General features: G+C 42.1%; 44 protein-coding genes and 1 tRNA gene (1 of these 45 only partly in view). 20 read left to right on the forward strand and 25 right to left on the reverse strand.

Going from position 1 to position 50,497, the window contains the following annotated elements; translation table 11 throughout:
* Window positions 1-162: the 3' end of a flotillin family protein gene (locus FTV18_RS03110; protein WP_180016790.1), read on the forward strand. The gene continues 1,557 nt to the left of window position 1, outside the view; 162 of the gene's 1,719 nt are visible here — the last part of the coding sequence; its start codon lies off the left edge, out of view; it ends in the stop codon at window positions 160-162.
* A gap of 101 nt (window positions 163-263) precedes the next feature.
* On the opposite strand, the gene sucD is transcribed toward FTV18_RS03110, so the two are convergent.
* The 9 genes from sucD to sdhC form a co-directional block, all read right to left on the reverse strand.
* A complete protein-coding gene (gene sucD, locus FTV18_RS03115) occupies window positions 264-1,154 on the reverse strand; it encodes a succinate--CoA ligase subunit alpha (RefSeq protein WP_004782969.1) in 891 nt (296 codons plus the stop codon).
* 11 nt (window positions 1,155-1,165) lie between these two features.
* Entirely contained in the window at window positions 1,166-2,332 is a 1,167-nt protein-coding gene (sucC, locus tag FTV18_RS03120) for an ADP-forming succinate--CoA ligase subunit beta (RefSeq protein WP_004782971.1), read from the reverse strand.
* 184 nt (window positions 2,333-2,516) lie between these two features.
* Complete coding sequence (lpdA, locus tag FTV18_RS03125; protein WP_004782973.1) at window positions 2,517-3,950, reverse strand: dihydrolipoyl dehydrogenase; 1,434 nt, start codon at window positions 3,948-3,950, stop codon at window positions 2,517-2,519.
* Window positions 3,951-4,010: 60 nt separating this feature from the next.
* Window positions 4,011-5,231 (reverse strand): 2-oxoglutarate dehydrogenase complex dihydrolipoyllysine-residue succinyltransferase, encoded by a 1,221-nt coding sequence (gene odhB / locus FTV18_RS03130; RefSeq protein WP_005234619.1) that lies wholly within the window; start codon window positions 5,229-5,231, stop codon window positions 4,011-4,013.
* 18 nt (window positions 5,232-5,249) lie between these two features.
* Window positions 5,250-8,072, reverse strand: a complete 2,823-nt coding sequence (locus FTV18_RS03135; protein ID WP_005234618.1) for a 2-oxoglutarate dehydrogenase E1 component — start codon at window positions 8,070-8,072, stop codon at window positions 5,250-5,252.
* 822 nt (window positions 8,073-8,894) lie between these two features.
* Complete coding sequence (locus FTV18_RS03140; RefSeq protein WP_004782977.1) at window positions 8,895-9,605, reverse strand: succinate dehydrogenase iron-sulfur subunit; 711 nt, start codon at window positions 9,603-9,605, stop codon at window positions 8,895-8,897.
* A gap of 14 nt (window positions 9,606-9,619) precedes the next feature.
* On the reverse strand, window positions 9,620-11,518 hold the full coding sequence (locus FTV18_RS03145; protein WP_004782979.1) for an FAD-binding protein: 1,899 nt from the start codon (window positions 11,516-11,518) through the stop codon (window positions 9,620-9,622).
* 12 nt (window positions 11,519-11,530) lie between these two features.
* Window positions 11,531-11,896, reverse strand: coding sequence for a succinate dehydrogenase, hydrophobic membrane anchor protein (gene sdhD / locus FTV18_RS03150; RefSeq protein WP_004782980.1), 366 nt, complete (start codon window positions 11,894-11,896; stop codon window positions 11,531-11,533).
* Window positions 11,896-12,294 carry a succinate dehydrogenase, cytochrome b556 subunit gene (gene sdhC, locus FTV18_RS03155; protein ID WP_034705238.1) on the reverse strand — a complete coding sequence of 133 codons (399 nt, stop codon included), beginning with the start codon at window positions 12,292-12,294 and terminating at the stop codon, window positions 11,896-11,898. Before sdhC ends, sdhD begins: the two co-directional genes overlap by 1 nt.
* Before the next feature lie 1,004 nt (window positions 12,295-13,298).
* On the opposite strand from sdhC, the gene gltA reads away from it, so the two are divergent.
* The 3 genes from gltA (at window position 13,299) to FTV18_RS03170 (ending at window position 17,245) form a co-directional block, all read left to right on the forward strand.
* Complete coding sequence (gltA, locus tag FTV18_RS03160; protein WP_004782984.1) at window positions 13,299-14,573, forward strand: citrate synthase; 1,275 nt, start codon at window positions 13,299-13,301, stop codon at window positions 14,571-14,573.
* Between the two features lie 169 nt (window positions 14,574-14,742).
* Window positions 14,743-15,246 (forward strand): hypothetical protein, encoded by a 504-nt coding sequence (locus FTV18_RS03165; protein WP_179992114.1) that lies wholly within the window; start codon window positions 14,743-14,745, stop codon window positions 15,244-15,246.
* Window positions 15,247-15,619: 373 nt separating this feature from the next.
* Entirely contained in the window at window positions 15,620-17,245 is a 1,626-nt protein-coding gene (locus FTV18_RS03170; RefSeq protein ID WP_159122816.1) for an NAD+ synthase, read from the forward strand.
* 204 nt (window positions 17,246-17,449) lie between these two features.
* Here FTV18_RS03170 and FTV18_RS03175 read toward each other — a convergent pair.
* A tRNA-Met gene (locus FTV18_RS03175) sits at window positions 17,450-17,526 on the reverse strand.
* A 325-nt stretch (window positions 17,527-17,851) separates the two neighbouring features.
* Here FTV18_RS03175 and FTV18_RS03180 point away from each other — a divergent pair.
* Both FTV18_RS03180 and FTV18_RS03185 read left to right on the forward strand, forming a co-directional pair.
* On the forward strand, window positions 17,852-18,265 hold the full coding sequence (locus tag FTV18_RS03180; RefSeq protein WP_218945519.1) for a hypothetical protein: 414 nt from the start codon (window positions 17,852-17,854) through the stop codon (window positions 18,263-18,265).
* A gap of 417 nt (window positions 18,266-18,682) precedes the next feature.
* The gene (locus tag FTV18_RS03185; RefSeq protein WP_004782991.1) at window positions 18,683-19,123 is read left to right on the forward strand and encodes a universal stress protein; all 441 of its coding nucleotides are present in this window, start codon (window positions 18,683-18,685) and stop codon (window positions 19,121-19,123) included.
* A gap of 39 nt (window positions 19,124-19,162) precedes the next feature.
* On the opposite strand, the gene FTV18_RS03190 is transcribed toward FTV18_RS03185, so the two are convergent.
* Window positions 19,163-19,459: an MGMT family protein gene (locus FTV18_RS03190; RefSeq protein WP_180016887.1), complete on the reverse strand. Its 297-nt coding sequence runs from the start codon at window positions 19,457-19,459 to the stop codon at window positions 19,163-19,165.
* 65 nt (window positions 19,460-19,524) lie between these two features.
* The gene (locus tag FTV18_RS03195; RefSeq protein WP_004782994.1) at window positions 19,525-21,024 is read right to left on the reverse strand and encodes a sodium:proton antiporter; all 1,500 of its coding nucleotides are present in this window, start codon (window positions 21,022-21,024) and stop codon (window positions 19,525-19,527) included.
* A 218-nt stretch (window positions 21,025-21,242) separates the two neighbouring features.
* Between FTV18_RS03195 and FTV18_RS03200 the strand changes: the two genes are divergently transcribed.
* Entirely contained in the window at window positions 21,243-21,797 is a 555-nt protein-coding gene (locus FTV18_RS03200; protein ID WP_180016788.1) for a hypothetical protein, read from the forward strand.
* Between the two features lie 49 nt (window positions 21,798-21,846).
* Here FTV18_RS03200 and FTV18_RS03205 read toward each other — a convergent pair whose 3' ends face one another.
* Entirely contained in the window at window positions 21,847-22,749 is a 903-nt protein-coding gene (locus FTV18_RS03205; RefSeq protein ID WP_179992117.1) for a neutral zinc metallopeptidase, read from the reverse strand.
* A 48-nt stretch (window positions 22,750-22,797) separates the two neighbouring features.
* The gene (locus FTV18_RS03210) at window positions 22,798-23,724 is read right to left on the reverse strand and encodes a DUF808 domain-containing protein (protein WP_166137010.1); all 927 of its coding nucleotides are present in this window, start codon (window positions 23,722-23,724) and stop codon (window positions 22,798-22,800) included.
* Between the two features lie 190 nt (window positions 23,725-23,914).
* Between FTV18_RS03210 and trpS the strand changes: the two genes are divergently transcribed.
* The gene (gene trpS / locus FTV18_RS03215) at window positions 23,915-24,928 is read left to right on the forward strand and encodes a tryptophan--tRNA ligase (RefSeq protein ID WP_005234596.1); all 1,014 of its coding nucleotides are present in this window, start codon (window positions 23,915-23,917) and stop codon (window positions 24,926-24,928) included.
* 344 nt (window positions 24,929-25,272) lie between these two features.
* Here the strand turns inward: trpS and FTV18_RS03220 are convergent, their stop codons facing one another.
* Together FTV18_RS03220 and lysS are read right to left on the reverse strand one after the other, a co-directional pair.
* Window positions 25,273-26,724 carry a capsule assembly Wzi family protein gene (locus tag FTV18_RS03220; protein ID WP_179992118.1) on the reverse strand — a complete coding sequence of 484 codons (1,452 nt, stop codon included), beginning with the start codon at window positions 26,722-26,724 and terminating at the stop codon, window positions 25,273-25,275.
* A gap of 271 nt (window positions 26,725-26,995) precedes the next feature.
* Window positions 26,996-28,522, reverse strand: a complete 1,527-nt coding sequence (lysS, locus tag FTV18_RS03225) for a lysine--tRNA ligase (protein ID WP_034704199.1) — start codon at window positions 28,520-28,522, stop codon at window positions 26,996-26,998.
* Window positions 28,523-28,900: 378 nt separating this feature from the next.
* Here lysS and FTV18_RS03230 point away from each other — a divergent pair, with 378 nt between their 5' ends.
* Entirely contained in the window at window positions 28,901-29,395 is a 495-nt protein-coding gene (locus FTV18_RS03230; protein ID WP_034704192.1) for a YqiA/YcfP family alpha/beta fold hydrolase, read from the forward strand.
* A gap of 39 nt (window positions 29,396-29,434) precedes the next feature.
* Here the strand turns inward: FTV18_RS03230 and FTV18_RS03235 are convergent, their stop codons facing one another.
* A complete protein-coding gene (locus tag FTV18_RS03235) occupies window positions 29,435-29,977 on the reverse strand; it encodes an adenine phosphoribosyltransferase (RefSeq protein ID WP_004783009.1) in 543 nt (180 codons plus the stop codon).
* A gap of 478 nt (window positions 29,978-30,455) precedes the next feature.
* Between FTV18_RS03235 and rubA the strand changes: the two genes are divergently transcribed.
* From rubA to FTV18_RS03260, 5 genes are all read left to right on the forward strand, one after another.
* The gene (rubA, locus tag FTV18_RS03240; RefSeq protein ID WP_004783011.1) at window positions 30,456-30,620 is read left to right on the forward strand and encodes a rubredoxin RubA; all 165 of its coding nucleotides are present in this window, start codon (window positions 30,456-30,458) and stop codon (window positions 30,618-30,620) included.
* 88 nt (window positions 30,621-30,708) lie between these two features.
* Entirely contained in the window at window positions 30,709-31,887 is a 1,179-nt protein-coding gene (gene rubB / locus FTV18_RS03245) for a rubredoxin reductase RubB (protein WP_180016786.1), read from the forward strand.
* A 57-nt stretch (window positions 31,888-31,944) separates the two neighbouring features.
* Window positions 31,945-32,883, forward strand: coding sequence for an esterase EstB (estB, locus tag FTV18_RS03250; RefSeq protein ID WP_218945518.1), 939 nt, complete (start codon window positions 31,945-31,947; stop codon window positions 32,881-32,883).
* Between the two features lie 13 nt (window positions 32,884-32,896).
* On the forward strand, window positions 32,897-33,805 hold the full coding sequence (gene oxyR, locus FTV18_RS03255; protein WP_005234587.1) for a LysR family transcriptional regulator OxyR: 909 nt from the start codon (window positions 32,897-32,899) through the stop codon (window positions 33,803-33,805).
* Between the two features lie 230 nt (window positions 33,806-34,035).
* The gene (locus FTV18_RS03260; RefSeq protein WP_159122824.1) at window positions 34,036-34,632 is read left to right on the forward strand and encodes a DNA-binding response regulator; all 597 of its coding nucleotides are present in this window, start codon (window positions 34,036-34,038) and stop codon (window positions 34,630-34,632) included.
* Between the two features lie 48 nt (window positions 34,633-34,680).
* Here FTV18_RS03260 and ppk1 read toward each other — a convergent pair whose 3' ends face one another.
* On the reverse strand, window positions 34,681-36,762 hold the full coding sequence (gene ppk1, locus FTV18_RS03265) for a polyphosphate kinase 1 (RefSeq protein ID WP_034704182.1): 2,082 nt from the start codon (window positions 36,760-36,762) through the stop codon (window positions 34,681-34,683).
* Window positions 36,763-36,873: 111 nt separating this feature from the next.
* Complete coding sequence (gene mtgA / locus FTV18_RS03270; RefSeq protein ID WP_180016784.1) at window positions 36,874-37,548, reverse strand: monofunctional biosynthetic peptidoglycan transglycosylase; 675 nt, start codon at window positions 37,546-37,548, stop codon at window positions 36,874-36,876.
* 77 nt (window positions 37,549-37,625) lie between these two features.
* On the opposite strand from mtgA, the gene FTV18_RS03275 reads away from it, so the two are divergent.
* Window positions 37,626-38,456, forward strand: coding sequence for a rhomboid family intramembrane serine protease (locus FTV18_RS03275; protein ID WP_180016782.1), 831 nt, complete (start codon window positions 37,626-37,628; stop codon window positions 38,454-38,456).
* 3 nt (window positions 38,457-38,459) lie between these two features.
* On the opposite strand, the gene FTV18_RS03280 is transcribed toward FTV18_RS03275, so the two are convergent.
* Both FTV18_RS03280 and FTV18_RS03285 read right to left on the reverse strand, forming a co-directional pair.
* Complete coding sequence (locus tag FTV18_RS03280; RefSeq protein ID WP_180016780.1) at window positions 38,460-40,955, reverse strand: ABC transporter permease; 2,496 nt, start codon at window positions 40,953-40,955, stop codon at window positions 38,460-38,462.
* 1 nt (window position 40,956) lies between these two features.
* Window positions 40,957-41,682 (reverse strand): ABC transporter ATP-binding protein, encoded by a 726-nt coding sequence (locus FTV18_RS03285; protein WP_034170433.1) that lies wholly within the window; start codon window positions 41,680-41,682, stop codon window positions 40,957-40,959.
* An 11-nt stretch (window positions 41,683-41,693) separates the two neighbouring features.
* Between FTV18_RS03285 and FTV18_RS03290 the strand changes: the two genes are divergently transcribed.
* Window positions 41,694-42,323, forward strand: coding sequence for an arylesterase (locus tag FTV18_RS03290; RefSeq protein WP_179992124.1), 630 nt, complete (start codon window positions 41,694-41,696; stop codon window positions 42,321-42,323).
* 34 nt (window positions 42,324-42,357) lie between these two features.
* On the opposite strand, the gene FTV18_RS03295 is transcribed toward FTV18_RS03290, so the two are convergent.
* The gene (locus FTV18_RS03295; protein WP_004783034.1) at window positions 42,358-42,972 is read right to left on the reverse strand and encodes a carbonic anhydrase; all 615 of its coding nucleotides are present in this window, start codon (window positions 42,970-42,972) and stop codon (window positions 42,358-42,360) included.
* A 308-nt stretch (window positions 42,973-43,280) separates the two neighbouring features.
* Here FTV18_RS03295 and FTV18_RS03300 point away from each other — a divergent pair, with 308 nt between their 5' ends.
* Window positions 43,281-44,318, forward strand: coding sequence for an alpha/beta fold hydrolase (locus FTV18_RS03300; protein ID WP_180016778.1), 1,038 nt, complete (start codon window positions 43,281-43,283; stop codon window positions 44,316-44,318).
* Between the two features lie 14 nt (window positions 44,319-44,332).
* On the forward strand, window positions 44,333-45,340 hold the full coding sequence (locus FTV18_RS03305) for a hypothetical protein (RefSeq protein ID WP_180016776.1): 1,008 nt from the start codon (window positions 44,333-44,335) through the stop codon (window positions 45,338-45,340).
* 39 nt (window positions 45,341-45,379) lie between these two features.
* Here the strand turns inward: FTV18_RS03305 and FTV18_RS03310 are convergent, their stop codons facing one another.
* Together FTV18_RS03310 and nfuA are read right to left on the reverse strand one after the other, a co-directional pair.
* Complete coding sequence (locus tag FTV18_RS03310) at window positions 45,380-47,446, reverse strand: TonB-dependent receptor domain-containing protein (RefSeq protein WP_180016774.1); 2,067 nt, start codon at window positions 47,444-47,446, stop codon at window positions 45,380-45,382.
* A 177-nt stretch (window positions 47,447-47,623) separates the two neighbouring features.
* Window positions 47,624-48,262, reverse strand: coding sequence for a Fe-S biogenesis protein NfuA (nfuA, locus tag FTV18_RS03315; RefSeq protein ID WP_004783039.1), 639 nt, complete (start codon window positions 48,260-48,262; stop codon window positions 47,624-47,626).
* Window positions 48,263-48,420: 158 nt separating this feature from the next.
* Here nfuA and FTV18_RS03320 point away from each other — a divergent pair, with 158 nt between their 5' ends.
* Together FTV18_RS03320 and FTV18_RS03325 are read left to right on the forward strand one after the other, a co-directional pair.
* Window positions 48,421-49,038 carry a rhomboid family intramembrane serine protease gene (locus FTV18_RS03320; RefSeq protein WP_004783040.1) on the forward strand — a complete coding sequence of 206 codons (618 nt, stop codon included), beginning with the start codon at window positions 48,421-48,423 and terminating at the stop codon, window positions 49,036-49,038.
* A 113-nt stretch (window positions 49,039-49,151) separates the two neighbouring features.
* A complete protein-coding gene (locus FTV18_RS03325) occupies window positions 49,152-50,024 on the forward strand; it encodes an ABC transporter substrate-binding protein (RefSeq protein ID WP_257218568.1) in 873 nt (290 codons plus the stop codon).
* Between the two features lie 126 nt (window positions 50,025-50,150).
* Here FTV18_RS03325 and FTV18_RS03330 read toward each other — a convergent pair.
* On the reverse strand, window positions 50,151-50,497 hold a 347-nt coding region (locus tag FTV18_RS03330), incomplete at its 5' end, for an IS4 family transposase (protein WP_016807026.1).

Consider the following 50,497-nt stretch of genomic DNA (forward strand, 5'->3'; position numbering starts at 1 on the left):
GGCGGCAATGTTGCCCTCTCCGATCAGGTGGTGAATAGTGCTTTGCGTTATCGTAGCCAGGCACCTTTGATTGATAGCCTGATGAATGAATTAGGCATTCAGGGTGGTGACATCAATGGGATGACTCAAAGCCTGAAAGCTAAAGCTGGTATAGATAACTAAATACTCAATTTTCGAATTATCATTTAGTTAGACTTTAATCTCCTTTTGCAGCAATTATAAAAAAGCCCTCAATATTGAGGGCTTTTTATCAGCTTAATAAATTAAGCCAAACCTTTTTCTTTCAAAACCTCAAGCATGGTTGAACCCAACTCTGCAGGACTACGTGTATACGCCATTCCCGCGCGTTCAAAAGCTGCAAACTTCTCTTCAGCAGTTCCTTTACCGCCAGAAATGATGGCACCTGCGTGACCCATACGCTTACCTTTCGGCGCTGTTACACCAGCGATATAACCTACCACCGGCTTGGTCACATGCGACTGGATATACTCAGCTGCTTCTTCTTCCGCAGTACCGCCAATTTCACCAATCATGATAATGGCTTCAGTTTGCGGGTCTTCCTGGAATAGTTTCAAGCAATCAATCTGGTTCATGCCTGGAATCGGATCACCACCGATTCCGATACAGGTTGACTGTCCAAGACCTAATTTAGTGGTTTGTGCAACCGCTTCATAAGTCAAAGTACCTGAACGTGAGATAATGCCGATCTTACCTGGCTGGTGGATATGACCTGGCATAATCCCGATCTTACACTCGCCTGGCGTAATGATACCCGGACAGTTTGGACCGATCAGACGCGTACCATTACCATTGGTTTCCAGATAACGTTTAGCTTTTAGCATATCCAGTGTTGGTACACCTTCAGTAATCACAACAATCAGCTCAATACCTGAGTCAACAGCTTCTACAATAGAATCGAGGACAAAAGGTGCAGGCACATAAATCACAGAAGCATCAGCTTGAGTTTCTTGCACCGCTTCACGCATAGTATTAAATACTGGCAGATCCAGATGTGATTGACCACCTTTGCCTGGTGTTACCCCACCAACGACTTTAGTGCCATAGGCAATAGCCTGTTCAGAGTGAAATGTACCGTTCTTGCCTGTAAAGCCTTGGACTAAAACTTTGGTGTCTTTATTAATTAATACGCTCATTGTGATACTCCTTAAGCTTTTACTGCAGCAACAATTTTTTCTGCAGCATCGGCCAAGCCATTTGCAGAAATCAATTTCAAACCAGATTCATCCAGTAACTTGGCACCAAGCTCTGCATTGTTCCCTTCAAGGCGAACAACTACAGGCACAGTGACATTTACTTCCTGAACCGCTGCAATAATTGCCTCAGCAATCATGTCACAACGTACAATTCCACCAAAAATATTAATCAAGACACCTTGTACAGAAGAATCTGCCAAGATAATTTTAAACGCTTCAATGACACGCTCTTTGGTCGCACCACCGCCCACATCCAGGAAGTTGGCTGGTTGACCACCATAAAGCTTGATAATGTCCATGGTTGCCATCGCAAGACCAGCACCATTGACCATACAACCAATATTACCCTCTAAAGCAACATAGTTCAGGTCAAATTCAGATGCTTTTAGCTCACGCTCATTTTCTTGTGATTTGTCACGCAAAGCAGCGACTTCAGGCAGACGGTAAAGTGCATTCGAATCAATACCGACTTTGGCATCGACACAGAGAATGTCACCATTTTCACGAACAGAGAGCGGGTTAATTTCAAATAAAGCAAAATCATTTTCGACAAAGGCTTGGTAAGCAGCTGTCATGACTTTAACAAATTGATTGATCTGGCTATCTTTTAACTTAAGTGCAAACGCCACTTCACGCGCCTGAAATGGCAATAATCCTACTAAAGGATCAACTTCGACTTTAATGATTTTTTCAGGATTTTCTTCTGCAACTTTTTCAATTTCGACACCACCTTCAGTGGATGCCATGAAAGTAATACGACGGCTAGAACGGTCTACCACTGCACCTAAATAGAGTTCACGCTCGACCGGATAAACATCTTCAGACACCAAAATACTATTGACTGGTTGACCATTTGCATCGGTTTGATAGGTCACTAAACGTGAACCAATAATCTGATTGGCATATTCAGCTGCTTCTTCAGCCGACTTTACCACTTTTACCCCACCCGCTTTGCCACGACCACCTGCGTGAACCTGCGCTTTTAATACCGCAAACTTCCCACCAAGCTGCTCAAAAGCATGTACTGTTTCCTCAGCATTGGTAGCAAGAATACCTTCTTGTACAGGCATCCCATATTTTTTTAATAACGCTTTTGCTTGATACTCATGTAAATTCATTGATTAACCTTTTACTACTTATTTGACTTTGTTATTACACGTTTTCCCAATATTTCTTGGTTCACATCAATCAATATTGGTATTTTTGGATCTTAGATTTTACTTATCTTTATTTTTAGATGATTATTCATTCAAAAACAACCACCAAATGTAAAAAGAGCGGCCTGAGCCGCTCTTCGAAGAATTACTTACGCTTACGTTGGATCGCGTGGATCGCACGACCATCGACTGCAAGAGCAGCTTCATGTACCACTTCAGAGAATGTTGGGTGACCGAAAGTCATCAACTGTAGATCTTCAACTGAAGAGACAAACTCAAGTGCGATCATACCTTGGTGAACGATATCAGACGCAGCAGGTCCAATCACGTGCATACCAAGTAGACGGTCAGTTTTTGCATCAGCAACAAACTTCACGAAACCGGCACCTTCACCAGCAGCCAAAGCACGACCATTTACAGCAAAACCGAATTGACCAGTTTTCACTTCATGACCTTTTTCTTTGGCTTGCTCTTCTGTTAAACCTACCCAAGCCGCTTCCGGGTGAGTGTAGATGACAGAAATGATAGTATCGTAGTTCACTTGAGCAGCATGACCGTGGATACGTTCAACAGCCATTACGCCTTCTTCCATTGCTTTATGTGCAAGCATTGGACCACGTACCAAGTCACCGATTGCGTATACGCCTTCAACAGAAGTTGCACACCAGTCGTTTACCTCAACCAGACCGCGCTCAGTCAGTTTGATACCTGAGTCTTCAGCCAATAAACCTTCAGCATAAGCACGACGGCCTACACAAACGATCAGCTTATCGAAAGTCTGTTCTTTGTCTTCGCCGCCCTGGCTGTATTTAACAGTCACTTCACGACCGTTAACTTCAGTACCAGAAACTTTTGCACCAATGCGGATATCAAGACCTTGCTTGGTCAGCAGTTTTTGGTAGTCTTTTGCCAATGCTTTGTCAGCCATTGGCAAGAATGCGTCCATTGCTTCAAATACAACAACTTCCGCACCCAGACGACGCCATACTGAACCAAGTTCAAGACCGATTACACCAGCACCGATCACACCAAGACGTTTAGGCACTTCTGGGAATTCAAGCGCACCAGTTGAGTCTACGATCAGGTCTTGATCTACAGGAGCAACTGGAATATTGACTGGTACAGAACCAGATGCAAGGATGACATATTTAGGCTCTAAAACCTGAGTTTCGCCTTCATGCGGTACGAACTCAACTTTTTTACCAGCAAGTAATTTACCAGTACCTTGTAACCATTCAATGCCATTACCTTTAAGTAACTGCGCAACACCACCAGTCAATTGCTCAACGACTTTGTCTTTACGCGCCAGCATTTTAGACAAATCGAAAGCAACTTCACCCGTTGTAATACCGTGGTCATCTAAATGCTTAACAGTATCTTCATAACGGTGAGAAGAATCTAAAAGTGCTTTAGAAGGAATACAACCTACGTTTAAGCAAGTACCGCCTAAAGAAGGTTTACCTTTATGAATACGTTTTTCGATACACGCAACTTTAAAACCAAGCTGTGCAGCACGAATTGCAGCTTCGTAGCCACCTGGGCCACCACCGATTACAACTAAATCGAATTGTTGAGACATTATTCTCTCCAAAAATGGGCCTAGAGGATCACCCTAAGCCCATGGATTTATTCTTTAGAATTAAAGATCAAGGATCAGACGAGCTGGTTCTTCTAACAATTCTTTGATTGTTACAAGGAAACCTACAGCTTCTTTACCATCGATTAGACGGTGGTCATAAGAAAGCGCTAGGTACATCATTGGCAAGATTTCAACCTGACCATTCACTGCCATAGGACGTTCCTGGATTTTATGCATACCCAGAATCGCAGTTTGTGGAGTGTTCAAGATTGGAGTTGAAAGCAATGAACCGAAAGTACCACCGTTGGTAATTGTGAAAGTACCACCAGTCATGTCTTCAATCGCAAGTTTACCTTCACGCGCTTTACCAGCGTATGCACGGATACCATTTTCAACTTCAGCATAGTTCATACGGTCTGTATCACGAAGTACAGGAACCACTAGACCACGGTCAGAAGAAACTGCTACACCGATGTCATAGTAACCATGGTAAACGATATCATCGCCATCGATAGACGCATTCACTGCTGGATAGCGTTTCAGTGCTTCAGTCGCAGCTTTAACGAAGAATGACATGAAGCCTAGACGCGCACCATGACGTTTTTCAAACGCTTCTTTGTACTGGTTACGCATTTCCATGATTGGTTTCATGTTAACTTCGTTGAACGTAGTCAACATTGCTGTTTCTTGAGTTGCAGCAAGCAGACGTTCAGCAACACGTTTACGCAGACGAGTCATTGGAACGCGTTTTTCAATACGTTCGCCAACCGCAACGCTTAACGGTGCAGCAGCAGGCGCTGCAGGTTTAGACTGATGGTTCGCAACATCTTCTTTAGTAATGCGACCGCCACGACCTGTACCAGATACGTCAGCAGCATTGATACCAGATTCAGTCAATGCTTTACGTACTGCTGGAGCTTGGTCTTGAACCTGTTGACGCTCAACGATCGGTGCATTACCCGCTTCAGTTTTTGCAGCAGCTTGCTCTACTGATGCTTCAGTTTCAGATTGAACTGCTTGAGTTTGAGTTGCGCCAGATACGGCACCCTCTTCAAACTGTGCAATCACTTCAGCAGAAAGCACTGTATCGCCTTCATTTTTAACGATTGATGCAATTGTACCGTCTGCAGGAGCAACAACTTCTAAAACAACTTTATCAGTTTCAATATCACAGATCACTTCATCACGTGATACTGCTTCACCTGGTTGTTTGTGCCAAGTTGCGATCGTACCGTCCGCAACTGACTCTGGAAATACCGGTGCTTTAATTTCGGTTGCCATTATTTAGAATCTCCTGGATTATTCAGCATCGATCGCTAGAGCGTCGTTAACGAGCTGAGCTTGTTGTTTTGCATGCAAGTATGGTGAACCACACGCCGGTGCAGCTGAAGCTTCACGGCCTGCGTAACTAATACGGATTTGTTTGCCCGCTTTCATCACATCGTCATATAAACGAGGCGCGATGAACAACCAAGCACCTTGGTTTTTCGGTTCTTCTTGTGCCCAAACCAGTTCTTTCACGTTTGGATACTGAGCAAGAACTTCTGCAAGACGTGCTTCTGGGTACGGATACAATTGTTCAATACGTACAATTGCAGTGTTGTTCAATTCTTTTTCACGACGTTTTTCAACCAGATCGTAGTAAACCTTACCACCACACAGTACTAGACGAGTTACGTCTGCTTTGTTGATGTTATCTACTTCGTCGATCACAGTCTGGAATGTACCGTTAGCCAGTTCTTCCAGGTTAGACACAGCCAACTTGTGACGAAGCAATGATTTAGGTGACATGATGATCATTGGTTTACGGATCGGGCGGATTGCCTGACGACGTAACGCGTGGAAGATCTGTGCAGGTGTAGTTGGAGTCATCACTTGCATATTGTCTTCAGCACATAGCTGCAAGAAACGTTCCAGACGTGCAGATGAATGCTCAGGACCTTGACCTTCGAAGCCGTGTGGCAGAAGCATAGTCAGACCACATACACGTTCCCATTTGGTTTCACCAGATGAGATGAACTGGTCGATCACCACCTGTGCACAGTTTGCAAAGTCACCGAACTGAGCTTCCCAGATGATCAGGCTCTTAGGAAGAGTAGTCGCGTAACCGTATTCAAATGCCAGTACTGCCATTTCAGACAATAAAGAGTCATAGATCGCAACACGCGGTTGGTTCTCTTTGATATGGCAAAGTGGAATATAAGTTGAGCCATCTACCTGGTTATGCAGTTTTGCATGACGGTGTGAGAATGTACCACGACCCACGTCTTCACCAGTTAAACGAACCAGATAACCATCATCTAGCAGTGATGCATAGGCTAGAGTTTCAGCAGCACCCCAGTTCAGCGGCATTTCACCAGTTTGCATTTTCAGACGGTCGTCAATTACTTTAGATACCTGACGCTGCATCACGAAGCCTTCTGGAAGCTCACGCATTTTGCGGCCAAGCTCTTTAAGACGTTCTAGATCGCAAGTAGTATCCCACTCGTCTGTGTATTCATGACCCAAGTACGGTGTCCAGTCTACAAACATTTTTTTGTTCGGTTCTAGAACCAGTGCATTGGCAACATGTTTACCTGCTTCAAGATCAGAACGGTATTGTTCAACCATTTGATCTGCAGTAGCACGATCAAGTACACCTTCTTGAACCAGTTTGTCAGCATAAAGCGTACGAGTGGTCGCTTTTTTGTTGATCACTTGGTACATCATTGGCTGAGTTGCAGCTGGTTCGTCCGCTTCGTTATGACCACGACGACGGTAACAGAACATGTCGATCACAACGTCTTTACGGAAAGTATGACGGAAATCGTGGGCAAGCTGAGCAACAAACAACACAGCTTCAGGATCATCACCATTTACATGGAAGATCGGCGCCTGAATCATTTTCGCGATATCAGTACAGTATTCTGTAGAACGCGCATCACGTGGATCAGATGTGGTGAAACCAACCTGGTTGTTCACTACGATATGAACTGTACCACCTACTGTGTAACCACGAGTCTGTGACATCTGGAAGGTTTCTTGGTTTACGCCCTGACCTGCAAATGCAGCATCACCGTGAACAATGACTGGCAATACGTCATCACCGCCAATGTCTTTACGACGGACTTGACGTGCACGTACAGAACCTTCAACTACAGGTCCAACGATTTCAAGGTGAGATGGGTTAAACGCCAATGCCAAGTGAACTTCACCACCTGGAGTCATTACGTTAGAAGAGAAACCTTGGTGATACTTAACGTCACCAGAACCTTTTTTATGTAGTGATTTACCTTCGAACTCACCAAACAGGTCAGCCGGGTTTTTACCCATGATGTTAACCAGAAGGTTCAGACGACCACGGTGTGGCATACCGATCACGACTTCTTTACAGCCTACAGAACCGGCACGCTGGATCAATTCATTCACCATAGGAATGAAAGATTCACCGCCTTCAACACCAAAACGTTTTGCACCCACGAATTTATTACCGAGGTATTTTTCTAGACCTTCAGCCGCAGTTAAACGTTCAAGAACATGTTTTTTCTGATCAGCACTTAGTCCATATTGACCACGTGCGCTTTCAAGACGTTGCTGGATCCAGCGTTTTTCTTTGGTATCCACGATGTGCATGTATTCAGCACCGATAGAGCTACAGTAAGTCGCTTCCATCGCTTGGACCATTTCGCCCAAAGTCGCTGCTTCCTTACCAATCGCAAGGTTACCGGTATTGAATATAGTGTCCAGATCAGACTGAGTTAAACCGTGCGCAGAAAGATCAAGATCTGGCACAACTTCGCGTTTAGCCAGACCTAATGGATCCAATTTTGCTTTTTGGTGGCCACGGTTACGGTACGCAGCAATCAGCTGTAAAACGCCAATTTGACGACGTTCATGCTCTGAACTAACTGTCGATTGGATAACAGGCTGAATACGGCTTGAATTGCGACCTAAAAGTAGGAATTGCTCACGTACATTGCTGTGTGGTTGATCACCTTTTGGGAATTTATCGAAGTACGCTCTCCAGTCAGCACCCACTGAGTCTGGAGCAGTGAGGTACTGCTCATAAAGTTCTTCAATATACGCTGCACTATCAGCGGAAAGTTCAGTGTCAAGACGCAGAGCGTCAGCAACTTCTTGCATTTGTGGACCCATTTCCTATTGCAAAAACATTTTCAGGATGCTTTTTAAGCAAAACCCAGGATTAGTAATGTCAAATTGATAATTCAACATTAGTCCCCCATAAGGCATAAGCCATGAGGCGTTATCACCACACCAAGAAAATTCTTGATATGTTTAATGAACAATAACGCCCCTCAGCGGCATCATCACTCATTGAATACCCGATCGTGACCGAGCAATTTTTTGCAAATCGACTTAGAAAAAACAAAGATTTAAACTATATTTTTTCTAAAGCGACTTTGACTTACATTTATATACTATTCTCAACCTCTTCCGTGTTTAAAAAATGTACATCGGCCCACACATTTTTTAAATATAGTCTTGTGCTAAATGCTATCACGATCTCGACTAATCAATTGATTTTTTTGACGAGGAACGCATGTTTTTTAGTCAAATACTTCTATCAGAAATTACTCTAACATAGGGAGCTTTAAATGAAAAACACATTCAGCGTAGACCAAAGTCCTACATCTTTTTGATAAACAAAAAGAGAGTAAATCTTCCAATCCACTCCCTTTGCAACTTTGCGTTATATAATAACATTATTGAAAACCTTTTTCAGTCCAGAATTACATCTAAAAATCATAAATACCTCAAACAACATCATAATAGTGCATAAATCCGACCAAAATGTTCTGCAATGATTCATTACCCGATTTGATCATATGAGATACAGCACCAATAACAGCAGTTTTCACGACCACTGTTCGTTTATGGAGCCCTATAAAGCAAAAAGCACACCAAGTGGTGTGCTTTTTGAAAAACTGTTTATTGCAGTCTAAATTAGCCAGCCATATCTAGAAGCATGTTACGGATGTGACCGATTGCTTTAGTAGGGTTCAAGCCTTTAGGACATACAGATACACAGTTCATGATACCTTTACAACGGAACAGAGAGAACGGATCGTCAAGACGAGCCAGACGCTCTTGAGTACCTGTATCACGCGAATCGATGATGAAACGGTATGCATTCAATAATGCTGAAGGACCCAAGAACTTGTCTGGGTTCCACCAGAATGATGGGCATGAAGTTGAACAACATGCACAAAGAATACATTCATACAGACCATTCAAGTGTTCACGTTCTTCAGGAGACTGCAGACGCTCTTTAGGAGGTGCAGGCTGGTTGTTGATCAAGAACGGATGAATCTTGTTGTACTGGTCGTAGAACTGGTTCATGTCAACTACAAGGTCTTTGATTACTGGAAGACCAGGTAGTGGACGAATCGTGATTTCATTTGGTAAATCGTTCAGGTTCCAAAGACACGCCAAACCGTTTTTACCGTTGATGTTCACACCATCAGAACCACAGATCCCTTCACGGCATGAACGACGGAATGTCAAAGATTCGTCCTGTACTTTTAATGCAAGAAGCGCATCAAGCAACATACGGTGCTTATCAGTCAGTTCAAGCTTAAAAGTTTGCATATACGGTGCTTTATCCTTATCAGGATCGTAGCGGTAGATATGAAATGTACGAGTACCTCTACTCATCTTTAATCTCCTGATTAGAATGTACGTGGTTTCGGTGGAATTGCATCAACCGAAAGTGGTTTGTAACGCACTGGCTTGTACTCAAGACGGTTATCAGCAGAGAACCACAAGGTGTGTTTCATCCACTCGTCGTCACGACGGCCATATGGATACTCTGGGTGATCTGGTGGTAATTCGAAATCTACCACAGTGTGAGCACCACGACATTCTTTACGTGCAGCAGCTGAAATCAAGGTCGCTTTAGCAACTTCATACAGGTTTTCAACTTCTAGAGCTTCAATACGTGCAGTATTGAATACTTTAGATTTGTCTTTCAAGTGAATGTTGCGAACACGCGGCTCAATTGCAAGAATTTGTTTTACACCTTCTTCAAGCAGCGCAGTTGTACGGAATACACCCGCGTGGTCTTGAACGATGTCACGGATTGCATCAGCAACTTCTTGAGCATTCTCACCAGTTGTTGATTCATCCAGCTTACGAACACGCTTAATTGTGTTTTCAAGCACAGTTGTAGGAAGCGGTTCATACTCATCACCGTGGTGTTTAGTCACGTAGTCGATGATGTGCTGGCCAGCAGCCTTACCAAATACAACCAAATCAAGCAGTGAGTTTGTACCTAAACGGTTTGCACCGTGTACAGATACACATGAACATTCACCGATCGCATAGAAGCCTTTCACTGGTTTCGTGAAGTTGCGACCTTCTTGGTTAGTAGAATAGGTATCAGTATTCTTGTCGTAGTTGGTTACTAGAGCTTCAGATTCTGGAGACTCAGGAACAACTACCTGACCATGAATATTTGTAGGAATACCACCCATTTGGTAATGGATTGTAGGTACTACAGGAATTGGCTCTTTAGTAATGTCAACGTTCGCGAATTTCTTACCAATCTCGAATACAGATGGCAGACGTTTCATGATGGTGTCAGCACCCAAGTGAGTCATATCAAGAAGGATATAATCACCTTTAGGACCACAACCACGACCTTCTTTGATTTCCTGGTCCATAGAACGTGATACGAAGTCACGAGGAGCCAAGTCTTTCAGAGTCGGTGCATAACGTTCCATGAACGGTTCGCCGTCTTTGTTACGAAGGATTGCACCTTCACCACGACAACCTTCAGTTAACAGTACGCCTGCGCCCGCAACACCTGTAGGGTGGAATTGCCAGAATTCCATATCTTGTAATGGAATGCCTGCACGAGCTGCCATACCAAGACCGTCACCGGTGTTGATATAAGCATTAGTAGATGCACGGTAAACACGACCAGCACCACCTGTAGCGAATAATGTAGCTTTCGCCTGGAATACAGCAATTTTACCAGTTTCCTGATCGATTGCTGTCACACCCAGTACATCACCAGCTTCGTTACGGATCAGGTCAAGCGCGATCCATTCAACGAAGAACTGAGTACCCATTTTCACGTTGCTTTGATAAAGCGTATGAAGAAGAGCGTGACCTGTACGGTCGGCTGCAGCACATGCACGTGGAACTGCTTTTTCACCGTAGTTTGCAGAGTGACCACCAAATGGACGTTGGTAAATCGTACCGTCTGCGTTACGGTCAAATGGCATACCTAAATGTTCTAATTCGTATACCACTTGCGGTGCTTCGCGAGTCATGAACTCGATCGCGTCTTGGTCACCTAACCAGTCAGAACCTTTAACTGTGTCGTAGAAGTGGTAATGCCAGTTATCTTCTTGCATGTTACCAAGAGATGCACCGATACCACCCTGCGCTGCTACAGTGTGAGAACGTGTTGGGAATACTTTAGTCAGTACCGCAACTTTCAAACCTGCTTGAGCAAGTTGGTAAGAAGCGCGCATACCAGAACCACCACCACCAACGATAACTGCATCGAAAGTTTCGTGTGGAATATTTGTGTAATCTTCTTTAGGGGTTATAGCGCCCATGATTGTTTCCTATCAATTCGCCCAAAAAATCTGGATTGCCCAGATCGCATATGCAAATACAGCAATAATCACTGCTGAAGTCAGTACAAGGCGTAAACCTGATGCTGATGGACCCATTTGACGAGTAGTCACATAGTCAGTGAATACCTGCCACATACCGATCCATGCATGCGCAACAAGAGATAAGACTGCCAACAAAGACATGATCTTCATTGGAACTGTCATCATAAAGCCGTACCATTGCTCGTAGTTGAAGCCACCATTCAGTAGGATCCAACCAAACACCACAACGGTATAAACAGCTAGAACTACAGCACTGATGCGTTGGACAAACCAATCACGAGAACCTGAACCTGTTAAACCAGTAGCACTTTTCATTAGAGTACGATCCATACAAATGCTGCAACAATACCGATTGCAGACAAGATTAATGAAATAGTAGCTGCAGTACGACCGCTTTGCAGTTCTTCTGCAACGCCGATATCTGCAAGTAAGTGCTTAATACCAGTGAACAAATGATAAATTAAGCCGGCTACAAATACCCATACGATAAAGCGGACAAAGAAACCGTTAAAGATTTCCTGCACTTCAGCAAAACCTTCTGCTGAAGACAATGATTTATCCAACAGCCACAAAAGGACCGGTACGAGTAAAAATACGATGACACCTGAAAGACGGTGTAGAATTGATGCAATAGCCACGGGTGATTTTAAGTTTACTTCTAAAACTTGACCCATGGACAAATTGACAGGTCTGTTGCTTTTCACAGCGGGCATCCTGTAGTTAAAAACTCCATCCGGAGTTTGTTGGAATTAATTCGAAGGAAAGCTGGCATTATCAGGCAAATACATGCCTAAACATAAAACGACACTGAATTATAAAACGTGAACTATTAAAATACAAACAACTGTATTTGGCTTTTTGAACAAAAAACCTTTAAATAAGAATCATTAACAACAACTTTGAGTTCTCCCCTACTTGCTTTATCTTCATATTCTCATTCTAGATATTTGTTTTTTAATAATTAACTTGATTAATTTAGTCTGTTATCTAGCCAAGCTTCGACTAAGTAGATTTAGACTAAAGATGAACAGCAAAAATATAATTTCGATCCTAAGTCCTTATTAATCCCAAGTAAAATCATAAGGATACATTTCACAAATAAATAATGACTATTTATATAAAGGCATCTCAATTTAGAATTTTTATACTAAAACCTACTTATCTCTTTGTAGATCATAGTTTTTTTGATGTTTTTAGACATTTTATATTCAAAAAAACACTTATTTATTTTTGTTTAAGTTGTATTAAACAAAGTGAAGCAAATTTACGAGCTATTTTTTAGCCGATTAAACAGAGCCAAAAAGAAAATTTATTGCTTTTATTTATAATTCAAGTTTGAAGTAAAAACTTAAGGAAATCGATGTAAGTTACGAGATTTATATAATTTTAAGTTGCAGTCTTAGAATATTTTCTCAATTTCTCCTTTATTTTTTGCTAGGAAAAAACGCTTACAAATACGGCAAAGACTATATTTTTTTCTGCACCTTCTGTTCAATTTGACTTATTATAGAGGTTTGGTACTGTGATTTTATTAAACTTTTTATACCAAGATAAATGACTAAACCACTGTGAGAATGTCATTTTTCATCCATAAGTATAATTGACAAAATTTCAGTAGCCACTAATCTTATAGCAAATTTTTGATCCGTCCGTTTTGTGCATTAAAAGATTGATAGGCAACTCGGATATACATTCACCAGGACAGGAGATCTATTGAATGTCTGAAGCAACTGGCAAGAAAGCCGTTTTACAGCTTGATGGCAAAGAAATTGAATTACCAATTTACAGCGGCACATTGGGCCCAGATGTAATCGACGTTAAAGATGTGTTGGCTGCAGGTCACTTTACTTTTGATCCTGGTTTTATGGCAACAGCTGCATGCGAGTCTAAAATCACTTTCATCGATGGTAATAAAGGTGTTCTTTTACACCGTGGCTACCCAATTGACCAGTTAGCAACTAAAGCTGATTACCTAGAAACTTGCTACTTACTTCTTAATGGCGAGCTTCCAACAGCTGAGCAAAAAGAAGAATTCGACGCTAAAGTTCGTAACCACACTATGGTTCACGATCAAGTAAGCCGCTTCTATAACGGTTTCCGTCGTGATGCTCACCCTATGGCAATCATGGTTGGTGTTGTTGGTGCGTTGTCTGCGTTCTATCACAACAATCTGGACATCGAAGATGTTAACCATCGTGAAATCACTGCGATTCGTTTAATCGCTAAGATTCCTACTTTGGCAGCTTGGAGCTACAAATACACTGTTGGTCAACCATTCGTTTACCCACGTAACGATTTGACTTACGCTGAAAACTTCCTGTACATGATGTTTGCAACTCCTGCAGACCGTGACTACAAAGTAGATCCAATCCTTGCGAAAGCAATGGACCGTATCTTCACGCTTCACGCTGACCACGAACAAAATGCTTCTACGTCTACAGTACGTTTAGCTGGTTCTACTGGCGCTAACCCATATGCATGTATCGCTGCTGGTATCTCTGCACTTTGGGGTCCTGCTCACGGTGGTGCGAACGAAGCTGTTCTTAAGATGCTTGATGAAATCGGCACTGTAGAAAACGTTGCTGGCTTCATGGAAAAAGTGAAAACTAAAGAAGTTAAACTCATGGGCTTCGGTCACCGTGTGTACAAAAACTTCGATCCACGTGCGAAAGTAATGAAAGAAACTTGTGACGAAGTTCTTGGTGCTCTTGGCATCAACGATCCACAGCTTGCTCTTGCTATGGAACTTGAACGTATCGCGCTTTCTGACGAATACTTCATCAAACGTAACCTTTACCCTAACGTAGACTTCTACTCAGGTATCATCCTTAAAGCGATTGGTATCCCAACAGAAATGTTTACTGTGATCTTCGCGCTTGCACGTACAGTTGGTTGGATCAGCCACTGGTTAGAAATGCACAGCGGTCCTTACAAGATCGGTCGTCCTCGTCAGCTTTACACTGGTGAAGTTCAACGCGACATCAACCGTTAATTCGGTTAGCGTTGAAAGACGTAAAAACCACCCTTCTGGGTGGTTTTTTTATGACTGACAAAAACCAACACAACCAAGATGTGAAAAACTTAAAATAGTAAACCTGAAGAATTTTCAATTTCTACAAATTTCTAGAAATTACTCTTATATCGTTAAGGATTGAGTTTTAATGCTGTTTTACCTGCTTCCCTTCATCCTGAGAATGATTCGTTTTGATCAGTTTAAAAGCCGGAACTTAACTTCAGGGGAAATCAAGCTTTGCCAGCAAGTCTTTGCTGACCTGATTGACTATTCAGCAGTCCGTGTCATGAATCACCCTTTCCTGCCTTGGCAATCCAAGCATGTGATTATGGCACCAAGTGGTTATATTCACGTCCGCAACTTGAATTATCGGGACGATTATTCTAAAGAAAGCCGTTCTTATCAGGCGCTTTTCATTCATGAAATGGCGCATATTTATCAATATCAGCAGAATATTAATGTGTTGTTTAAGGGCGCTTTTTTACAAGCCGCTTATTTTTTAAGTATGGGAAAATATAATCCTTACAAATATCAATTTAATCCCAACAAATCCTTTTTAGACTATAACATTGAACAACAGGGAGATATTGCACGCGATATTTTTCTAAAAAAAATTCCCAATATTATTTTAAAAAATCAGATAAGCAGATGATATTGAATACTTTTCACTCAAGTATTCTGTTGATTTCTATTTATGAAAAATAAACTTATTTAAATCCAATTGAGTATTTTTGTGCATTTACCAGAATAAAAAAGCACCATAATAAGTCATTTTTGACCATAACTTTGTGCATCTGTTTCAATTCTCCTGAAACAGCTCTAGCATCTGCCTCAAATTTCGATAAAATAAGCCAAGTATGATATTTTTAGCTCGCAAATCAAGATTTAATGATCATGCGGTCATGACTTTTTTAATTTTGGCCATTTGGCATTTTGTTCGTATCAAACTGCACTCAGCTGGATAATTAGAATTTTAAAAATCAGTGATTTAGTGTATTCACCTATAGGAATAGGACTTAATTGGAATGAAAAGTTTTAAAATTGCGATTGCTCAATTCTCTCCACATGTGGGCAATTTAGATGCAAACACGCAGACAATGATAGATTTGGCAAATCAGGCCAAAAAAGATAATGCTGATCTTATTATTTTCCCTGAACTTTCAACTTTAGGTTATCCGGCTGAAGATTTATTAATTCGTCCAAGTCTGGCTAAACGCACAAAGCTGGCGTTTGAAAAACTGACTGAAGTAAAAGATATCGTCATGGTCTTTGGTTTTGTCAATCAAACCGAAGATGGTGAACGCTATAACTCAGCCGCCGTTATGAAAGATGGCGAAGTTCTAGGGGTTTATAATAAACAGACATTGCCAAACTATGGTGTATTTGATGAGAAACGCTATTTTGGTGAAGGACATCAGCATCTGGTCTTCGAATATCTGGGACACAAGTTTGGTGTCCTGATCTGTGAAGATGTCTGGTCATTATCTACGGTTCAACAGCTGGCTCAATTGAATATTGATACTGCACTGGTTCTGAATGCTTCTCCATATGAAGTTGGCAAACCGCAACACCGTATCGATACCATGGCTGCGCTGGTCAAACAGTTGAATATCAATCTGGTGTACTGTAACCAGGTAGGTGGCCAAGATGATCTGATCTTTGACGGCACCAGCTTTGTACTCAATAAATCAGGCGAAGTGGCTCTGCAAGCACCTAGCTTTGAAAAAGGCCTGTATATCGCTGAATATGATGCAGAAAAATTAGAATTCAGCAAAGGCACGATTACTCCAGCCCTAGAAACTATGGCCGAGATTTATCAAAGTCTGGTGATGGCAACCCGTGATTATGTACAGCGTTCAGGTTTTCCAGGTGTAATTCTGGGTCTGTCTGGTGGTATTGACTCTGCCTTGACTCTTGCCATCGCAGCAGATGCGATTGGCCCTGACAAAGTCCAAGCAGTGATGATGCCTTATACCTATACTGCTCAGATCAGTGTAGAAGATGCCACTGAACAGGCAAAAACGATGGGTGTAACTTTCGGTATTGCCGAGATTAACCCGATTGTAAGTGGCTTCTTGCAAACCCTGTATCCATTCTTTGGCAATGCCCCTGTAGATGCCACTGAAGAAAACCTGCAAGCACGTGCACGCGGTACACTATTAATGGCGCTTTCTAACAAGTTCGGCAATCTGGTTCTAGCAACCGGTAATAAATCCGAACTTGCTGTTGGTTACTGCACACTATATGGCGATATGGTCGGCGGCTTCGCGGTATTAAAAGATGTGTATAAAACCATTGTGTTTGAACTGGCGAAATACCGTAACAGCATCGCAGAAACTCCTGTGATTCCTGAGCGTGTGATTACCCGTCCACCTTCAGCAGAACTTCGTCCAGATCAGGTCGATCAGGATTCATTACCGGCTTATGAAGTGCTTGATGCGATTCTTTATGCTTATATTGAAGAAGACCTGAGCCAGGATGACATCATTGCCAAAGGCTTTGAAGCTGAAGTTGTGAAAAAAGTGATTCGTCTGGTGGATATTAACGAATACAAACGTCGTCAGGGTGCGATTGGTCCACGTATTAGCTCGCGTTCTTATGGTCGTGAACGTCGCTATCCGATCGTTAATGGTTGGAAAGCAGGTATCTAAGTTTTAACTAAACCAGATCAGCCATAATGCCCAAGTAAATGCTTGGGCATTTTTTTATCTTTAAGCAATAAATAGGGTTAAGAAATTAAAAGAAGATTCAAAAATTTAAACAGACAGATATTTAGAAGAACTTTCTCTTAATTTTTTATTGATATTTTTATGGCACAAAAAAAGAGACCAAGCTGAGAGCTTGGTCTTTAAAAATGGTGGCTATGACGGGACTTGAACCTGTGACCCCCGCATTATGAGTGCGGTGCTCTAACCAACTGAGCTACATAGCCGTAAACTGTGTGCGCATTATCGTAATTTCAGGTTGTATCGTCAAGCATTTTAAACCACAAATGTTCAGTCTTTATGCAAATGAAGAATAAACTCTTAAACTTTGTACAAATCATGATTTAATTCGAAATCCCATAACAGAATCTACAAAAATTGGTACCAACTTTTAAAGCCAAATCTAAATCGAAGTCGTATCATATAATATTTAATTTTAAGAATAACTTGCTGAAGAAACAAAATAAAAAGTGAATCTAGGACCTTTTCCTATCGCTATAATACTTTTCCAAATATGGCCAATAGTATCTCTGGATTAAAGCAAAACTGAAGATGACGAAATTCAAAATATACCTAAGCCTGCTCCTATTGAGTTTTATAAGTTTAGCCAATGCAACTGTTATTCATCCAAGCAGCAGATTTTCAGGATGTGATGATGTGAAAAGTTTGGCTCAAGAAGTCATGCTCTTTAGACTGAAAGGTGCACCACAGAAATGGATGATTCAGCAAATAAAACAGCACTACGGTACAGCGAATGATCTCCATGCTCTGATTGGTATAAAACTTACTGAAAAAGCGTTTAAATATGAAATACCCCAAGATCAGTCTGGACGTTCCGCCTTAATTAAAAACTTTGCAATTGATCACTATAATGAATGTGAGAAATCCATTACAGATCGTGCTCAATTTAAAAAAGAAAATAACGGTATTAACCCACCCTTGGAAAGGGAAGTTTTAGAACACTAAAATTATGCTGATAGAAGGTTACTATTAGAAATAGCAGTCTATCTTTATGCAGTTTGATAGATTTTTCATTATTAAAATCTCAATTTTAAACCTGTTCCTATAGTTTTATATAACAGGGATTTTTTGAATCTAAAATTACAGGTAATAACGCAGTATTAAAATCAGATGGCTTTTTTAAGTTAGTTCATTAATATTCTAAAATCATATTATTTTAATCTCAAAATATAAATATAAATCAAAAACTTAGAAAATATACCAACCATTAAAAATTATTGCTTTGTTAAACATAATACTGAGGTATTTACTTGGTTTTATTTTTATAAAATACGCGTTATGATCAAAGTATAAACAACAATTCGTATACGATTTTAACGCGTCATATTTTTATAAAACTTATTTCCTATAAGGAGAATTCTAATGTCATTTGAACATATTTTAGTACCCGTTGACGGTTCAGAAACTTCCTACGCTGCAGTCGATAAAGCTGTCGAAATTGCCAAAGCATTTAACAGTAAAGTGACAGTGGTTCAGGTGCTGGCACTTGATCCCTATATCGCTGCTGAATACATTACAGCAGCTCAAACCAATGACCTGGTTGAACGTGCCCGTACTGCAATTCTGAAGACACTTGATGAAGCAAAAGCGAAATTTGCTGCGGCAGGTATTGATGCAGAGACCCAGCTACTCGAAGGTCAGGTGATTTATAGTGAAATTGTCAAAGCAGCAGAATCCTTGAATACTGATCTGATTGTGATTGGCTCACATGGCCGTACTGGCTTCAAGAAACTGTTCCTGGGTAGTGTTGCGCAAAGCATCTTGGGACAGGCCAATGTTCCTGTAATGGTTATCCGTAAATAATAAAAAAATCCCCACTTCAATCAAGTGGGGATTTCTCTTTCAAACAAATCCATCCCATTGATACTGCTTTAAGCTGACCCGATTTCCAACACATAGAATTCCTTCTGCGCCTAATTTTTGCTGTTGAATATTATGTCCATATTCATCCAGTTTATTGAGACTGATCTTACCTTGAGCGTTCAGGACACGATGCCAGGGCAAATCGGTTTCTGTATCAAGCTGACTTAAAACCTTACCTACCAGACGTGCATGTTTAGGCAAGCCAGCCAGCTTAGCGATCTGTCCATAGGTCGCTACCTTCGCATAAGGAATCTGGCTGACTACACTCAGAATCATTTGTGCCATTTCCTGGCTTGCACTTGATGTCATAGGCTTTCAATCTTGATAGAAAATTCTAATGCTTAGAAATTCTCCGGATTCTCTAAGCGTTTCACTTCTTGTACTTTGTCAGGATGATGCACGGTTGCTACACCATCGGCATCTTTCTTATCAATCAGCATCTCAGGCTGGAAGATGGTGATGGTTTCATTTCCATTTGCATCCTCCCCCACAATATACTGAAAACCGCGCCGGTTCATCTTGTGGCACATCCGCTGATACCAGCCCTTAAAACCTTGAGTTTCTTCATTCGGGTTGTAATAGAAAGCATTCATTACGGCTGGCAAACCTAGACCACAAACTACTCCGGAAAGAAGCACCACAATAAAAGTATATCCAATCAGAATACTGCTATACGCTTCCAGTTGCGGAATATTGGCCACTGCCAGAATCAGGGCTAAGGAAATCCCGCCACGTACACCGCCCCAAGACAGAATGGTTAAACTGCCGTTATAACTTTTTTTACGCATTCTAGGGAATAATGCAAAAGACAGATGGTTGGCCAGGAATCGTGCCAAATGCAGAATTATGAAAGCGACAATCCCGCCTAGAACCAGACTGGTGCTTAGATCAATAATGAACAGTTCCAGACCGATCAAGGTGAACAGGAAGGAATTGATAATTCCCTCTACCGTATGCCAGAAATGGTTTACATCACCGATATCTGCATCAGCCAGAATTTCTTTCCATTTATTCCCGACAATCAAACCTCCAATTACACAGGCAATTGGTGCAGAAGCATGCGCCAGTAAAGCAACCAGATATGAACCACAAGCCAACAGTGCAGTAGTTAATATCAGTGATTCCATTTCATGCTTACCGCGCAGAATACGTAAAATCGCCAGACCAAAACCGATTCCGATCAAAACTGCCACGACAATTTCATAAAGCAATGTTTGCAGGACGGCGAGTACGGTAAAGTTTTCACCTTGCAGTACATTCAGTAAAGTCATAAATAATGCAATACACATCGCATCATTAAACAGCGACTCACCTTCCAGTTTCACGATCAAATGATGGGGTGCGCGTACCGAACTGAGGACACCTTTAATCCCAATGGGATCCGTTGCTCCGAGCGCAGCACCGAGTAATAGCAGGACTAATATATCGACATGGTTGCCAATCAGAAACTGATAACCGTACAGCGCAATACCAAAGAAAACTGCACAGAAAACCAATGCCAGACTGGCCAGAATACCAATCGGCCGCCAGTGATTGCGTAAATCTGAAACCTTAAACTTCAATGCGGATGAAGTCAGAATGAAACAGATCACCCCATTAATCAGGAAGTCATAAAAGTCGACATGGCGAACTGCTTTCTCAATATTATCAATATTGATGCTAAAAAATGGATTACCCTGTAACAGGCTGGCGCACCATTGCAAGATAAAGACAAAAATAGCGGAAACAATCGGCACACCAATGGCTTGAGGAAAACTTAGAACACGTTTGTTGAACATGGTAGTGGCAATTGACAGAGCAAAGACCACCGTCAACAGTTGTAAAAAAAAGAAACTTCCCATTAGGTTTCCTAAGATTTGGCAATTTGCAGCCGTGAGCTGAAAGATTTACTTGAAATATAAATTTAAAAAAACAGTATATTTTAGCGGATCAAGTTTAGTCCCATTTTTTTTCGAATTAAGTTAAGTTTCTTTTCAATATTCACAACTGATGATTTAACATACAGTCTTAAAGCACTTTATTGCTCATCTCTCTTCTTTCTATTTAGAAATTTTCTCCTATGCATCAAACTGTCAAAACCATATTCCGTCTATGTCTCGCTGCTGTCATTTTTCTGGTCACACTCTCCTTGATGTTTACCTGTGTTGCCAAAGTTCAGGAAATTCTGAAAGCAGATCAATATTATCAGCAAGCCGTGAGCATTCCTTTAAAAAGCAGTGCCAAAGCACAATATGTACTGGTGTCTAATAATCAACGTCCAGACAATGCGCTGTTTATCCTGATTGCGGGAAATGGTTATGCAGCAAAAATCAGCTGTGAGCATTATGCGGCCCTATGTACTGATGACTATAATCAGTCACATACCCGGCAGATTCAAAATGTTAATTTAGTAAAAGTGAGAAATTATTTTTATATTGAAAATATTCAGTTCCAAGATAGTCGAACTGGTCAGAACACTGAACTCAGCTATTCCAAAAATGAATTGAAGCAATTTTATAATAATGACATCAGCAATTTAAAATACATTCTCTTTGCGGTTTCGCTATTTGCCTTGGCCGCCTTATTTGTCAGTATCAGGATTTTGAAAAACTTCCGTCGTTTTCTGGAAAAATAACTATTCAATCATTAGGGGAACATTTGCTCCCCTTTTTTGATCTTTAATTTTAGATATTTTGATTAAAAGTATCGCAAGCAGACATTTGTCCCGATTTCAAACCGGTATTAAACCATTTTACCCGCTGTGCACTGGTACCATGCGTAAAGCTGTCTGGTACGACATGGCCTTGGGCCTTTTTCTGCAGATAGTCATCACCGATCTTGTGTGCCGCATCCATGGCTTCCTGTACATCACCCTGCTCCAGGAATTGCGTACGCTCATGGTTATGATAAGCCCATACCCCAGCCAGACAATCCGCCTGTAGTTCTTGACGTACAGAAAGCTGATTACCCTGCGCTTGAGTGGCTTGTTGACGTGCCTGCTGTACCTGTGAAGAAATACCTAAAATGGTCTGGATATGATGACCCACCTCATGTGCTACCACATAGGCTTGAGCAAAATCGCCTGCCTGATCATTGCGAGATAACTCGGTTGAGTTCTGTTCCCCGCTAATTCCCATCTGAGTACGCATATCTTTAAAGAATGCCGTATCAATATAAACTTTCTGGTCTGCCGGACAGTAGAAAGGTCCCATGGCCGATTGCGCTGTACCACAACCAGAATTTACTACCCCACTAAATAGAACCAGTTTAGGCGGAGTATATTGCTGGTTCAGCTGCTGCTGAAATACTTGAGACCAGGTATCTTCTGTATCGGCAAGCACAGTTCCTACAAAATCGATCGCTTCTTGCTGCTCTGGCGTTGGATTTTCCAGGCCCCGTGTTTCTGCACTAGAAACCCCTTGCGTGACCTGCTTGGTGGTTTGATAGGCTTGCTGTGGATCAACGCCAAAAAACTTCCAGGCCACGAAAGCAATAATCAACCCGAGAATACTGATTCCACCGGCTTTGGCACCACCGCCACGACGGTCTTCTACATTGCTACTAACACGACGTCCTTTCCAGCGCATAGTGAGATTCCTTATAGTTTAAAGTCAGCTTATTTTAACGGGCCTGATTTATGCCTGCTTTGATTTCGATCTGATTTTTTGAATAAAGCCAATCAAGATAAATACGATTAACCCTGCCACAAAACCAATCACCAGATTAATAAGTGTAGGCGTAACAGCCCCTACGATACTGCCCAGACTAGGCATATGCTCTACATACTCAACCGAATCTTCAGTGAAATGATGAAACCATGGAATGGTATGAGCAATAATCCCGCCACCGACCAGGAACATTGCAATCGTACCTACAATCGTCAGGGTTTTCATCAATTTAGGAGCAAAAGCCAGCAATCCACAGCCTATACTTTGTTTGAAGCTGGATGCCTGCTTAGTCAGGTACAAACCTAAATCATCAATTTTAACAATCATGGCGACGAAGCCGTACACCCCGACTGTCATTAATATGGCAATTCCTGCCAGTACGATGACCTTGGTGGTAAAAGCTGCGGCTGCCACCGTACCCAAAGAAATCACTACAATTTCCGCAGATAAAATAAAGTCAGTTCGGATCGCACCCTTAATTTTCTCTTTTTCAAATGTGGCCAAATCGGTTTCGATCGTAGTGAATTCAGCCTCAGCATCTTCTTCAGTCTTGGCTTTCTTATGCTTTAAACTATGTAGAACTTTTTCTACGCCTTCATAACAGAGAAATAAACCGCCAATCATCAGTAAAGGATTGATTAACCAAGGCGCAACCACACTAATAAGTAAAGCCAAAGGAACAAGAATCAGCTTATTAATAAAAGAACCTTTCGCTACCCCCCACACCACAGGAAGTTCACGTTCTGCCCGTACACCGCTGACTTGCTGGGCATTTAATGCCAAGTCATCCCCCAAGACACCTGCCGTCTTTTTTGCAGCCATCTTGCTCATCACGGCAACATCGTCTAAAACAGTCGCAATATCATCCAATAATATTAATAAGCTGCTCGCCATTCTTGTTATCCTTATCATCTTTAGACATATTTTAATGAAAATATTTAAAAAATATTGTATTCACTTGTTTAATTAATAAGATTTTTTTACTGCGGCTTTTTTTCTGGCTGACATTCAAAAACAGAATGCCGTACAATGTGGCCATTCGTTAAAATATAGATGTAGTACAGACTACTTTTTGGAATAGATAATGAGTAATCAAGATAATCGTCCAGTAATCTTGACTGGCGACCGTCCTACCGGACAGCTTCACCTTGGCCATTTTGTCGGTTCATTACGCTCTCGCGTAGGTTTACAAGATTCTCACCATCAACATTTGTTACTCGCTGATGCTCAAGCCCTGACAGATAATGCAGACAACTTTGAAAAAGTACGTCGCAATATTATTGAAGTAGCAACAGATTATCTGGCTGTCGGTATTGATCCAACCAAAACTACTATCTGTGTTCAGTCTTGCCTGCCAGCCTTAAACGAACTGACTATGCTCTATCTGAACTTTGTGACAGTTTCACGTCTAGAGCGCAACCCGACCATTAAATCAGAAATTCAGATGCGTGGTTTTGAGCGTGATATTCCTGCAGGTTTCTTATGCTATCCAGTGGCTCAAGCAGCAGATATCACAGCCTTTAAAGCAACTGTAGTTCCGGTGGGCGAAGACCAGATTCCAATGATCGAACAGACCAATGAGATTGTACGTCGCCTTAACCGTCAGATTGGCCGTGAATTACTGCCTGAATGTAAGGCGCTGCTTTCTAATGTGGGACGCTTACCAGGTTTTGACGGTAAAGCGAAAATGTCTAAATCATTAGGTAATACTATTGTTCTAGATGCCTCTGACAAAGACATCAAAAAAGCTGTCAATGCGATGTATACCGATCCGAATCACCTGCGCATCGAAGATCCAGGCCAAGTTGAAGGCAATGTGGTATTTACTTACCTGGATGCATTCGACACCAATAAAGAAGAACTGGAAGAACTGAAAGCACATTATCGCCGTGGTGGTTTAGGTGATGGTACAGTAAAAAAACGTCTGGAAGGTATTCTGAAAGAGCTGATCGGTCCGATTCGTGAACGTCGTATGGAACTGGCTAAAGACCCGGATTACATCATGGATATTTTGAAAACGGGTACAGATAAATGCCGTGACATTACACAGGCCACTTTAGATGAAGTGAAAACAGGCTTAGGTGTTTTCCATTTCTAAGCTAGACAATATTTAAAAAAGCCCTTCATAAAGGGCTTTTTTTATTTAAGGCCAAAATGCGCAAAAATAAGGCAAGTTTCCACACAGATTCTTCATAATTTTAACCTTACTTAACATCTATTAACATGAATACTGATGAGTCACATGAGAATGAGTCCTAATATACTTACATACAGTAAGGAATCAAATTTAACTCTCTCCACAGTTAATCTTGATTTAGTTTTGAAAGAAACTTCCTTTTTCTACGCAATGACAACCCCAATCATTGCGTTTTTTTTGTCTGTAATTTTTGAAAATATAAAAAAATCCTGCCAGATGAGCAGGATTTTGTTGTGTCTTGAATATTAATATTTGAACAAGCCTTTTTCTAATGGAATTTCAATTCCAATAGAGGCACCGCCATCCTGACCATTTACATCTGAGTCACTTATCCAGGCATTAATTTTAAGTGGCATTTCTGGACGAATATAATGCGACCAGGTGACATCTAGTGCTTTAATTTCATCATCAAAAGCAAAAGCAGCATTATTTACACTTGCACGCTCAGACTGATTGACTTCAGCAAACAATACCCGCCCAGATAAACGGTTCATCGGATCAAAACGGATATCACCACCTACTGAAACCATCTGTGCATCACCACCTAAAGCATGTGCCAGCGGATAACCATGCTGATAAAAACCATCAGTATAATTGGTATGGTTATAAGAAATACCTCGCACCTTGCCGTTAGTACGTGTATCTGCCCATTCTGTATAAAGTTGATATGGCATATTTCTTACAGTCGAAGAATAGTCTATTCCAGCCAGATACATTTTCTTCGCAGGCAGACCACCCGCTTCATCTTCACCTACATATTGCCCATAGAAGCCCATAGGTACCTGTGTCAAAGGAAACAGGTTCAGGCGTGCATCGAAACCAGCAATCTGGTTTGATGGGTCAGGTTCACCCGTACCACCATTATCTTTATTCCCGACAAAAGCATCCCATAATGAACTTAAGCTTTCAGGACGTCCTTCCCCACCCCATTGAATCGCACGAGAAGCACCTAGCTCCAAGTAAGATAAAGGTTGTGCTGTTACACGAAGACCAATTAGTTTGGCATCTGGAACGGCAGTATAATCATCCAATTGTCCTGCAAAAGCCTGATATTGCCACGGTCCAATCCAGGACAGCCATTTAGTTTCAAAAGCTGTTTGTTCTGCACGTTGTGCCATAAATCCATATACTGGGCGGCTAGCATCGCCGCGAATCAAGCTGCCATCATGTCCCGGACCCCAATAGGTCGGAATTTGGCCGGCAATCAGCCATTGATTCCAGAGTTTCCCTGCTAGATAAGATCCTTCCAGATTTACATCCTGATCATTCTCAATTTGTCGATCTTTTTCGGCATTAACCCGGAGTTTGGCATCCCAGTTTTCGCCACCTGCATTAAACTCTAAAGCTGCCTGAAATTGTGCCTTTTGCTGATCGCCAAAGGCTTGAGGAATATCTTTTGGATCACTTTCCGCAAATAAGCCTACTTTGAGCTGCTGATTGTCTGCTGTTAATTTTGCCAGAACTGAACCAATAACACGTTGTTGTACTTTGTTACTCACTTGTGCATTGGATAGAGCACGTTGAATTTCATCACCACTGAGCGGCCAGGTCGAGGTACTGATCTGGATCACCCCTTGCTGGTTTAACCAGTTCAAGTCAGTACGAAGATTTGCATCATTCAGAACCAGCCCTTGAGCAAAAACAGGAAGTGAAAGTGTCGTAAGAAGTACACTTAATAATGGTTTTTTTAGAAACATGGGATCAATATTCTCAAGTTTATTTTTGCCTAACCATAGATATTTCAAAAACAATATTCAATGGCGAAACTGTATCAGTATAATATGAAACCCTAGATTTAATTGACTTTCAAAATAATAAATCGCTTCGAGAAATGAGATAGAAATACAAAAATGAAATTACAAATGTAAAAAATAGAATTAAATAATGCTGGGTTTTAATTTTATTTAAAATAAATACTGAACACATAAAAAAGGCAGTTTTAAAAACTGCCTTTTTTCGAATAAGTCATTAGTGTTTATGACGCATATGCGGGAATAAGATTACATCACGGATACTTGGTGCATTCGCAAAGATCATCACCAGACGGTCAATACCGATCCCTTCACCTGCTGTAGGAGGCAGACCATATTCCAGAGCTTCAATGAAGTCAGCATCATAGTGCATTGCTTCATCATCACCCGCATCTTTCTCAGCAACCTGTGCCTGGAAGCGTTCAGCCTGATCAATCGGGTCATTTAATTCTGAGAAGCCATTTGCCAGTTCACGACCACCGATAAAGAATTCAAAACGGTCTGTAATATGCGGATTTTGATCATTACGGCGAGCTAGTGGAGAAGTTTCCGCTGGATATTCAGTCACGAATGTAGGCTGACGTAGTTGAGTTTCTACCGTTTCTTCAAATACGATGGTTTGCAGTTTACCCAGACCAAAACCTGGTTTTACCTGTTCTTTCAGTTCTTCCTGAATGAATTTCGCCAGGAACTCACGGTCATTGACATTTTCTGGAGTGAACTGTGGATTGTGCTCAAGAATGGCGTCAAACATTGAGATCTTTTTAAATGGTCCTTTGAAGCTAAAGACTTCATCGCCATAAGGCACATCAGTGGTACCCAGAATATCAATTGCCAGTTTTTCCAGCATTTGCTCTGTCAATTCCATCAGGTCTTTGTAATCTGCATACGCCTGGTAGAATTCGATCATAGTGAATTCAGGGTTATGACGAGTAGAAACACCTTCATTACGGAAGTTACGGTTAATTTCGAATACGCGCTCGAAACCACCCACAACCAGACGTTTCAAATAAAGCTCAGGTGCAATACGCAGGAACAACGGCATATCCAGTGCATTATGATGCGTTTCAAATGGACGCGCAGATGCTCCACCAGGAATTACGTGCATCATCGGGGTTTCAACTTCCATAAAACGTTTGTCGTTCAGGAAGCTACGAATACCGGCAACAACTTTGGCACGAACTTCAAAAGTTTTACGGGTTTCTTCATTTACGATCAGATCAAGATAACGTTTACGATACTTCACTTCAGTATCAGTTAAACCGTGGAACTTGTCTGGAAGTGGACGTAATGATTTAGTCAGTAATTCAAAATGTTCGATATGAACATACAGATCACCTTTACCAGAACGACCGATATAACCTTCAACTGCAATGATATCGCCCAGATCCAGGCCTTTGATCGTTGCAAGTACTTCTGGCTCAAGTTCTTTACGTGGAACATAAAGCTGAATACGACCGGTCATATCCTGAATCACGATGAATGAACCGCGGTTCAACATCACACGACCTGCTACTTTTACATGAACGTGTTCGCCAGCTTCAATTTCTTCTTTAGATTTATCAGCAAACTGGTCTTGTAAGTCTTGCGCATAATGTTCACGTTTAAATGTGTTTGGCCATGGGCTAACACCAGTTTCTTTTGCGTGGTCTTGAATCTGCTTTAACTTGGCATGACGCTGTGCAATTAAATCGTTTTCGGAAATGATTTGTTCAGAAGTCGATTGAGCGTTATTTTGCGTCATCTCTGCCTCGGATAAGATTAGTTAAAAAATAGAAGTTGCATAGAATAGCAGAAATCTGCATCAAATCGTAGCGTAAAGACTTCCTACACGTGGCTTTTCTTGAGAAAAATTTCTGGATATATGAAATTCTTAAAGGCAAATGTTTTTCAGTTTCGAATTTTATGATTGGTTTTTTTAGAATATTGCCCAACTTTTGTTAGATGAAAGTCCAAGACCTCAATCCTCTGCACAAATTCTGCCTTTATATCCCATATCAGCTTAGACCAATAGCTAACTGCTTCCTCGAAATAGACGTTTTACAATAATGACCATATTAGAAGGTGGTGTCTTAACACCCTGACCACGACTTTGCCATGTCCGATAAAAATGAGTAAAAATATGTCTAAAATATTGTTTTTTCATGGCTTGGATTCGTCAAAACAGTCCACGAAATTTCATGCAATTGATGCAATGCATAAATATTGTATAGATGTGGATTATCGCAATCTGAGCTACCAGTCGGTAGCCGATTTCTACCACGAAATGGTTGAAACCATTAAACCGGATATTCTGGTCGGACACAGTCTGGGCGGTTATTGGGCGCTAAAAATGTCACAAGCTCATCAGATCCCTTGTGTGATCGCGAATCCTAGCTTGCAACCGAATTTCCGCGATGATTATCCTGCGATTTGTGACAGTGATTTGCAGCATGATATTCCGCAAATGGCCTATCTGGAATTAGGCGATGAAATTCTGGATATGCATGCAGCACAGGCACAGCTTGAAGATTATATGCAAATTCATGCCATTGAAGGTGGTCATCATCGTCTGGAACATCCCGAACAGATTAACGACCTGATTCAGGAAATTGAATATCATTTTATCCGGCAATAAAAAAGCCCCAATAGTTGGGGCTTTTTTGATCATTCAGACTTAAGCAACTGCAGCTTCAGGCTGGGATTTATCATCAAGTACTGACCAGATGTCCAAGCCTAATTCACCGTGTAAATCTGGCAGATCAAGGAAGATGCTCGCACCTAGAACCTGATGCTGACATTTCTCAGCCAATTCATGAACTGCTTTCAATGTACCACCAGTTGCCAGTACATCATCCACGATAATCACTTTTTGTCCCTGAACCTCTGCAGACATTTCCAGACGGTCCAGACCATATTCAAGGCTATAACCTACACCTACGACTGGAGGCGGCAATTTACCTGCTTTACGAACCAGTAATAAGCCTTTGCCCGTACGCTGCGCCAATAGGCTTGCCAGCACGAAACCACGTGCTTCCACTGCCACAAAGCTGTCTACTTCAGCTAGCTTTTCTTCAGGAATGCTGGCAATCAAAGCATCAGTTAATGGCCCTAGATTATTCATGAATAATGGAGTCAAATCGAAGAAACAAATGCCTGGTTTTGGGAAATTCTGGACAGTACGAATGTGAGACCACAGAGAAGTAGACAAATTGCTCATGGGAGATCTTTAAACAAGGAAAGGAATAGGTGAATTTTAAACTAAATTAACAATGTGTAACAACAACGACTGTGCAATATTAAAGCAGAAAATAATAATAACCAATTGATTTAAATATATAAATTTATTTTAAAAAATATTTAATAAAGACTTTTCTAAGTCTAAGTTAACTGATTTTAATCATTTTTTCTGCCCGACTTTGGTCTACAACTTAAAATCTAAGCCAGAAACGTGTTTTATGAAACTAAAAATACAACTCTTTGCCTAACCTTAAATATATTTCTAGTAATGAAATACCTAGGGACTGCCCTTTCTGCTGTTAATTTCACTGATTAAACTTTTATTCGCTTTACTTTATGAATAGAACTGCGTAAAAATTTAGCCAAATATGTTTACTATTAAAAGTCATATTCTTTAGGGTCTTGCCATTTGTGGATTTTAAGCTGACAGCTACAGTTGGTCAGTTTTGGAGAGTTATATGAAAAAATATCAATGCATCGTTTGTGGATGGATTTATGACGAGGCAGAAGGTTGGCCTCAGGACGGAATCGTTCCTGGAACCAAATGGGAAGATATTCCTGATGACTGGACTTGTCCGGATTGTGGTGTTTCTAAAGTCGATTTTGAAATGATTGAAATCTAATCATGTTCTTTTAAAGACCATATTGAATGGTCTTTTTTATGTCCTTTATACCTGAAAAAAACTAATTTAAAAAAGCATGGAGAATCGTATGCATCCTATCGTCATCATTGGTTCGGGCATGGCGGGTTATGCTGTTGCCCGTGAGTTTCGCAAACTCAACCCAGACCATGAACTTGTCATGATTTGTGCTGATGATGCGACTAATTATGCAAAACCTACGCTTTCTAATGCTTTAGCAGGAAACAAAGCGCCAGAACACATCCCTTTGGGTGATGCAGAAAAAATGTCAGCGCAGCTGAAAATGCGCATCGAAAAAAATACCTGGGTCAAAACGATTCATCCTGAACAGCATCAGCTGACTTTAGAAAAAGACGGTCAGGAAAGCACACAGGATTATTCTAAACTGGTGCTAGCTGTAGGTGCTAATCCGGTCCGTCTTGCCATTGCTGGTGATGCGAGCGATGACATTCATATGGTCAATAACCTGACTGACTATAAAGCTTTCCGTCATAATCTGGCAGCCCGTGAAAATAAACGTGTGGTGATTCTAGGCGCAGGCCTGATCGGCTGTGAATTTGCCAATGACTTGCAGCATACCAATCATCAGGTCACTGTGATTGATCTGGCACCTCAACCGTTGGGTCGCTTATTACCTTCTCATGTCGCAGATGCTTTCCAACAAAATCTTGAAGAAACTGGTATTCATTTTGTACTGGGGACAACGGTCGAAAAAGTTTCTAAAGTTGAAAATGGTGATTATCTGGTCACACTTGCCAATGGCCAGTCGGTAGTTGCCGACGTGGTACTGTCTGCTGTGGGCTTACAACCGAATATTTCTGTCGCAAAAGAAGCCGATATTCATACCAGTCGCGGGATTCTGACCAATACAAAACTAGAAACCAATCAACCGGATATTTATGCAGTAGGCGACTGTGCGGAAGTAAATGGAATGCTTTTGCCATATGTCATGCCAATCATGCAGCAGGCCCGCGCCCTGTCTAAAACATTGAATGGCGAACATACTGCAGTCCATTATCCAGCAATGCCTGTTGCGGTAAAAACGCCAGCTGCGCCATTGACTGTCCTTCCTGCTCCGGTTGATGTCGAAGTAACTTGGGAAAATGAAGAGTTTGATGATGGTATGCTGGCCAAAGCCTTTGATGCCAGCGGTACTTTGCGTGGATTTGTCCTGCTTGGTGCCACTGCTGCCAAACAACGCCTGGCATTGACCAAGCAGGTTCCTGACTTGATTCCAGCTACAGTTTAGATGTTTAATACAAAGGACATTTTTTAAGCGAAATGTCCTTTAATCAGGAAATACATCATGCACAGTGCCCTGCAGTTCAATCATTCTCCGTATACCGCGTTCATGCGTGAAACCAAGGTCGATCTTGGCAATGGCATTGAATTGCACGTGGAAGTCGGCGGAAATCCTGAACACCCGACCATTCTGCTGATTATGGGGCTTGGAGCACAGATGCTGTACTGGCCGGACTTCTTCTGTAAATCACTCATTGATCACGGCTATCATCTGGTGCGTTTTGACAACCGGGATATTGGTTTATCTTCCAAGATTCACCATAAAGGGCCTCGCTTAAACACCTTAAAAATGATGAGCCGTTTTGTATTGGGTTTAGGCAATCAGGGCGCGCCTTATACACTGTATGATATGGCAGATGATGTACATCTTCTGATTGAAAAAATGGGACTGGGTCAGGTCTATGTGCTCGGTGCCTCTATGGGCGGCATGATTGCCCAGATTCTGGCCGCACGTTATCCTGACAAAGTTAAAAAAATGGGCTTACTGTTTACCAGTAATAACCAGCCACTGTTACCCCCGCCTTTTCCAAAGCAACTCTTTAGTTTAATTGACAAACCCGCTTCCACAGATGAAGATGGCATTGTCGATCATAGCTTGAAGCTGTTTAATATTATTGGCTCACCGGGTTATGTGAATCATCTGGAAGCGATTCAGACCGCCCGTAAGTTATATAAGCGAAGTTACCATCCAGCGGGTGTACTTCAACAGTTTTTAGCAATATTATGTACGGGTTCATTGCTGCAACTGGACAAGCAAATCCAACAAGAGACCCTGGTGGTTCATGGTGCTCGTGACAGATTGCTGCCTCCTAGTCATGGTAAGGCTGTTGCAAAAGCAATTTCAGGGGCTAAATTTGAATTAATTGATGGAATGGGGCATGATATCCCTCCGCATTTTATTCCATATCTTAGCGAATTATTTGCTGATCATTTTAAATCATAAACATTAGGACACTATGGCTGCATTACCATCCCTAAGACAGCTGTCATACCTCGTAACACTGTCTGAGACGCTGCATTTTACAGAAGCTGCTCGCCGCTCATTTGTTACCCAGTCAACTTTGTCTGGCGGTATTATGGAGCTGGAGCGTTTACTCGGTGGCGTTCTTGTTGAACGCGATCGCCAGAATGTACGTTTAACGCCGCTTGGTGAACAAGTGGTTGCACGTGCCCGTGTTCTACTGGCTGATGCTCAGGACTTAATGCGTTTAAGTCGTGAAATGAGTGAACCATTAACCGGTGATCTGCATCTTGGCGTTATTCCAACCATTGCCCCTTTCATCCTGTCGCAATTTCTGGATGAAGTGCATCAGCAGCTACCGAAAATTCAGCTACATTTACATGAAGCTCAAAGTGAGAAAATTGTAGAGAAACTGGAGCATGGTAATCTGGATATGGTGGTGCTAGCGCTGCCTTTCGATACCCGTAGCCTGAAAGTTGCTGAAATTGCCAAAGAGAATCTGTATCTGGTACATCACAAATCTGACCAGAATGCGGCTCAAGCCAAGTCTCTGGAAGATCTGGATCTGTCTCGCCTGATGCTGTTGGAAGAAGGCCATTGCTTGCGTGATCATGCATTGAGTGCCTGCCCGATTGGTGAGCGTAAAAATGATCATCGCCTGAAAGCAAGTTCATTACCGACGTTGATCGAAATGGTGTCTGCTGATCTTGGTTTTACCCTGTTGCCAGAAATTGCACTGCATACCAATATGATCAAAGCCAATCCGGATCTGCGCATTAATCCAATCAATGCTGCACCAAGCCGTACTCTGGCGCTGGTCACTCGTAAGAGCACACCGCTACAAAGCGAATTCGATGTGTTATTACAAATTTTGCAAAAAATTACTGCTCACGATGCAGCTTAATTAAGCCCTAATAAAAAAGGAGCACTTAGATTGCTCCTTTTTTATTGCCTACGTCTTCTGATAAATTTAATTTTTATAAATTCAGTCAATTAAAATGATTCAAAACCAATTTTTAAACTTTAACTATTTATAATATATAAAAATTAAATCCCTATTTCTTGGGATTGGCATTGAAACTAATTTAAGCCAAAATACATCTGTATATTAATTACTCTCAGGATAAGATTTCTTTGGCCTCATTTTTGCCTGCACCGGTATTATTGGTGCAACCTTATCCACCCCCGCTCTCTTCCAATCTTGATCTTGCATTGCTACAGCTCGGTTATCAACCGGATATGCTGTCCTATACCGATCATCTGTCTGCTCAATCCCATATTGAACAGTATCTTCCCAATCTCGTGTTATATGAGATTCATGAGAAAGCACAACTTAAGAATCTTAATATAATTCAAGCACGAATCCAGATTCCTCATCTGATTGCAGTTTTAGCTGATGATTCACCTGAAATGATTAATTTATTCTTGTCATCTGGCGTAGATCGATATCTGATTGCATCGCATCCTGTTTCAAAAATAGTAGCGAGCCTGAAAATTATCCTACGCGGTGGTTCCGATTTACATCCTGAATTAGCCCGTTATTTAGTGAGTCAGGAAACAAAAATACATTTTTTAAATCAGACTGAAGTACAGATTTTAAAGTATTTCAGCCAAGACCTGACTTTGGCCGAAATTCAAAACAGATTAAGTCTGCACGATTACCAGATTTATGCTGCTATTCGCAAAATCTATCAAAAACTCGCGAATCCATTTATCCATTCTCAAAATTAACAAAATATAAAAAAGGCTGAATTATCAGCCTTTTTAGTTTGCATAGAGTTATTTAAAGGTTTCCAGCAAGGTACGCTGTGCATTATGCGGTTGTTCACCTTCTGCAACTTGGGCACGCACCCAGGTTCCATCTCCTTGTAACAACCAGGCCTGCTGATTGTCTTTCAGGTAATTTAATAAGCCTTGCTGGTAAATGCGTTTCTTTAATGCTTCATCTTCAATCGGAAAACAGGCTTCTACACGATTAAACAGGTTACGATCCATCCAGTCTGCGCTTGAGCAATAAATGCGGGAATTGCCATTATTACTAAAATAAAATACGCGCGTATGTTCCAGGAAACGGCCGACGATTGAACGTACCCGAATATTCTCTGAAAGTCCCGGCAAGCCTGGACGTAGACAACAAATCGAGCGGATAATCAGATCAATCTGTACACCTGCTTGAGAAGCTTCATAAAGTTTGTTGATCAGTTGCAGTTCAGTTAAAGCATTGACCTTCACGATAATCTGGGCTTTCTTGCCCGCTTTAGCATTGGCAATTTCATTATCAATATAGTTGATGAGCTGGGCATGCAAGGTAAATGGCGCATGGAGCAGCTTTTTCAGCTTGGCCATTTTCCCCATTCCAGTCAATTCCTGGAAGATACGATGCACATCTTCACACAGATCCTTGTCTGTGGTTAACAAGCCATAATCTGTATAAATCCGTGCATTGCCCGCATGATAATTCCCGGTTCCCAGATGCACATAACGCACCAACTTGTTATTTTCTCGGCGTACCACCAGAATCATTTTGGCATGGGTTTTATAACCAACAATGCCATAGACCACGACAGCACCCGCTTCTTGCAGCACATTGGCAACTGCAATATTAGATTCTTCATCAAAACGTGCACGCAGCTCGATGACTGCAGTCACTTCCTTACCGTTACGGGCCGCTTCTGCCAGCACCTGCACGATCTCAGAATCTGGACCACTACGATACAATGTCTGCTTGATTGCCAGTACCTGAGGGTCACGTGCTGCTTCACGTAACAGCGTAATCACTGGTGCAAAAGATTCAAATGGATGATGTAGCAAAATATCCTGCTTCTGCATGGCACTGAAAACATTTTCAGATTTCTTCAGTACTTTAGGCAGAATTGGCGTATGTGAATCATAACGTAAATGTGGACGTTTGAAGTTGGACAGTAACCGCGCCAGATTAACCGGTCCTGCCACTTTATAGAGCTGTTCTTCATCCAGATCAAATTCTTCCAGCAGATATTCATAAATATGCTGCGGACAATTTTCAGTCACTTCCAGACGGACTGCACGACCAAAACGGCGCGAACTTAGCTCGCCTTTTAAGGCTTTGGCCAGGTCTTCAACATCTTCATTTAAGGCTAGATCGGCATTCCGGGTAACACGGAACTGATAGCAGCCAGTCGCGGTCATGCCCGGGAACAGGTCAGACACATGTTCATGAATGATGGCGGATAACATCACATGATGTTCTTTACCATCAGTCAGTTCATCCGGTAAACGCACAACACGTGGCAATGAACGTGGCGCAGGAACAACCGCAAGATCAATCTGACGGCCAAAGGCATCTTTCCCTTCGAGCGTCACAATAAAATTCAGGGATTTATTCACCAGACGTGGGAATGGATGTGCCGGATCAAGGCTAATAGGCGTAAGAACTGGAGCAACCTGTTCCTGAAAATATTTTTTCACCCAGGCCGATTGTGCCGGTGTTAGCTCTCCACGGCGCAAGAAGCAGATATCTTCCTCACGCAGTTTAGGCAAAATCTCTTCATTTAAAATACGGTACTGACGTTCAATGGCGGCATGTGCAGTTTCGGCAATCTGCTCTAATACTTGTTTTGGCGTCAAACCATCTGGACTGCGGCTTTCATTGCCCAAATCCAGTTGTTCCATGACGCCAGCCACACGAATTTCAAAAAACTCATCTAAATTACGTGAAAAGATCAGTAGAAAATTCATGCGTTCCAGCAAAGGATGCAGAGGATCAACCGCCTGTTCCAGCACTCGCAAATGGAAATCCAGAATAGACAGTTCACGATTAATGTAACGATCATTATAAGTATATTCGGTTGGTGCCGAAGTCGTACTGGCTGCCGTATTCATATCAAACCTACGCTATTTTCAAGTCTTGCTTATTGCTTTTAGTATGCTTCAAATTAATGACATTTTCATAAAAAAAGCCCAAATATTTGGGCTTTATCTTGATATTTTTATTTAAGGGATTTCAGCATAGCGCATATAACGCTGAATCATACGTTTACGTGCTTTTAGGGCTGATGCATTACGATGATCTTCAAAATATTTTGGATTGGTGAGAATCGCTGCCAGGAAGATGGCCTGATCACGAGTCAGGCGCTCTGCAGTCTTACCAAAATAATGTTTGGCTGCCGCTTCTGCTCCATAGATATTGTCTCCAAACTCAATCGAATTTAAATACACTTCCAGAATACGCTCTTTAGACCACATGCGCTCCATCATCCAAGTCGCGACAGCTTCCTGACCTTTACGCAGGAATGAACGCTTGTTGACGAGGAACAGGTTTTTAGCCAGCTGCTGGGAAATGGTTGACCCTCCTGCCACAACACGGCCTTCATTCTTGTTACGGCTGAGTGCAGTCTGAATACCATCCCAGTCAAAGCCATGATGGTGCATGAATTTTCCATCTTCTGCCGTCACTACCGCCTGCTTGAGATTGGTACTGATTTCATCATAAGGGCGCCACTGATGTTGAATGGGCTTGGAGGGTTCAGTCCAATAATCGATCCGCATCATCATGGTGGTATTCACTGGATTGGTTCGCCACCAGGCTAAACTTGCAAAAATCCACAGTTGAACAAGTAGAATCACACTGACAATCACGAGAAGGGTGCGGGTCAGAAAGGCTTTCATGTCAGTGCGTTACTCCTGAAAATTCAATTTTTCGTGTTAAGCTTATTCGAAATATACAATCACAGCAAAAAAATAGCATGCCTGAATATTCTCCCCCAACAACACATCGCAAACTGGAAATGCAGCTCTGGTGGATGACCGCACTCCTGATCTGTATCAATGTCGGCCTGTTTGGCTGGCAGGTTCTGAATGGAATGGACATCACACAGCCAAGTTCTCCAGATGCCATTCGCTGGGGAGCAGATTATGCACCTTTAACGTATTTAGCGGAACCCATACGCCTGTTTAGTAGCATGTTTTTTCATTTTGGCTTAATTCACCTGATGTTGAATATGTGGGCACTGTATATTTTTGGTAGTGTCGCTGAACAAATTTTTGGCCGGATCTATTTTACAGGTCTTTATATTTGTGCCGGCCTGATGGGTAGTTTGCTCAGTGGCTATATGAGTATCCAGGACAGTTATGCCTTAATCGAAGGCGGTGTAGCCAATCCTGGCTTATTGCCGGGTGTTAGTGCGGGTGCTTCGGGTGCAGTCATGGGTCTCGGTGCCTCCCTGACTGTTCTATCTTTACTGCCAATGTTGCCCCGTCAGCCTTTTATTCTGGATAAAAAAACGCTCGTAATGATCATGGGCCTTAACCTGGCGATGGGCTTTATGATCAGCGGAATTAACAATGCCGCACATATTGGCGGCATGATCATGGGGGCCGGACTAACAGCGCTCTGGTATCTTGGTCAGAAAATGCAGCGTGGCCGTTTGGTCAGTCTGGTTGCTTTACTGCTCGGCGTCGCTGCCTGTGTCGTGCTGTATCAATATAATCTGGCCCTGCTTGAACCGATCCGCCCACTATGGCAGGAAATTTTACAAATGCTACAACAGCAGTTGGCGGATCAGCCCGCAAGATAAATCTTATTGATTCATCTCACGCAGGCTTTGCAAGGGCGGAATTTCGGAAAGATAACTCAGACGATAACGCCCGATCAGGGTACATACCACAGTCATAAACACAGGCAGGATAATCCAGATTTCCCAATGGGGCTGGATGATCAGATCCATCTTATAGCTGGCAATGGCGCTGATCACTTCTGCAAACAGACATGAAACAATACCGGCGAATAGTCCGATAAAACCGATTTCCAGACTCATCATGGTTTTCAGCTTCTGTTTGGAACTACCAAAAGACCGGAGCAAAGCCACTTCACGTTTACGTTCATCCATGAGCAGGTTTAGACAGGCCATCAGTACCAGAAAACCGGATACGCTGACCAGCACAGCCAGAATGGTAATGATCTGCACCAGTACATTCACAATCCGTTTGATTTCTTCCAGAATCAGGCTGACATCAATAAATACCGTATTGGAAAACCGCTGAACCAGATTCACCAGTTTATCTTTATCTGTTTCCGGTACATAGAAACTGCCCAGATAACTGCCCGCATTGGCATCCATAGTATTCGGTGCAAAGATAAAGAAGAAGTTTGGACTAAAACTTTCCCACTCTACTGTTCTGAGGTTCACCACCTTGGCCTCAAGTATGCCTTCAGGCAAGCTAAAACTGAGCTTATCCCCCAGTTTGATGCCCAGCTCTTGTGCAGTATTGGCTTCGACCGAAACTTCACCCGGCTGTTTCAATCCTGCCTCCCCTTGCACAATGACATTATCCTGAGGATAGCGGTCCGATTGAGTCAGATTCAGTTCACGTCTTAAGGTATTACTCTGCTTGACCAGTTCAGCAGCAAAAGGATGATCATTTTTCGCCACCAGACGCCCGCGAATATTGGGATAAAGCGGCGTGCTTTTCCAGCCATTCTGTTCTAACTGAGCTTTTAAGTCAGGCATATCAAAAGGCGGCAGACCATAGACAAACTGGTTGGGTGTCCCTTCCGGCAACTGTTGCTGCCATCGATCAAGTAAATCTGTACGCAGTACAGCCAGCACACTAATCAAACTGAGTCCTAAAGCTAAGGCAGTAATCTGTAAAGCGGTCTGATACGGTGTCCGTACATAGGCAGACAGATTGAATTTCAGATTACGCAGCAGTTTTAAAATACTCCAGACCGTAAAATACAGTACGGCGCAAAGCAGAATAATGGCCCCAATCACCCAAGCTGTCAGCACGATATTTTCCGTTAAAATTACACTGAAAATAATCAGACTTAAGGTTCCGGTCAGTAACATCCACAACATCGAATGGACGGATTTTTCCTGCTGACGAATGACCCGAATTGGGGGAGTATTTAACAGCTGAAACAAACTCGGCATGACAAAGCCCAATAACACCACAGCACTGGTCAGCATGGCAATTGGCAATGGTCCCAGCAGCATCGCCGTAGCAGAAAACTCAAGCTGCAAGTTTGGAATCAGCTGTAGCATGAGTTGCAGCAAGCCATAACCTAATGCAACACCTATCACGCTACCAATCAGCATGGCGATTAAAAGCACTAAACCCAGCAAAGCCAGATAAGCGGCCAGAATCTGATTTTTGGTCGCGCCAATACAACGCATCAGGGCAATATGATCCTGGTTCTGCTGTACATAGCGTTGTGCGGTTAAAGCAATGGCAATCCCGCATAATAAAATGGTGAGAATATTGGCCAGTTGCAGAAAAGTATCCAGATTGGCAATTGGTTTCATTAAACGGGTATTGCCTTCGCTGGCATTACGCAAGCGTAGACTGCCCTGCTGTTCCAGTTCTTGTCCCTCAACCTCAGCATCTGCTTCACCTGAAGTCCCATTTTCAGATTTTATCTTCTGCTTGAACCAGGTTTCATATTGCCGGGTATCGGCTGGATTGCCTGCCATTAATAAACGGTAATCAATCCGGCTACCGACCTGAATCGCATTGGTGCGCGCCACTTCTGACTGAGCAATAATCACAGTCGGCGAAAAGCCAGAAAAACCCAGCTCCTGATTAGAATCCTGCTCAATTTTTGCAGTAACCTTAAATTTGGCATCGGCGATATTCAGTTCATCACCTAGTTTGACCTTGAGCAGATCCATGGCCCGTGAACTCAGCCAGATTTCCCCCGCTTGGATTTTATCTGCTGCAGGCTGAACCCGTAGCTCTCCTCGTAAAGGAAAAGCCTGATCAATAGCCTTAACATTGACCATGACAAACTGATCATTGGTATAAGCCATCGTACTGAAAAATGTGACTTCAGATTGCTGTAAATCGAGCTGCCTGGCCTGATCACGCCATTCCTGAGCTAGCGGCTCATTATCAGAAAGTACCAAATCTCCCGCCAGCATTTCAGCTGCCTGTAAAGCAACGGCGTTCTGAATCTGTTCATTACTGAACTTTAGTGCCGTTGTGGCACTAATCGCTAAGGTCAGCGCGATGATTAGCAGATAAATCCCTGTCGTATTAAAACTTTGTCTGAGTAAAGGACGAAACAGATGCTGCATATCAGCCTCCACTCGCATGTTCAATCAGCTGACCATTGACCAGTTCAAAATGACGCTGGCATTGTTGGGCCAGATCAGGATCATGGGTAACCAGAACCAGCGTGGTGCCTAATTCGCGATTTAACTGAAAGAGCAGCTGTTCAATTTCCTGAGCGGTTTCCCCATCCAGATTACCTGTCGGTTCATCAGCAAATATGATTTTGGGTTCACTGACCAATGCGCGGGCAATAGCGACACGTTGCTGCTCCCCACCCGACAGTACTTTTGGTGTTTGCTGAGCCTGACGGTCTAATCCGACCTTTTGTAGCAATGCCAGCGCCTTTTGTTCGGCATCACTATATTTAAAATCTAGCTGTAAACGTAAAGGCAGCATGACATTTTCAAGTGCCGTAAGATGAGGTAAAAGCTGGAAAGACTGAAATACAAAGCCAATATTTTTTAGCCGGACTAAAGCACGCTGTTCTTCATTCAAGTTCGATACCAGCTCTCCACAAACCGTTAACTGCCCGGAACTAGCCTGATCTAAAGTGGCCAAAATGCCCAGTAAAGTTGACTTTCCTGAACCTGAACGCCCAGTAATGGCGACCTGTTCTCCAGTCAAAATTTCCAGCGAAAGATCTTCAAAAATAGTCAGTTGTTTTTGTGAAAGTTGTATCTTTTGTGTCAATTTCTGGGCAGAAATAATCGCTTGTGGCATGATGGTCGAATCGTTGCTGCTTTGAATCATACGTGTCCTATATGAAAGATCTAAATCAGAAAAATCGTGTATTGCCTTGCCTGGTATTCTTTGGACTGTGCCTGATTCCTTTTAGTCTGTCGGCAAAGACCATTATGATTGTGGGTGACAGTATAAGTGCTGGTTATGGCATGCAACCACAGCAAGGTTGGGTACATTTATTACAAAAGCGTTTGGACCAACACTATCCGAAACAGCATAAAGTGGTCAATGCAAGTGTGAGCGGTGAAACCACCAGTGGTGCCTTGGCAAGGCTGCCGAAACTGCTACAGACGCACCGTCCAGATATTGTGGTGATTGAGCTTGGCGGGAATGATGGCCTGCGTGGGCAGCCACCCCAAATGATTCAAAAGAATTTAGCAGCTCTGGTACAACAAAGTCAGAAAGCCAAGGCGAATGTGGTTGTTTTTGGAATGAAAATGCCACCAAATTATGGCCAGGCATATAGTAAGGCTTTTGAAAATAACTATAAGGTGGTCAGTCAGCAGTATAAGGTCAAACTACTACCCTTCTTTATGCAAGGCGTCGCTGGCAATAAAAGTCTGATGCAACAGGATCAGATTCATCCCAACACCAAAGCCCAGACTATTTTATTAAATAATGCTTATCCTTATATTAAAGGCGCCCTCTAAGGCGCCTTTAACTGAATCAAATCTTAAAATTTTCTTAGAAGTCAAAGAAAGTTACTTCACCGGTTTCAAGTGAATATTCTGCACCAATCACCTGTAACTTACCTTTAGCAATCAGGCTTTCTAGAACTGCAGAACCATGACGTAATTGATTTACTGAAGCAAATACATTGGAACGGACTGCATGTTTAGATAGTTTATTCAGGTCATCTTTCAGTTCAGTCTGCATTAGAATTTCAACTGATGGACGTACACGGTTCACGATTGACATCAGATTTGCAGATGGCGGCGTTGCTGGATTGGTTAATGCTTCAATTGTTGAATGAATAGCGCCACAATGTGTATGACCCAAGACAATTACAATCGGACAGCCAAAACTTTCTGCTGCGAATTCGACACTACCGACTTGAGACGGTGCAACAATATTACCTGCTACCCGAATGACAAACAGATCACCTAGCCCTTGGTCAAAGACCATTTCTGCGGGTACACGTGAATCTGAACATCCTAAAACAATAGCAAATGGTTCCTGACTTTCTGCCATCTCAGCACGTTGCTGATGCGATAATAATTTTAAATGCTGCGTTTCACCATTGACAAAGCGCTGGTTACCCTTTTTAAGACGATCTATAGCTTCCTGAGCTGTGAGCATTCTTTTTTACCATCGATGTTTTTAGTGGGAATATCTTACTGCTAGATTTTTTGAATGTCACTTGCAAAAAAAATTAGCTGTAAAATTTTTAGCGCTTTGATGATTTCTTGTTCTGATAATTTTTCTGTGAAGTTCATCACGTTTTTTGGGCAGTTTTTCTGCTCAAGCTAATAATTAACAGATGTACAATATTAAGGAATGCTTTAAAATAAGTGAAAGATTACGATTTGATTCATCTATAAATTGCAAATCGATAACACGGAAGTATTTTGAGCGTTTTTGCTCAGTTTTTTCAGGGGACAGTGCTAATGAAGAAAATAATAAAATTGCGCTCAAAAATTATCTATTCCACTTTAGTCGCTCTGGGTCTTAGCCTATCTAGCCTGAGCCATAGCCAATATCTGTTTACGCCGCCGAAAGCCAAGTCTGCCGAAGTTTTACAGCTGTATCTGAGCCAGCAACGCATCCAGGCGGGTCTACAATCCAAAACCTTAAAAATCGGTGATGTGACCTGGAGTTATAGCGAAGGCGGGGCAAAAAACAAACCCTCGATTATCCTGATTCATGGACTGGCAGGTACACGCGACAACTGGAATCGTGTCGCCCAGTTTTTGACGCCCTATTATCATGTCATCATTCCAGATTTGCCGAGCAATGGCGATACCCGGATTCCAGCAGATTTTGACTTGTCTGTACCCAATGTCACTTCGCAATTACGTGCCTTTGTCGAAACCCTGAAGATTGAAAAAAATCTGCATGTCGCTGGCCATTCTCTAGGCGGTTCAATTGCGACAGTTTATGCATCCCAATACCCTTTCGATACCCAAAGCCTGTTTCTAGTAAATAGTGCCGGCATCTATAAAATGGGCAATACGCCTTATACCAAAGACCCGCATGCGCTTAAAGACCTGATTGTCAGTAAACCGGGTGATCTGGAAGATGTTTCCAAACAGCTAATGCAGAATCCACCAGCGTTGCCTTACCAGTTAAGACATGCACAAGAAAAATTGCTGATTGCCCGTTCTGAACAAACCAGCAAATCGATTGATCAGGTGGTGATGCTTAACCGGCTGTATACGCCTGATACTTTTGCCCGCCTGACCCGTACAGTGGAAGCGCCTACCTTGATTCTATGGGGCAAACAGGACCGGATTATTAATGTCGAAGTGGTAAAAGAGCTTTATTCTCTGCTGAAACGTGCCGAAACTCCGGTGATTTTAAATAATGTTGGTCATATGCCGATTCTGGAAGCAGAGAAACAGGTTGCCCAACATTATTTGCCTTTCCTGGCCAAGACACAGACCCTAAAAAATCCACTTGCTGATAAACTCATTCCTTTCAATTAAGTTTCAGAGAAGTTATGCAGAAACACCCGATGATTGAGCAGTTGATTGATGCTCAACTTGATTTTCTTGATCAGGTATTTTCTCAATCTGAAACCATTCAAAGCGAGTTTCATGAGTTTTATCTCTGGTTGCGCAAGCAGACCCTAAAAGATCTGTGGAGCTGTGAACTGATCAATCAGCTGCTACAAAAGCAGATTCTGGATACTGCTGCCAGTTCTTTTCTAATTGAGCAGATTGCCGAACATATCCGTTTTGCACTGGTCCATCCGGCCAATGATACAACCAAAATCGCCGATGTCATTCCGGTACTGACCATTGATAAAATTGCACAATATGTGGCCAGCAAAAGTGGTCACCGTCAGCGCCTGATCAAAGCGGTGGTGAATAACCCTGCTTTCTCGGCCATGATTACGCAACTGATCCAGCATTCAATTCAGGATTATCTGGACAATTCTGTAATAGCCAAGAGTGTTCCGGGCGTTTCCCGCTTCATGAAAATGGGCAAATCTGTTCTGGAAAATGTTACGGATTCCAGTCTGGACAATACAGTTGCCCGTTATTTGCAAAAAAATATTTTAAAACTCAGCCAAATGAGTGAGCATGTGCTGAACCAGCACTTTGATGATGACAAGCTATACCATTTTCAGGCCAATCTCTGGCATAAGATCAAAGACATGCCGCTGTCCGTGCTCAAGAACTATATTGAAACCCAGGATCTGAACCAGACGGTGAGTTTAGGGCACGAGATCTGGGATCATATGCGCCAGACGGAATATATGCAGCAGCAACTGCATGACGGGATTTATACCTGGTATGTACGCAATCAGGAACATACCTTTGACCAATTATTGCGTGATCTAAATATTGATGAAGCATTGATTCAACATGAATTGAATGAATTGCTGACACCGATTATTCAGCAGATGATTCATCAGGGCTATTTGCGTGAACGTGCCCGTGCTTATCTGGAAAAATTCTACTATGCAGAAAATACTTTAAAAATTTTAAAGATTGAAGACTAAAAAAAGCCGCTAGAAAGCGGCTTTTTTTATTAGGTATTTTTAGAATTTTGCATTCAAGCTGATACCGTAACGACGGCCATCCAAAAGCTGATCGCCATCAATATCTTCAGCTTTTTCATCAAGGATGTTATATACGCCAAATTTACCTGTTAAGTTTGGGCTAAATTTATAGTTAAAACCCACATCTACAAACTGATAACCAGGATTAGGTTCAGCCATCGAAGTACGGCTCAGGTAAGCTGAAGTTTCAGAACGATAATGCAAACGGCTCCATACATTCAGTGCATCATTTAAATCATAATCCACGCCGATATTAAATATATGTTCCGGCATCTGGTTCAATGGCTGACCTTTAAAATCACCTGATTTAAACTCTGAATCGGTATAGGTATAGTTGGCAGTTAAAGTCGTGTAATCATTCAAGTCAGCTTCTACAGTTGCTTCTACACCGCGAATTTCTGCTTTATCGACGTTAATCCGCTCACTGATAAAGTAGAATGGAATATCCCCTTCAAAACAGCTCCAGCTCTGCCAGTTATTACGGTTTGTGGTTGTACCATCAGTATCGGTTTCACAGGCACGAACTTCCGTAATCCGGTCTTCATATTTGGTGATAAAGCCCGTAAGTGATGTATTGATATAATCATTTTTCCAGTTAAAACCTAATTCAGTCGATACGCTTGATTCAGGTTCCAAGTCTGGATTGGCACGGATAATGCCACGACCTGTTGGTAATGGAGAACCGCCACCACCCGTTACGCTATAGAAGCCTTCAGTAGCTGCACGGATATCAGGCTGTTTATAACCGGTTGCTACACCGCCTTTTACAACGAAATTATCATTTACAGAATAGACGCCATAAAGTCGTGGTGATAAATGGCCGCTATAGTTTTCATCATGGTCATAACGTAGACCAGCCGTTAAGTCGAAACGATCCGTCATACTCCAGGTATCTTCGAGGAAGGCAGCAGCAGACCAGCGTGTAAGCTCACTAAATTCAGGCGCATTTGGATTACGGTTCGTTGCTTTATCGACCAGTTTTTCATCCTTGAAATATCCGCCGAAGGACAAGGTATGATCGCCTAATAACCAGTTCCACTGACTGTTCGCCGTCCAGGTATCCAGCGTGATTCCTTTAGTTCCCAGCTCGGTATTGCCACGATCCGGGTTCTTTGAATTTTCATATTGGATATAGGATGAGCTGTCCAAATTATCGCTATAACGGCCATTATGTGTCACTGAATAAACATTACGGTAATTACGCGAGAAAGAGTCTTCTGCCCCTTGAGCTGGCTCTACCGTTTTTCCTACCGATGTCGTCGATTCCTGCTGAACAAAATTGGCTTCAAGCTGTACATCATGATCATCATTAATTGCATAGGTCAGACGTGAATTTAAGCTTTCACGTTCTGTTCCACGGAAACCACCCACATAATTATCTTCTGTACGTTCTTGTTTATTAACTGCCAGTTGCAAGCCAAGCTTATCTGCAATTAAAGGGCCTGTCAGATAGGCAGAACCATTTTTAATGTCACCTGAACGGTTACTGTCCTGAACGATGGTTCCTAATTCAACATTCCCAGACCATTCATCCGATACTTTTTTGGTAATGATATTGACCACCCCACCCATCGCATCTGAACCGTATAGCGTTGAAGCAGGACCACGGATAATTTCAATACGCTCAATGGCAGCAATCGGTGGTAGAATATTTTTTTCAAAACCGCCATCATCACCATTCGGGTTCACATCCTTGCCATATTGACGTTTACCATCTACCAGGAACAAAGTGTAGTTTGAGCTCATCCCGCGGATACTAATGGTTTGTGCCGATCCCGCACCTGAAACTACTACCCCTGGGGCATTACGTAATACATCCGTAATATCGTTATATTCGCGTTTATCTAATTCTTCACGATCAATCACTGTAATGGATGCTGGCGCTTTAGCAAGATCCTGCTCATAGCCTGTTGCAGTCACCACAATCGTTTGCAGTTTTGTTGCTTCAGCTTGCGGAACAGCTGTTTCTTCTACTGCAAATGTATTACCCGTCATCGCTGTAAATACAGCAAAAGCTATAGTCGATTTCATAAACGGCTTACTCATATTCGAAGGTGCCCCAAAAGTTGATTTATGAAGAAATATTGCTGGAATTGTGACGCATTGTAACAAAAGTAATTATAAATACAATCACTATTGATAATTATTATCATTACTAACTACAAATAAAAAAATACCCCGATCATTCGAGGTATTTCTTACAAGCTAAATTTTATTAGAGACTTATTTGAAATAAGCACCTTCAGCTTGGGTATGGTCAGTCTGGTCAACGACACGTGCCAACTCAGGAATGTGCTGTTTCAAGGTCGTTTCAACGCCTTGTTTTAAAGTCACATCAATTGCTGAACAACCCTGACAACCACCACCAAACTTAAGAACTGCAGTTAAGCCATGCTCAGGATCTTCAACCACTTCAACCAGTGCACAGTTACCACCGTGACCTGCCAGACCCGGGTTAATTTCTGACTGAAGCACATAGGTAATACGCTCTTCTACAGAGGCATCAGGACCGACGCGTGGCACTTTAGAGTTTGGTGCACGGAAAGTCAGCTGACCACCAAAACGGTCTTTATTGTAGTCAATAACTGCATCTAGCAAGTATGGAATTGACGGAGAGTCAATATAGGCCGGAAAATCTGGATATTCCTGCTTATAGTCTGTAGGTACAACCTCATCAGGTGCACTATAAGCCATGCAACATTCAGCGCGCGGTGTACCCGGATTTTCTACAAACACACGTACGCCAATACCTGGTGTATTCTGTTTGTCCAATAGATCCTTTAAATACTCTTGTGCTGTCGGTGTAATCAAAAGATTTGGAATTTCTTCTGCAACCGGAGTGTTGCTGTTCTCAGTCGACATAACAATAATTTCCTCAAGCTGAAGCTGCTATTTTAACTGAAGATGCGGGGTAATTATAAAAATTCAACCAAAATTGTCGGATTTATTATAAAAGTCGCACTTTAGATTTGTTTTAATGGCATGATCATTGTCAAATAGATAGAACCAGAATTACTTATATGCTTGATTTACCTTTTAATCATACCGTCACTATTATTCTGATCACCTGTATTGTTTCTTTTATTGCTTTTTCAAAAGAAACGGTAATGAATCGTCTGATTTTCTGGCCGCCTGCCATGCAACGTGGTCAATATGACCGTTTCATTACCCATGGTTTTATCCATGCAGATGGCACGCATTTACTATTCAATATGATCACGCTGTTCTTTTTCGGCAGCATTATTGAAAGTTTTTATCGCCAGTATTTATATGATCTGGGCTTTATCCTGTTTTATCTAGGTGGTCTGGTTGCAGCGATTCTGCCAAGTTATCTGAAACATAAAAATGATGCGCGCTGGGCCAGCTTGGGTGCTTCCGGTGCAGTATCCGCGGTTCTGTTCGCTTATATTCTGTTTGAACCATGGAAGCTGATTTTCGTATTCTTTATTCCCGTACCTGCGATTATTTTTGCTGTTTTATATGTGGCCTATAGCATTTGGTCGGGCAAACGTGGCAACAGCAATATTAATCACAGTGCCCATCTTTGGGGTGCAGCTTATGGTGTGGTGATGACGATTATTCTGGAGCCACGACTTATTCCGCATTTCCTGAATAAATTGACTCAAATCCCCTTCTAAAGTTTTGAATGATTAAGGGATAGCAAATATCCCTTTTTTAATCATTCACATATGAAAATGATTTTCATTTCTACCAATTATGCTAATCTTGTCGCGAATTTAGAGGAATAAACATGAAATTTAAGACTTTAGCATTTGCCACAATATTAGGACTGACGACTTCCTTTACAGTTTCTGCACAGGTCACTTTCGACTATAAAGACCAAAATATTCAACTCAAAAAAACCCCGAAAAAGATCGCAGTATATGACCTTTCGGCACTGGATATCTTGAATACACTAGGGCTTGAAGCTCAGCTGGTGCCTTCTGCAAGCTTTGCAGGCAACTTAAGCAAATACCAGCAGGACAAATTCACCAAAGCTGGTTCTCTGTTTGAACCGGATCTCAATGTACTAAAAGCTGCTAAACCCGACCTGATTATTGTCGGTGGCCGTTCGGCTTCTAAAGCCGAGGCTGTTAAAGGTATTGCTCCGACTTTAAACCTTTCTCCAGATACTAGCCAATATATTGTCGATCTGACGGAACGTACCCATGTCTTGGCTCGTGCATTTGGTAAAGAGAAAATTGCTACTGAAAAGCTCGGTAAAATTGCAACGCTGCAGCAACAGCTTAAAAAGCAAACTGAAGACAAAACTGCACTGATGTTGTTTGCGGTTGGTGAAAACTTTATGCCACATGCAGAAAATGACCGTTTTGGCTTTGTTTATGAATTAGCAGGTTTTAAACCAGTCTTGGATCCATCTGAACAGTCAGATGCACCCCGTCCAGAAGCCGGCTCTCCGGAAGCATTGAAAGCAGCGGAGAAAAATGTTCAGCGTATTACAGCAGCCGTTGAGAAGAATCCTGATTACATCATTGTCCTGGATCGTGGTGCGGTGAATACCCAGAAATACACCGCTCAGGATAATATTCAGAAACACCCTGCCCTAAAAAATGCCAAAGCCTTGGCAGAGAAAAAAGTGATCTATGTGAATGCTGATGCCTAGTACATCACTGGTGCAGGTTTGGACAATACCGCTTTCATGCTGGAAGAACTCATTAAAGGCACAGCGAATTAATTTTTAACCCATTACTAAAAAGGAAGCTTCAAGCCACTGCTGTCCCACAATTTTTCACAAGAGGAAGCTCATTTGAGCTTCCTCTTGTTTTATGGGTATTTTATCGGGTGAAAATAAAGCTTTTAAAGTTCTTCTTTCAAACAAATTCACTTGAATTATTCTGAGTAAACGTTGAACTGTCCAACCTGTTTTTCCTAAATGTTGAGCGAAACTCACCAATAAATAGGCGATCATCGCAATCCAGATTTGTGTCTGAATTGCGTTCCTGCTGCGACCTAGAAACGCTTTTAATTTGAGATTCTGCTTAATCGCCTTAAAGAACAGCTCAACTTTCCAACGATCTTTATAAATCGCCGCAATGGTGGAGGCGGCTAAATGAAAGTTATTGCTGAGAAAGCTAA

Source organism: Acinetobacter sp. YH12241 (assembly GCF_013417535.1).
Taxonomy (GTDB): Bacteria; Pseudomonadota; Gammaproteobacteria; order Pseudomonadales; family Moraxellaceae; genus Acinetobacter.

What these genes read in the sequence shown, in the direction of transcription:
- sucD (WP_004782969.1), bottom strand. Translation starts at nt 1,154, where the DNA reads ATGAGCGTATTAATTAATAAAGACACCAAAGTTTTAGTCCAAGGCTTT.
- sucC (WP_004782971.1), bottom strand. Translation starts at nt 2,332, where the DNA reads ATGAATTTACATGAGTATCAAGCAAAAGCGTTATTAAAAAAATATGGG.
- lpdA (WP_004782973.1), bottom strand. Translation starts at nt 3,950, where the DNA reads ATGTCTCAACAATTCGATTTAGTTGTAATCGGTGGTGGCCCAGGTGGC.
- odhB (WP_005234619.1), bottom strand. Translation starts at nt 5,231, where the DNA reads ATGGCAACCGAAATTAAAGCACCGGTATTTCCAGAGTCAGTTGCGGAC.
- FTV18_RS03135 (WP_005234618.1), bottom strand. Translation starts at nt 8,072, where the DNA reads ATGCAAGAAGTTGCTGACGCTCTGCGTCTTGACACTGAACTTTCCGCT.
- FTV18_RS03140 (WP_004782977.1), bottom strand. Translation starts at nt 9,605, where the DNA reads ATGAGTAGAGGTACTCGTACATTTCATATCTACCGCTACGATCCTGAT.
- FTV18_RS03145 (WP_004782979.1), bottom strand. Translation starts at nt 11,518, where the DNA reads ATGGGCGCTATAACCCCTAAAGAAGATTACACAAATATTCCACACGAA.
- sdhD (WP_004782980.1), bottom strand. Translation starts at nt 11,896, where the DNA reads ATGAAAAGTGCTACTGGTTTAACAGGTTCAGGTTCTCGTGATTGGTTT.
- sdhC (WP_034705238.1), bottom strand. Translation starts at nt 12,294, where the DNA reads ATGCCCGCTGTGAAAAGCAACAGACCTGTCAATTTGTCCATGGGTCAA.
- gltA (WP_004782984.1), top strand. Translation starts at nt 13,299, where the DNA reads ATGTCTGAAGCAACTGGCAAGAAAGCCGTTTTACAGCTTGATGGCAAA.
- FTV18_RS03165 (WP_179992114.1), top strand. Translation starts at nt 14,743, where the DNA reads ATGCTGTTTTACCTGCTTCCCTTCATCCTGAGAATGATTCGTTTTGAT.
- FTV18_RS03170 (WP_159122816.1), top strand. Translation starts at nt 15,620, where the DNA reads ATGAAAAGTTTTAAAATTGCGATTGCTCAATTCTCTCCACATGTGGGC.
- FTV18_RS03180 (WP_218945519.1), top strand. Translation starts at nt 17,852, where the DNA reads ATGACGAAATTCAAAATATACCTAAGCCTGCTCCTATTGAGTTTTATA.
- FTV18_RS03185 (WP_004782991.1), top strand. Translation starts at nt 18,683, where the DNA reads ATGTCATTTGAACATATTTTAGTACCCGTTGACGGTTCAGAAACTTCC.
- FTV18_RS03190 (WP_180016887.1), bottom strand. Translation starts at nt 19,459, where the DNA reads ATGATTCTGAGTGTAGTCAGCCAGATTCCTTATGCGAAGGTAGCGACC.
- FTV18_RS03195 (WP_004782994.1), bottom strand. Translation starts at nt 21,024, where the DNA reads ATGGGAAGTTTCTTTTTTTTACAACTGTTGACGGTGGTCTTTGCTCTG.
- FTV18_RS03200 (WP_180016788.1), top strand. Translation starts at nt 21,243, where the DNA reads ATGCATCAAACTGTCAAAACCATATTCCGTCTATGTCTCGCTGCTGTC.
- FTV18_RS03205 (WP_179992117.1), bottom strand. Translation starts at nt 22,749, where the DNA reads ATGCGCTGGAAAGGACGTCGTGTTAGTAGCAATGTAGAAGACCGTCGT.
- FTV18_RS03210 (WP_166137010.1), bottom strand. Translation starts at nt 23,724, where the DNA reads ATGGCGAGCAGCTTATTAATATTATTGGATGATATTGCGACTGTTTTA.
- trpS (WP_005234596.1), top strand. Translation starts at nt 23,915, where the DNA reads ATGAGTAATCAAGATAATCGTCCAGTAATCTTGACTGGCGACCGTCCT.
- FTV18_RS03220 (WP_179992118.1), bottom strand. Translation starts at nt 26,724, where the DNA reads ATGTTTCTAAAAAAACCATTATTAAGTGTACTTCTTACGACACTTTCA.
- lysS (WP_034704199.1), bottom strand. Translation starts at nt 28,522, where the DNA reads ATGACGCAAAATAACGCTCAATCGACTTCTGAACAAATCATTTCCGAA.
- FTV18_RS03230 (WP_034704192.1), top strand. Translation starts at nt 28,901, where the DNA reads ATGTCTAAAATATTGTTTTTTCATGGCTTGGATTCGTCAAAACAGTCC.
- FTV18_RS03235 (WP_004783009.1), bottom strand. Translation starts at nt 29,977, where the DNA reads ATGAGCAATTTGTCTACTTCTCTGTGGTCTCACATTCGTACTGTCCAG.
- rubA (WP_004783011.1), top strand. Translation starts at nt 30,456, where the DNA reads ATGAAAAAATATCAATGCATCGTTTGTGGATGGATTTATGACGAGGCA.
- rubB (WP_180016786.1), top strand. Translation starts at nt 30,709, where the DNA reads ATGCATCCTATCGTCATCATTGGTTCGGGCATGGCGGGTTATGCTGTT.
- estB (WP_218945518.1), top strand. Translation starts at nt 31,945, where the DNA reads ATGCACAGTGCCCTGCAGTTCAATCATTCTCCGTATACCGCGTTCATG.
- oxyR (WP_005234587.1), top strand. Translation starts at nt 32,897, where the DNA reads ATGGCTGCATTACCATCCCTAAGACAGCTGTCATACCTCGTAACACTG.
- ppk1 (WP_034704182.1), bottom strand. Translation starts at nt 36,762, where the DNA reads ATGAATACGGCAGCCAGTACGACTTCGGCACCAACCGAATATACTTAT.
- mtgA (WP_180016784.1), bottom strand. Translation starts at nt 37,548, where the DNA reads ATGAAAGCCTTTCTGACCCGCACCCTTCTCGTGATTGTCAGTGTGATT.
- FTV18_RS03275 (WP_180016782.1), top strand. Translation starts at nt 37,626, where the DNA reads ATGCCTGAATATTCTCCCCCAACAACACATCGCAAACTGGAAATGCAG.
- FTV18_RS03280 (WP_180016780.1), bottom strand. Translation starts at nt 40,955, where the DNA reads ATGCAGCATCTGTTTCGTCCTTTACTCAGACAAAGTTTTAATACGACA.
- FTV18_RS03285 (WP_034170433.1), bottom strand. Translation starts at nt 41,682, where the DNA reads ATGATTCAAAGCAGCAACGATTCGACCATCATGCCACAAGCGATTATT.
- FTV18_RS03290 (WP_179992124.1), top strand. Translation starts at nt 41,694, where the DNA reads ATGAAAGATCTAAATCAGAAAAATCGTGTATTGCCTTGCCTGGTATTC.
- FTV18_RS03295 (WP_004783034.1), bottom strand. Translation starts at nt 42,972, where the DNA reads ATGCTCACAGCTCAGGAAGCTATAGATCGTCTTAAAAAGGGTAACCAG.
- FTV18_RS03300 (WP_180016778.1), top strand. Translation starts at nt 43,281, where the DNA reads ATGAAGAAAATAATAAAATTGCGCTCAAAAATTATCTATTCCACTTTA.
- FTV18_RS03305 (WP_180016776.1), top strand. Translation starts at nt 44,333, where the DNA reads ATGCAGAAACACCCGATGATTGAGCAGTTGATTGATGCTCAACTTGAT.
- FTV18_RS03310 (WP_180016774.1), bottom strand. Translation starts at nt 47,446, where the DNA reads ATGAGTAAGCCGTTTATGAAATCGACTATAGCTTTTGCTGTATTTACA.
- nfuA (WP_004783039.1), bottom strand. Translation starts at nt 48,262, where the DNA reads ATGTCGACTGAGAACAGCAACACTCCGGTTGCAGAAGAAATTCCAAAT.
- FTV18_RS03320 (WP_004783040.1), top strand. Translation starts at nt 48,421, where the DNA reads ATGCTTGATTTACCTTTTAATCATACCGTCACTATTATTCTGATCACC.
- FTV18_RS03325 (WP_257218568.1), top strand. Translation starts at nt 49,152, where the DNA reads ATGAAATTTAAGACTTTAGCATTTGCCACAATATTAGGACTGACGACT.